The sequence below is a fragment of the Rhodanobacter sp. G1 genome, from assembly GCF_055397855.1.
In genome coordinates this window covers 1,748,888-1,803,959 of record NZ_AP039674.1, presented here as the reverse complement: position 1 = coordinate 1,803,959, position 55,072 = coordinate 1,748,888, and the positions used below count along the sequence as shown (strand labels likewise).

Here is a 55,072-nt window from a genome sequence, read left to right as displayed (position 1 = left end):
CGTTGAGCGTGCTGGCGCCGCCGCTGTTGCGGGTGATCGTGATGTCGGTGGGCGCGATAGTGTTGTCGTCCACGTACTGCATGCTGAACTTGTACATCAGGTCACGGCGGATGCCGTCCAGCGACTTGTCGCTGCCGCCTTCGCCGGCGATGCCGTTCATCGCCTTCACCACGCCGCCGTACTCGGTGTAGGCCGGTACCAACTTCATCGCCATGAAGCCGAAGAAGCCGACCACCAGCAGGATCACCAGGAACCCGATCAGGGTCACGCCCGACTGTTTCGTTTTCATAGTCCCCTCGCTACGCGCCGGCGCGGCCGGCTGTGGTTGTGCGGTGCTGCCGCCAGTGCAGCTGGCGCCGATTATGCCAGCGACCGCGCCTGGGCTGGCACGGCCACGTCACATCAATGGATGAGCTTGCCGATGCGGTGGAAATCCACGCCGCCCGTACCCCAACCCTTCCAGCTCATCCAGATCATGAAAGCCTTGCCCGCCAGGTTCTGCTCCGGCAGGCAGCCCCACCAGCGGCTGTCGGTGCTGTTGTTGCGGTTGTCGCCCATCACCAGGTAGCAGCCCGGCGGCACCTTGGATGGCACCACCGCGTTCGGGATCGAATAGGGCGTGGTGTAGGCCGGCATGCGCGCGATGGTGTGGTTGACCACCTTGCCGTCCTCGCGCACCAGGTGCTCGTTCCACACCGTGGCGCCCATGTCCAGCATCAGGCGCTCTTCGTCGCGCTGCGGGTTGCCCACATAGGGGCCGATCTCGTCGGCCTGCACCGGCTTGCCGTTGATCATCAGGTCGGAGCCCTGGATCTCCACCGTGTCGCCGGGCAGGCCGATCACGCGCTTGATCCAGTTCTGGTTCGGCACCGGCGCATGCGGGTCGGCGCAGCTGATGTCGCCGCTGCGCACCAGCTTGCCAGTGGCGTCGTGGCACAGGTAACCCGGCCAGCGGAACACCACCACGTCGCCGCGCTTCGGCTCGCCGAGGTCGAGGAACTTGGTGTTGAACGCCGGCAGGCGCAGGCCGTAGGCGAACTTGTTGACCAGGATGAAATCGCCCACGTCCAGCGTCGGCATCATCGAGCCCGAGGGAATGCGGAACGGCTCGGCCACGAAGGAGCGCAGCACCAGCACCACCAGCACCACCGGGAACAGCGAACGCGCCCAGTCCACCGCAACGGGATCGACGTATTCACTGCCCGCCGCGTCCAGCCGTGCCTTGCGCTTCTTGTAGAGGAACAGCCGATCCAGTCCCCACACCACGCCGAACAGCACGGTGAGGGCCAACAGGATGGCGGAAAAGTCGAATTCCATGCTTACTCCCGAGGGTTCCGCTGCTTATTTGTCCGTACGCAACACGGCGAGGAAGGCTTCCTGCGGAATCTCCACCCGGCCGACCTGCTTCATGCGCTTCTTGCCTTCTTTCTGCTTTTCCAGAAGCTTCTTCTTGCGGCTGACGTCGCCGCCGTAGCACTTGGCCAGAACGTTCTTGCGCAAGGCTTTCACGGTGGAGCGCGCGATGATCTGCGCGCCGATCGCCGCCTGGATCGCCACGTCGAACTGCTGGCGCGGGATCAGATCCTTCATGCGCTCCACCAGCTCGCGGCCGCGGCGATCCGCATGCGTTCGGTGCACGATCAGCGACAGCGCATCCACGCGGTCGCCGTTGATCAGCACGTCCACGCGCACGAACGGGCCGGCGTCGAAGCGCTCGAAGTGGTAGTCCATCGAGGCGTAGCCACGCGACACCGACTTCAGGCGGTCGAAGAAATCCAGCACCACCTCGGCCAGCGGCAGCTCGTAGGTGATCTGCACCTGGGTGGCCAGGTACTGGATCGAGCGCTGCACGCCGCGCTTCTCCTGGCACAGCGTGACGATGTTGCCGATGTAGGCCTCGGGCGTGAGGATGCTGGCCACGATGATGGGCTCGCGGATCTCCTCGATCTGCGGCACCGGCGGCAGTTTGGCCGGGTTGTCCAGCGCCAGCACCGTGCCGTCGGTCTTCAGCACCTCGTACACCACGGTGGGCGCGGTGGTAATGAGGTTGAGGTCGTATTCGCGCTCGAGGCGCTCTTGCACGATCTCCATGTGCAGCATGCCGAGGAAGCCGCAGCGGAAGCCGAAGCCCATCGCCTCGGAGCTTTCCGGCTCGAAGAACAGCGCGGCGTCGTTGAGGCGCAGCTTGTCCAGCGCCTCGCGCATCGCCGGGAAGTCGTCGGCGGAGACCGGGAACAGGCCGGCGAACACGCGCGGCTGCATGGTCTGGAAGCCGGGCAGCGGTTCGGCGGCCGGCTTGCCGGCATGGGTGAGCGTGTCGCCCACCGGCGCGCCGTGCACGTCCTTGATCGAGGCGTTGATCCAGCCCACCTCGCCCGCCGAGAGTTTTTCCAGCTTCTTGCGCTTGGGCGTGAACACGCCCACGTCGTCCACCTCGTGCACGCGGCCGGTGGACATCACCAGCAGCTTGTCGCCGGGCTTGATCTCGCCCTGCATCACGCGCACCAGCGACACCACGCCGAGGTAGTTGTCGAACCAGGAGTCGATGATCAGCGCCTGCAGCTTGTCGGTGTCGCGCGGCTTCGGCGGCGGGATGCGCGCCACGATGGCTTCCAGCACCTCGGTGACATTGAGGCCGGTCTTGGCGCTGATCGCCACCGCGTCGGTGGCATCGATGCCGATCACCGCCTCGATCTCGCCCTTCACCTTGTCGATGTCGGCGGTGGGCAGGTCGATCTTGTTGAGCACCGGCACCACTTCCAGGCCCATCTCCACCGCGGTGTAGCAGTTGGCGACGGACTGCGCCTCCACGCCCTGCGCGGCGTCCACCACCAGCAGCGCGCCTTCGCAAGCGGCCAGCGAGCGGGAGACTTCGTACGAGAAATCCACGTGGCCGGGCGTGTCGATGAAGTTGAGCTGGTAGGTTTTGCCGTCGCGCGCCTTGTACGGCAGCGACACCGACTGCGCCTTGATCGTGATGCCACGCTCGCGCTCGATCGGATTGTTGTCGAGCACCTGCGCCTCCATCTCGCGCTCGGCCAAGCCGCCGCAGATCTGGATGATGCGATCCGCCAGCGTGGATTTGCCGTGGTCGATGTGGGCGATGATGGAGAAGTTGCGGATCAGTTCCATGGAGCGCGGTAAGCCAGCCTTGCCTTGGGGATGCCGCCGGAGCGGCGACGCTAACCCCGTATTGTCGCATGGAACCGCTTCGGCGCGAGGCGCGGCGGCCGATCAGGCCGCCGCGCCCGCCGCCATCACTTGCCGTCCGGCACGGTCAGGCCGAAGAAACGGTTCTGGCCGTCCCGCCGAACCAGCAGCAGCACGGTGGAACCGGCCTTAACGTCCTTCGTCGCGGCCCGGAACGCTTCCACGCTGCCCACCGGCTGCTGGTTGACCATCAGGATCACGTCGCCCGGCTGCAGGCCGGCCTGCGCCGCCACTTCACCGGTGACGTCGCCGACCAGCACGCCCTGCCCCGGTTTCAGATCCATCTGCTTGCGGGTGGCGCTGTCCAGCGGCTGCACGGCGAGGCCCAGCGCGGTGGCGCCGCTGCTGCCCGCGTTCGGCGCCGCGCCGCCGTTGCTCACGGCGTCCTGGTCGCGCGGCATCGCGCCGATGGTGACCTGCAAGGTCTGCTTCTTGCCGTTGCGCAGGATCTCCACCGGCACGCGTGCGCCGGGCTTGGTCATGCCGACCAGCGGCGGCAGGTCGGCTGGGCTGCGGATGGCGTGGCCGTCGTAGGAAAGAATGATGTCGCCCAACTGCAGGCCGGCCTTGTCGGCACCGCTGTCCGGGGTCACCTGGGCCACCGCCGCGCCGGATGCGTCCGGCAGCTTGTAGGCCTTCTCCATGTCGTCGCTGACTTCCTGCACCATCACGCCCAACTGGCCGCGCGTCACGTAGCCGCGGGTCTTGAGCTGCTCCACCGCATTCATCGCCACGTCGATGGGGATCGAGAACGCCACGCCCTGGTAGCCGCCGGTGCCCGAGTAGATCTGCGAGTTGATGCCCACCACCTGGCCCTGCAGGTTGAACAGCGGGCCGCCGGAATTGCCGCGGTTGATCGGCACGTCGGTCTGGATGAACGAGGTGTAGGGTTGATCCTGGCTGCCCAGGTTGCGCCCCACCGCGCTCACGATGCCCTGGGTCACGGTGTAGTCGAAGCCGAACGGCGAGCCTATCGCCAGCACCCACTGGCCGGCCTTGAGCGTGCGCGAGTCGCCGATGCTCACCGTGGGCAGGCTGCCGCCTGCGCTCACCTTGAGCAGGGCGATGTCGTAGGTGGGGTCGGTGCCCACCACCTTGGCGTCAAGGATGCGCCGATCCTGCAGCCGCACGATCACCTTGTCCGCATGGTCGACCACGTGGTTGTTGGTGAGAATGTAGCCGTCGCCGGAGATGATGAAGCCCGAACCCAGCGAGGTGTGCGCCTGCTCCGCCGGCGAGGGCATCATCGGCATGCCGAAGAAGCGGCGGAACAGCTCGGCCTGCGGATCGTTCGGCATGCCGCCCTGCCCTGGCAGGCCGCGCAGGCGCGGCTTGCCGCCGCCGTCGTACTTCGCCTCCACCTGCACCACGGCGGGCGCGTTCTTCTGCACGATGCCGGTGAAGTCAGGCAGCGAGGCCACGGCAGGCGCGGACTGCGCATGCACGTTGGGTACGGCGAAAGCCGTGCCGGCCAGCGCGCAGCACACCAGCAGGCCCAGACGCGGGCTGCGCAGGATGGATGGTTTCATGACGCCTCCTTATTGGTTCAAACGAGGAACGGGCACGCATCGCCAACGGCCCCGGCAGGGCCGTGTGCGGACAATGGGAAGATGGAACGACGAACCGCGGGGCACGCACGCGGCCCGGCGTCACTGCGCGCTGGCGGCGCCCTGGCGCGGCGCGTCCGGCACCTGCTGCTGGGCCGGGTCGAGCAGGATCAGGTAACTGCCGTCGTGGTTGTCCAGCGTGCGGTAGCGCTGCGCGCGGAACGACGAGAGGCCGCGCGCATAGGGCGAGAAGTCGGCATTGCCCGGCGCGCCCAGCGTGGCCGAGGCGCGCTGGCTGAGCAAGCCCGGCGCCTTGCCGCTCAACCATTGCGGCACCACCGCCACCTCCGGCGCCGGCTGCGCGGCGGCGAACGGCGTGCTGCGCACCGGTGTACCGGCCGAGGTCTGCGCGGTGAGCGGCGCGGTGTGGCGATCGGAACGGTCGCCGGTGGGCTGGGAAACCATCAGTGCCGCCGCGGCCACGCTGGCGGCGATGGCGCCTCCAGCCGACCAGCGCAGCCAGCGATGCTGGCGCGGCGCGACGACCGCCAAGGTGTCCTGCTGCTCGATGGACAGCATCACCCGGGCCGTGAAACCCGTGCTGGCCAGCGGCTGCAGTTGCCGGCGCAGGCCGTCGCGGGCCAGGTGGTAGCTCGTCCATGCATGCTGCAGTTCGACGTCGTGATCGAGCCGCCGCAGCAGGAAGCGCAGCTCTTCGTGCGACAGCTCGCCGTCGATGCCGGCAGAGAGGTGTTCACGCACATGCAGGTCTGGCTGGTTCATGTCGTTTCCTCGCGCCCGGTCAACAGGGGGCGCAATTTTTCGTCGATCGCCTCGCGGGCCCGGAAGATGCGCGAACGCACCGTACCGATCGGACAACCCATCTGCGCGGCGATTTCCTCGTAGCTCAGGCCGTCCACCTCGCGCAGCGTGATGGCCACCCGGAGTTCCTCGGGCAGGGCTTGGACAGTGGAAAACACCGAATGTTCAATTTCCTGCCGCATCAGTTCGCGCTCGGGGGTGGCGCTGTCGTGCATGCGCTCGGCGCCGCTCATGAACACGGCGTCCTCGGCGTCGATGTCGTCGGTGGGCGGGCGCCGCCCCATCGCCACCAGGTGGTTCTTGGCGGTGTTCACCGCGATCTTGTAGAGCCAGGTGTAGAACGCGCTGTCGCCGCGGAACGAACCGATCGCCCGCCAGGCGCGGATGAAGGTTTCCTGCGCGATGTCCTCGCTCTCGGCGTGGCTTTTCACGTAGCGCGACACCAGCCCGATCACCTTGTGCTGGTACTTGCGCACCAGCAGGTCGAAGGCGCGCTTGTCGCCGCCCTGGACGCGTTCGACCAGTGCCCGATCCAGTTCGTTTTCGCCCGTGCGGGCCGTTTCCGTCGTCAATGCCGTGTTCCGCTGCGGGGCCTGTCCAGGTCGGGCGCGCAGCTCAGACAGGAGTTGCGCGCACAAGTTCAGCCTCATCGCCAAGTCTAGCGATGCCGAAACAGCATGGGGACATCGGACGCTCCGCTCAAGCCGTCGCGTTGGCCTGCGCGGGCAGGCCCAGCAACTGCTGGCGCTCGGCCAGCAGGCGCTCGAACGACACCACCGGCAGCGGCCGGCAGAACAGGTAGCCCTGCAGCTCGTCGCAGGCATGCTCGCGCAGGAAGGCGAGGTGCGCCTCGGTTTCCACGCCCTCGGCGACCACCGAGCGCTTGAGCCGGTGCGCCATCTCGATGGTGGCGCGCACGATGGCCTCGTCGTCGGGATCCACGCCGATGTTGCGCACGAAGCTCTGGTCGACCTTGATGCGGTCGGCCGGCAGCTTGCGCAGGTAATCCAGCGAGGCGGCGCCGGTACCGAAGTCGTCGATGGCGATGCCGCAGCCCATGCGGTGCAGCGCCTGCAGGTTCTCCACCAGGTTGGGCGCGGCCTTGATGCTGATGCTTTCGGTGACTTCCAGCTCCAGCAGGGACGGATCCAGCCCGGTTTCCTGCAGCGCGCGGAACACCGTGGCCGGCAGCTTGGGCTCCATCAGCTGCAGCGCGGACAGGTTCACGCCCAGGCGCAGGCGCAGGCCGTAGCGCAGCTCCCATTCGTGGGCCTGGCGGCAGGCGGTGCGCAGCACCCACTCGCCGATCGGCACGATCAGCCCGGTTTCCTCGGCCAGCGGCACGAACACCGCCGGGCTGATCGGCCCCAGTTCGGGGTGCTCCCAGCGCAGCAGCGCCTCCATGCCCACGATGTCTTCGCTGTCGGTGTCCACCTGCGGCTGGTAGACCAGGCGCAGTTCGCCGTTGCCCAGCGCATGGCGCAGGCGCGAACGCAGCGCCATGCCGTGCTCGCGCGCGTATTCCGGGCTGACCTCGTAGATGCGCCAGGTGTTGCGGCCTTCGCGCTTGGCCGCGTACATCGCCTCGTCGGCGTGCTTGAGCAGTGTCTCCGCGTCGTGCGAGTCGTCGGGGAAGAAGCTCACGCCGATGGACACGCCCAGCTCCAGCCGCGTGCCCTCTTCCAACACCAGCGGCTCGGCCATCACCTGCAGGATCTTCTCGGCGACCTTGTGCACGTCGTCGTTCTTCACGATGTGGCGCAGCACCACGGTGAATTCGTCGCCGGCATAGCGGGCGACGGTATCGGAGGCGCGCACGCTGCCGCGCAGGCGGCGGGTGACCTCTTGCAGCACCTGGTCGCCGGCGGCGTGGCCGTGGGTGTCGTTGACCACCTTGAAGTGGTCGAGATCCACGAACAGCACGGCGAAGCATTCGCCGTTGCGCACCGCCTCGCGCAGGATGGATTCCAGCCGGTCGCCGAACAGCAGCCGGTTCGGCAGGCCGGTGAGCGCATCGATCAGGCCTTCGGCGCGCCCCTGCTCGCGGGTCAGCCCCAGTTCCAGCCCCTGCGCGAAGCGCGCCGCCGCGCAACGCAGCAGCGGCTCCACGATGGCCATGCCCTCGAAGCCGCGCCGGGTGCCGGCCAGCATGGCGCCCAGCACCACGCGGCGCTCGTCCAGCAAAGGGAGGCCCACGAAACCGGAAAGCTGCAACAGCGGCAGCAGCGGATCGTCCGGCGCCTGCTGCTGCGCGTCGCTGCCGTAGAGCACCGGCTCGCCGTCCAGCACGCGCTGCAGCAGCTCCTGCGATTCCAGCGCCGGCCACGCCGGCTCCGCGCCGCTCCACAGCTGCAGCAGCGGGACGAGGATCTCGCCGCCGTCCTTGCGCAGCGGCCACACCGCGAAATAGTCCAGCGCCATCTCGTCGAACAGCAGCCGCGCGGTGGCATCGCGGGTGGCGCCGCCGCCGCTGGTGGCGAAGATACGGGCCAGCAGCGCCAGCGCCTTTTCCGCCGCGCCGGGAGGCGCCGTGGGCGCAGCCGCCAGGGCGGTGGGCGGCGTTTGCCGCCAGCGCGCCAGCAATTCGGTTTCGATCTGCGCGGCGGGCAGCCAGCCGGACACCCCGTCGGGCAATTGCGTGGGCTGCAGCGCCGCCTTCTCGTCGAGCACCGCCAGCAGGCGTACGCCGTCGCAGGCCTTCAGTGCGCGCAACTGCTCGCAGCACTGGCGCGCCTGTGCCGCATCGTTGCCAAGCACGGCCACCATCAGATCCAGCGGCTGGCGCCCCTCCAGCAGGATCGCCGCATGCTGCGCATCGCGGGCGCTGTGGATGTGCCGGCAGCCTGCCTGGTCGAACACGTCGAACAGGCGGCGGCGCAACTCGCGCTGCTCGGCCAGGACGAGAATGCCTTCGCTCATGCCTGCCCGCTCAGCCAGCGGCCATCGCGCAGGCGCAGGCGCTGCCGGCGCTCCGGTTCGCTCTCGACGCTGGCGATGAGGTCGCCCAGTTGCTCCACCAGCGCCTTCGGCGCGTTGAGCAGCACCACGCGGCGCAGGTGCCCGGTGGTGGCGCGCGCCAGCTGCCGCAGCAGGGTGAGGTCGGTCGCGGCCAGCGGCAACTCCAGCTCCTGCAGCAGGTACACGCCGAAATGCATGCTCTGCTGCATGTAGCGCAGCGCCTGGCCCAGGCGCTGCGCATCCGGCACGCGCGCATAGGCGTCGCGCAGGCTGGACAGGCCCTGCCCCGGCCGCCACAGGTACACGGCCTGCCCGCTGTGCCGGGCGATGCCGCGGAACTGTTCCAGCAACGCCTCGCCGTCCTCGCTGCGCACGGCCACCACCCCGGCCGGCGCGGCCAGGATGCGCTCGAACACGTCATGTCCGGAAGACGGCAAGGGCATGGCCATCAGCGACGACATCGAAACTCCCCGGGTGATTCGGCACCGATACGCGCGACAGGCGCACGACCGGCATGCGGTATCCATTCTCCACGTTTTCCGCCCGCTCCGGGGGCCGATGCCGTCACGGGATGGCGAACCGCTTCACATTCGGGACAGCGGCTCGCATTCCTCCAGACGGGACGGTATGGTTTGGGCTTCCTCCACCACCCTTCCCCGCCCATGTTCGAAGGACTGCGCTTCAACCACTGGAAAACGAGCCTGGACGAACGCGGCATCGTCACGCTAGGCCTCGACCGCGCCGGCAGCAGCGTCAACGCGATCAGCCGCGCCGTACTGGATGAACTGGGCCAGATCGTCGAGCGGCTGGCCATCGAGAAACCGGCCGGCGTGATCGTGCATTCCGCCAAGCCCGCCGGCTTCGCGGTGGGCGCGGACATCAAGGAATTCGTGGAATACGCCAAGCAGGGCAGCGTGCTGGAGAACATCGAGAACGGCCAGCGCGTGTACGAGGCGCTGGCCCGGCTGCCCTGCCCCACGGTGGCCGCCATCCATGGCGCCTGCATGGGCGGCGGCACCGAGCTGGTGCTGGCTTGCCGCCAGCGCATCGCCGCAAACGACGACAAGACCCGGATCGCCCTGCCCGAGGTGATGCTGGGCATCCATCCCGGCTGGGGCGGTACCGCACGCCTGCCCCGGTTGATCGGCGCGCCCGAGGCGTTGCCGCTGATGCTCACCGGCAAGACGTTGTCGGCCACGCGCGCGCTGGCGCTGGGCGTGGTCGATCGCGTGGCACCGCCCGACGAACTGCTGGCCGAGGCGCGCGACCTGTTGCGCCGCCCGCAGGCGCGGCCGTTCGTGCGACGCGCCAAGGCCTGGTTCACCAATTCGTGGCCGGCGCGGCAGATCCTCGCGCCGATGGTGGTGAAGCAGACCGCCGCCAAGGTGCGCAAGGAACACTACCCCGCTCCGTTCGCGCTGATAGCCGTGTGGCAGCGCGGCGGCAGCGACATCAAGCAGCGGCTGAAGCTGGAAGCGCGCTCGGTGGCGAAGCTGGCGCAGACCGCCACCGCGCACAACCTGATCCGCATCTTCTTCCTGCAGGAACGGCTGAAGAACCAGGGCGGCGGCACCGAGCCCGGCATCAGGCACGTGCACGTGGTGGGTGCCGGCGTGATGGGTGGCGACATCGCCGCCTGGGCCGCGCTCAAGGGCTTCGAGGTGACCCTGCAGGATCGCGAGATGAAGTTCGTGCAGCCCGCGCTGGATCGCGCCCGCAAGCTGTACGAGAAGAAGCTCAAGACGCCGGAGAAGATCGAAGCCGCCACGCGCCGCCTGCGCGCCGACGTGGAAGGCGCCGGCGTGAAGGAGGCCGACCTCGCCATCGAGGCGATCTACGAGAACGCCGAGGCCAAGGAGGCGCTGTACGCCGCCATCGAGCCGCAGTTCCAGGGCGAGGAAATCCTCGCCAGCAACACCTCCAGCATCCCGCTGGACGAGCTACGCAGGAACCTCAGGGCGCCGCAGCGCTTCCTTGGCCTGCACTTCTTCAACCCGGTGGCGCAGATGCCGCTGGTGGAAGTGGTGCGCCACGACGCGCTCGACCCGGCCATCGAGAAACGCGCGCTGGCCTTCTGCAAGGCCATCGGCAAGCTGCCGGTGGCGGTGAAGGGCACCCCCGGCTTCCTGGTCAATCGCATCCTGATGCCCTACCTGCTGGAAGCGCTGCGGCTCTACAACGAAGGCGTGCCCGGCCCGGTGCTGGACAAGGAAGCCAAGAAATTCGGCATGCCGATGGGGCCCATCGAACTCGCCGACACCGTGGGCCTGGACGTGTGCGCCTCGGTGGGCAAGGAACTGTCGCCCTTCCTCGGCTTGGAACTGCCGCCGGGCCTGGAAGAAAAACTCGACGCCGGCAAGCGCGGCAAGAAGGACGGCCAGGGCCTGTACGTGTGGCAGGACGGCAAGCCGATCAAGCCGGAGGTCGACCCCGACTACCAGCCGGCGCCCGACCTCACCGACCGCATGATCCTCGCCATGGTGAACGAAGCCGTGGCCTGCCTCGCCGACAGCGTGGTGGACGACGCCGACCTGCTCGATGCCGGCGTGATCTTCGGCACCGGCTTCGCGCCGTTCCGCGGCGGCCCGATCCAATACGTGCGCAGCGAAGGCGCGGACAAGGTGAAGGCGAGGCTGGAGCAGCTGGCGCAGCGCCATGGGGCGCGGTTCACGCCCAAGGAGGGGTGGGAGCATCCGGCGCTGGCAACGGGCGCCGACTTCGCCTGAGGCCAGGTTCGCATCGCATGAAAAACGCCCGGCTCATGGCCGGGCGTTTTCGCAGGCGCCGACGATTTACCAGACCAGATCGTCCGGCACGCCGTCGTCGTCGCCTACCGCCTCCGGATCCACCAGCAGCGCGAGCAGGTGCGCATCGATGGCGCGCACCTGCTCGGCAATCTCGCGCGCCACCAGCAGGTAGCGCCCAGCCTGCTGCACCACGCCCAGCTCGCCCGCGTTGAGCGCGGCCAGTTGCGCGGCGTCGACGTGGATGCGGCGGATCTTGCCGCCGTACTCGAAGTTGCGCACCAGGTCGGTTTCGGCCTTGTTCAAAGCCTTGCCGTCCAGCAATTGCTGGATCTTCTGCTTGCGCTCCCGGCGCAGGCGCGCCTCTTCCTCGGCCGCCTGCTGGGCACGCTTGCGCTCGGTCGCCTCGATCTGCGCGCGGATAGCGTAGGCCTTGGCGAGGTCGATCTCTTCCTGGCTGCGGCGCGGCGCCGGCGGCTTGCCGCCATGGCCCTGGGGCTTGCCGGATGGCTTGCCCCTGGTGTCGTGGTTGCCGCGCCTTTCCTCGCGGATTTGCTTGACGAGGCCGCTCTTCAGCAGCTGGTCGCGCAGGGATTCGCTCATGTTCTCGATTCCGGTGGTGCTTGATGTTCGCTTTCGGCTTTGGGTCGTCATTGCAGCAGAAGCTGGCATCCAGTGCCTTTGATCCAGGTCACTGGATCCCGGCCTGCGCCGGGATGACGGGCAGAAGCATTCAATAATGCGGCGGTGGTGGTTCGCTGTGCGGATCGGATGCCGGACCGAGGCGCGCGCTCTGCAGCTCCTGGCGCAGCAGGTGCAGCAGGCGCTCCAGCTCGACGATGCGCATCGCCTGCTCGGCGTCGGCGGCGGCCAGCGCCTGCACGGTGTCGTCTAGGAAGGTCAGCCGCACTTCCAGGTCGGCGAGGCGCTGCTCGATCGCGTCCATCAGCTTGCGATCCGCAGGCTGCGACCGCGGCCGATGCCGTAGTACGCCAGGCCCGCCTCTTCCACCGTCGCGGGATCGTAGAGGTTGCGTCCGTCGAAGATCGCCGGCGTCTTCAGCGCGGTGCGGATGCGCGCGAAGTCCGGGCTGCGGAAGGCCTTCCACTCGGTGACGATGGCCAGCACGTCGGCGCCCTGCAAGGCATCCCATGCGTGCTCGCACAGCGCGAGGTCGGCGCGCTCGCCGTAGATGCGCCGGGTTTCCTCGCGCGCCTCGGGGTCGAACGCCTGCACGCGCGCGCCGGCCGCCCACAGCGCCTCCATCAGGCGGCGACTGGAGGCCTCGCGCATGTCGTCGGTGTTCGGCTTGAACGCCAGCCCCCACAGCGCGACGGTCTTGCCGCGCAGGTCGCCATCGAAATGGCGCGAGATCAGCTCGAACAGCTTGGTCTTCTGGTCGTGGTTGACTGCCTCGACCGCGCCGAGCAGGCGCGCGTCGTAACCCACGCCGCGCGCGGTGCGCTCCAGCGCCTGCACGTCCTTGGGGAAGCACGAGCCGCCGTAGCCCGCACCCGGGTAGATGAAGTGGTAGCCGATGCGCGGGTCGGCGCCGATACCCTGGCGCACCAGTTCCACGTCGGCGCCCACGTGCTCGGCGATGTTGGCGATCTCGTTCATGAAACTGATCTTGGTCGCCAGCATCGCGTTGGCGGCGTACTTGGTCAGCTCGGCGGAGCGCTCGTCCATCACCACGATGCGCTCGTGGTTGCGGTTGAACGGCGCGTACAGCTTGCGCAGCGCGGCCACCGCGCGCGTGCTGCCGCTGCCGATCACGATGCGGTCGGGCCGCAGGCAGTCCTCCACCGCATCGCCTTCCTTGAGGAATTCGGGGTTGGAGACCACGTCGAACTCGACGCTGGCGCCGCGCGTCGCCAACTCCGCCGCGACTGCCCCCCGCACACGGTCGGCGGTGCCCACCGGCACGGTGGATTTGTTCACCACCACGGCGTAGCGATCCAGATGCTGGCCGATGGTGCGCGCCACGCCCAGCACGTATTTCAGGTCGGCGCTGCCGTCCTCGTCGGGCGGCGTGCCCACCGCGATGAAGATGATGTCGCCGTGCGCAATGCCGGCTGCGGCATCGGTGGTGAAATCGAGTTGGCCGTCGGCGCGGTTGCGTTTGACGATGGGCTCCAGGCCGGGCTCGTAGATCGGAATCTCGCCGTGCCCCAGGCGCTCGACCTTGCCCGCATCGATGTCCACGCACACCACGTGATTGCCCATCTCGGCGAGGCAGGCGCCGGTGACCAGGCCGACATAGCCGGTGCCGAAGATCGTGACTTTCATCGTGTTGCCGCTTCCTTGAAAACGCGAACGCGCATTCTAACCTGCAGCCATCACCGCAACGGAAAAGCAAGAGGGCGCGAATCGCTTCGCGCCCTCTCGACATGGCTCGGACAGGCAGCGGATTACTGGCCGCTCTCGCCGCCCGGAGCGCCGTTGCCGGAGGGCGTGGCCGGCCCCGGCTTGGTGCTCACCAGAGTCACGTCGAAGATCAGCGTGGCGTTCGGCGGCATCGGCGGCTGCGGCTGCGTGCCGTAGGCCAGGTTCGACGGGATGAACAGCTTGTAGTGGCCGCCCACCTGCATCAGCTGCAGGCCTTCGCGGAAGCCCGGGATCACGCCGGCCAGCGGGATGTCGGCCGGGCCGCCACCGGGGTGCTTGGACGAGGCGTCGAACACCTGGCCGTCGACGAAGGTGCCGGTGTAGTTGATCTTCACCGTATCGTTCGGGCCCGGACGCGCGCCGGTGCCCTGGGTGATGACCTGGTACTGCAGGCCCGAGGCGGTGACCTTCACGCCCGGCTGGGTCTTGTTCTTGGCCAGGAAGGCATCGCCCTCGGCCTTGTTCTTGGCCGCGAGCTTGGCCATCTCGGCTTCGTAGTTGGCCTTGACCTTGGCCATGAAGGGCTTCATCACCTGTTCGGCTTCGGCGTTGGTCATCGTCGGCTTCTGGCCGGAGAGCGCAGCCTTCACCGCATTCGCCACGGCGTTGGCATCGAGCTCGCCGCGCATCGGCTCCGGAATCTGCTCGACCATCTGATAGCCCACCACGTAGCTGGCCTTGGCCTTGTCCACCGTGCCGGTGGCGCCGCTGGCGGCCTTGGCGGTCGTCTGGGCGGCAAGCGCGCCTGCCGACAAGCCCAGTGCCGCGGTCATCGCCACCGCCGTCAGCGTGGGACGCAGAAACTGCTTCATTCGGAACTCCCTCGTGTTTGGATATGCCGGTGCCGCCGGTCGGGCCCCGTCGCGGAGGCATGGTCGCCCATTGTGGGGCGCCCGCGGCGGGCTTGCAATCGTGTTCCGCTGCGACAGTCGTGCTGCGGAAAGGTTCCGCGACGAACCGCGGTTCAGGCCGAATCGCCCTGCCCCGGCTTGTCCAGCGTCTCCTTCAGCGCCGCCTGCAGGCGTGCGTGCAATTTCACCAGCGTCCGCCACAGGATCACCGCCAGCGCCACGCCGGCCACGAGCAGCGACAGCGCCACGCCGCGCGGTGGCAGGATCGCCGACCCCAGCGCGCCGACCAGCAGCGCCAGCGCGAACAGGGTGGCCAGCGGAATCATCCGTGCCAGCACGTTGCGGATCGCCTGTGTGTAGCCGCCGGTATAGCGTTCGCGGATGCCCAGCTCGGCCAGCAGCATGCCCAGCGCCTCGGCCTTGCGGTATACGGCGATCAGCATCGGCAGCGACAGGAACAGCGCGCAGGCCCAGATCAGCGTGTGGCGCAGGTCGCGATGGATGCCGAGCTGCGAGAACCAGCCCCAGCTGTGCGCATTGACGTACGCGCCGATCACGAACAGCGTGACCACCAGCAGCACATTGACCGCGATGTGCCACAGCAGTCGCCGCAGCATCGCCGCCAGCACCGCGTTCTCGTTCACCGGCTTGAGGTTCTCCAGCCAGCCGCTGTAGCTGTCGGCCAGGAAGCGCAGGGGGCGCGGCGTGATGCGCGACAGGCCGTCGGCCAGCCGGTCGGCCGAACGCACCAGGTATGGCGATGCCGCCATGCACAGCACCGACACGGCCACCGCGATCGGATAGAGGAAATCGCTGATCGCGCCGAGCGACAGGCCCAGCGTGGCGATCACGAACGAGAACTCGCCGATCTGCGCCATGCTCAGTCCCGAACGCAGCGCGGTGCGCGCATCGTGGCCCACGGCGAGGATGCCGAGGCCGCAAGCCAGCGTCTTGCCCACGACCACCACCGCGGCGATCAACAGCGCCGGCAGCGCGTATTGCCACAGCATGGCCGGATCGATCTTCAGGCCGATCGCCACGAAGAACAGCGCCGCGAACATGTCGCGCAAGGGTTCGACCAGATGCAGCACGCGCCCCACGCTGCGCGCCTCGGCCACCACCGCGCCGGCAAGGAAGGCGCCCAGCGCCACGCTGAAGCCCATCCACACCGCCAGCAGGCTGGCACCGAAGCAGATGCCGAGCACACTCACCAGCAGGGTTTCGTCGCGGCCGAAGCCGGCCACGTAGTCCACCAGCCGCGGCAACAGCAGCAGGCCGAGGATCATGCCCACCACCACGAACAGGCCGAGATGGCCGATCAGCGCGAATGCAGCGTCCGCGTGCACGGTGCCGCCGATCGCCACCGCGGTGAGCAAAGTCAGCATCACGATGGTCAGGACGTCTTCGGCTACCAGCAGGCCGACCACCAGCTTCGCGAACGGCTGCTCCTGCCTGCCGCTCTCCTTCAGCGTGCGCGTGGCGACCATGGTCGAGGACAGCGCGATGATCGCGCCGAGGAACAGCGCATCGATGCCTTTCCAGCCGAACAGGCTGCCCAGACCCACGCCGATCCACAGCATCAGCCCCACTTCCAGCACCGCCACCGCGAGCACGCCGATGCCGACTTCGCGCAGCTTGCGCACGCTGAACTCCAGGCCCAGCGTGAACATCAGCAGCACCACGCCGAGATTGGAGATGTCGTCGATCGCGCGCGGATCGGCCACCAGCATGCCCGGCGTATGCGGACCGATCAGCACGCCGGCCAGGATGTAGCCCAGCAGCACCGGCTGGCGCAGGCGCTGGAACAGGATCGTGGTGGCGCCGGCGACGAGCATCACCAGGGCGAGGTCGCGAATGAAGCCGATCTCGTGCATGTCGTCCTCTGTGTGGCATCCGTGCCTGAAGCTTAATCGCGATGCGTTTCGCGCGTCGTGCACCCTGCCTCTCGATGGGCCCGAACCGCGCCTCGACGTTCGCGTGAAAATTTCTCGAAAAAAAGCTTGACGGAAATGCGAACCCTGCCTATTCTTTGCGGCTTCCAGTGGCGGGGCCATAGCTCAGCTGGGAGAGCGCCTGCATGGCATGCAGGAGGTCGGCGGTTCGATCCCGCCTGGCTCCACCAACCTAATCCGTCCCCATCGTCTAGAGGCCTAGGACATCACCCTTTCACGGTGGCGACCGGGGTTCGAATCCCCGTGGGGACGCCAAGGTTGGCTCGCGTAGTACGTTTGCTGGAAACAAATGTGGAGCGGTAGTTCAGTCGGTTAGAATGCTGGCCTGTCACGCCGGAGGTCGCGGGTTCGAGTCCCGTCCGCTCCGCCACGAATCAACAAAAAAGCCGCCTCCGGGCGGCTTTTTTGTTGCGGTGCGCTTTTGCGTTCGCCCGTGAACGCGAAGACCGGATCAAGAAGCCGCCATGCATGTCCGGGCTCGCGTACTCGCGGATTCATTCCTGAGCGCGAAGATCAAAAGGCAGCCAACCATGGCTGCACTTTTCACGGAACGCCGCTACGTCCTGTCGCTTTCGCACTGCTTGAACGGCTCCAACGTGCCAACCGAATGCCCCTGCTCCGCGAGGTACTCCAGCCAGCGCGCAAGGAAGCCGTTCATCTGCAGGCGATGCTGGAACACCGTGTGCGCCGGCGCGAACGGGCCGAGCACCTGCCACAGGTGCCGCCCCGGATGGCAATGCAACGCCTCGGCCACGTGCGCGTCGGTGTACATGCGCAATTGCGCCGATGGCGCGCGCTGCCCGGTATGCGCATCGACGAAGCCGTAGGTGAGTTCGAGTTCCAGCGTGTACGGATGGCATTCCTGCACGTGCAGGTGCACGTCGAGCCCGTCGTCCACGTTGGAGACGTAGCGGCCGGGAGAGAGCTGCTGCGGCGCGAACAGCCGCGTCAGCCGGTGGTAGTTCTCCGCATACAGGCCCATCAGGAACTCGAAGCGTCCCGGCAACAGGCTGCGGCGGTCGTCGAGTACGGCGCTCATGTGGGCGGGTTGCTCCGATGCGGTTTCAGTACATGGTGCGCTCGATGCCGAGCTTCGCGAAGATCTTGCTCGCGATCTCTTCGATCGACACATGGGTGGTGTTGAGGAACGGGATGGCGGACTGGCGCATCAGCCGGTCGGCCTGTTCCAGCTCCCACCTGCATTGCTTGAGCGTGGCGTAGCGGCTGCCCGCGCGGCGCTGCTCGCGGATCTGCGCCAGCCGTTCCGGCTCGATGGTGAGGCCGAACAGGCGGTCGCGGTACGGCCGCAGGCGCGCCGGCAGTTCCAGCTTTTCCAGATCCTCGTCGGTAAGCGGATAATTGGCGGCGCTGACGCCGTAATGCAAGGCCATGTACAGGCAGGTCGGCGTCTTGCCCGAACGCGAAACGCCGACCAGGATCAGGTCGGCCTGCGCGTAGTCCACGTCGATGCCATCGTCGTGCGACAGCGCGTAGTTGGTGGCGTTGATGCGCGCCTCGTACTTGTCGAAGTCCACCAGGCCGTGCGAACGGTTCACCGCACCGGAACGCTTGGTGCCCAGCTCCACCTCCAGCGGGCCGATGAAGGGCGCGAACACGTCCAGCATCAGCGCGCCGCTGGCGGCCACGATGTCGCACAGCGCGCGGTCGGCCATGGTGTTGACCACGATCGGCCGTTCGCCGCTCTTGGCGTAGTGCGTCTTGATGCGCAGCGCGGCCGCCTCGGCCTTGTGCGCGTCGTCGATGAAGGGCAAGCGATGCTTGTCGAAGCTCACGCCCTCGAACTGCGCGAGGATGCTGTTGCCGATCGTCTCCGCCGTGATGCCGGTGGAATCGGAAATGAAGAAAACCGTGCGCTGCATGGGAAGTCCGAAGGTCGCGTCGCCAGCCTGCCGCGCACCATATCGCAAGGCCCGGAAGCTGTCGCCGCTTGACCGCCGCCTGACTGGTATGCAGTTGGCGCGACGCCGGCTGGCATTGGTCTTCTTGTGCCGCGCACCATCGGCAGCGGACAATACCAATCCTTTGCAGCCCGCTCCGGGCCTTCGCTGCGCGTGCATTCCACTCTCTACCGCACTTCCCCCTCTAGGAGATTGCCTTGAACCACCTGGTGCTCTGGCTCGACCAACTGCGCATGACCGACCTCGGCAAGGTCGGCGGCAAGAACGCGTCGCTCGGCGAAATGATCGGCAACCTCGCCAAGCTCGGCGTTTCCGTGCCGGGCGGCTTCGCCACCACGGCCGACGCGTTCCAGCAGTACCTGGAAAAGAGCGGCGTGGCCGAGCGCATCCAGGCGCGCCTCGACGGCCTGAACGTCGACGACGTGGATGCCCTGGTCAAGGCCGGCAAGGAAATCCGCGAGTGGGTCACCGAGACGCCGCTGCCGGCCGAACTCGACCAGGCCATCCGCGACGCCTACGCCAAGCTGTGCAAGGACGCCGGCACCGACAATATCGCGGTGGCCGTACGTTCCTCCGCCACGGCGGAAGACCTGCCCGACGCCAGCTTCGCCGGCCAGCAGGAGACCTTCCTCAACGTGGTCGGCATCGAGGACGTGCTGCACAAGGTGAAGGAGGTCTTCGCCTCGCTGTACAACGACCGCGCCATCGCCTACCGCGTGCACCAGGGCTTCGCACACGAGAACGTGTTCCTCTCTGCCGGCGTGCAGTTGATGGTGCGCTCGGACGTGGGCGCCTCCGGCGTGCTGTTTACGCTGGACACCGAGTCGGGCTTCCGCGACGTGGTGTTCGTCACCGGCAGCTACGGCCTGGGCGAGATGGTCGTGCAGGGCGCGGTGAACCCCGACGAGTTCTACGTGTTCAAGCCCACGCTGAAGGCCGGCAAGCCCGCCGTGCTGCGCCGCAACCTCGGCGCCAAGCAGCTGCGCATGGTCTATTCGAACCAGCCCGACGAGCGCGTGAAGACCGAGGACACTCCGGCCGAACTGCGCAACACGTTCTGCATCAGCGACGCCGACGTGGAATCGCTGGCGAAGCAGGCGCTGATCATCGAGCAGCACTACGGCCGCCCGATGGACATCGAATGGGCAAAGGACGGCAACACCGGCAAGCTCTACATCGTGCAGGCGCGTCCGGAGACGGTGAAGTCGCGCGCGCACGCCACCCAGCTCGAACGCTTCCATCTCGGCGAGAAGGGCAAGGTGCTGGCCGAGGGTCGCGCCATCGGCCAGAAGATCGGCGCCGGCAAGGCGCGCGTGATCCGCTCGCTGGCCGACATGAACAAGGTGCAGCCCGGCGACGTGCTGGTGGCCGACATGACCGACCCCGACTGGGAGCCGGTGATGAAGCGCGCCAGTGCCATCGTCACCAACCGCGGCGGCCGCACCTGCCACGCGGCGATCATCGCGCGCGAACTGGGCGTGCCGGCCGTGGTGGGCACGCACAACGCATTGGACACTATCCCCGACGGCGCCGAGGTCACCGTGTCCTGCGCCGAGGGTGACACTGGCACGATCTACGAAGGCCAGCTGAAGTTCGAACGCGTCACCGCCGACCTCGGCGCGATGCCCGAAGCGCCGCTGAAGATCATGATGAACGTGGCCAACCCCGAGCGCGCCTTCGACTTCGGCATGCTGCCGAACGCCGGCATCGGCCTGGCCCGTCTGGAAATGATCATCGCCAGCCACATCGGCGTGCATCCCAAGGCGCTACTGGAATACGCCAAGCAGGACGCCGAGACGAAGGCGAAGATCGACCAGCGCATCGCCGGCTACGCCGGCCCGGTGGAGTTCTACGTCGACCGCCTCGCCGAAGGCATCGCCACGATCGCCGCCTCGGTGTACCCGAAGCCGGTGATCGTGCGCATGAGCGACTTCAAGTCCAACGAGTACGCCAACCTGCTCGGCGGCTCGCGCTACGAGCCGCACGAAGAGAACCCGATGATCGGCTTCCGCGGCGCCAGCCGCTACGTCGACCCCAGCTTCGCCGAGGCGTTCGGGCTGGAGTGCAAGGCGGTCAAGCGCGTGCGCGAGACGATGGGCCTGGACAACGTGTGGGTGATGATCCCGTTCGTGCGCACGCTTGAGGAAGGCCGCAAGGTGGTCGAGGTTCTGGCAAAGAACCAGCTCAAGCAGGGCGAGCACGGCCTCAAGATCATCATGATGTGCGAGGTGCCCTCCAACGCCCTACTCGCCGAGGAGTTCCTGGAGATCTTCGACGGCTTCTCGATCGGCTCCAACGACCTCACCCAGCTCACCCTGGGCCTGGATCGCGACTCCTCCATCGTCGCCAGCCTGTTCGACGAGCGGAACCCCGCCGTGAAGAAGCTGCTGTCCATGGCGATCAAGACTGCGTGCGCCAAGGGCAAGTACGTGGGCATCTGCGGCCAGGGCCCCAGCGACCACCCCGACCTGGCCGAGTGGCTGATGGATCAGGGCATCGAGTCGGTGTCGCTGAACCCTGATACCGTGGTCGACACTTGGCTGCGGCTGGCCAAGAAGAAGGCCAGCTGAGCCTTGCGGTGGCCGCGGCAAGCCGAGTCCGTCTCGCTTGCCACGGCCGCGGCCAGCACGTAGAATCGCCGGCTCGTGCAGACCATGCGACACTTTTCGGAGAGGTGGCAGAGTGGTCGAATGTACCTGACTCGAAATCAGGCGTACGTGTAAGCGTACCGTGGGTTCGAATCCCACCCTCTCCGCCAATGAAATCAAAGGGTTACGCCGAAAAGCGTGGCCCTTTTTTCTTGCCTGGCGTCCGGCCAATTTTTCGCTGTGTACGACTGGTGTACGAATTTCGCGCGGGCTCGCATACGACGCCCAAGCGCACGGAGCGCCCTTCCGCACCTTGGGTACGCCCCTGTGGCCGCAAGGCCCGCACAGAGCGCCGTGGACGTCCTGCGCGAGGCGGTGCAAGCGTAGTGTGCTGCGGTGCTACTGGCACCATCAGCGCCTGCGATCTAACCTGAGAGCGCAACAGCACTTCAGGGACAGGGACAACATGAAGATTCTTGTGGGCATCGCGCTTGTCGGCGCGCTCGCCGGGTGCAGCACGTACCAGGCACACAGCAACCTGCCGACGCCTTACGCGCCGACGAATGCCAGCCAAGTTCAAATCCTCTACTCGCCGCCGCAGCGCGCGTATACCTCTATCGGCATTGTTTCCGCCAACCGCTACAAGCCAGGCTGGACTGACCCCACGGTTAGCGATGCCATCCCGCAGCTACAGGCAGCAGGCGCGGAGATTGGTGCTGACGCGGTGATCGTGCGCAGCGACCGCAGTAACAACGACAGGCACGTGGTTGTTGAGGGCGAGGCGATCAAGTTCACCTCCCAGGCTAATCAACAGCGGTAAACAGCTACGCACTCCATTCAAGAGCAGCCACACAGGTGATCTATGACGTGGTTAAAAGATCTATGGCGAGCGATCAAAAGATCACCGCGTAAAGCAGCGCTAAGTGTATTCACAACCTATAGCTTGATTTTCACTGCGACAAAAACAGTCACTTTTCTACTCCCAACAGTCAAGATCGAAGGCCCACTGCCCATGACAATTATCGTCATTTTGGGCGTAGTGCTTGGACTGGAAAGAATTTCAAAACCATCACGCGTTGCGCTACCCATTCCAAACTCGAACACATGTTTAGAAATATTATTCGGCGACCTATTTGAACAAGAAGGTGTCCGGGTTGTCGCAGTCAATGACTACTTCGACAGTGAGATTGGCAGACCAGTCTCGGATAAAAGCCTTCACGGAATTTTCTTGAAACGCTGCTTTGGAGGGCATCCCGAGTCCTTCGATGCGCTTGTCGACAAAGAGCTTAAGGGAGTTGCATTCATCACAACGCAAAAGGTGGCGGGCAAGACCAACGCCTATCCAATTGGCACAACAGCAATCATTGGCGTGAATCAAGATGTGTATCTTCTTTTTGCCCTTACGCACTCAGACCCACAAACGTGCAAGGCATCGTCGGACGTAACGTTTCTGTGGTCAGCGCTAGGCGCAGCCTGGGATCGAGCACGTATTGAAGCTGGAGGCCACCCAGTTAACTTGCCGCTAGTCGGAAGTGGCCTCTCCGGAATCGGGCTGCCTACCCGCGATCTACTCAATCTCCTCATACTGTCAGCGATTACCAAAACGAAAGAGAAAGAAGTTACAGGCAAGATTCGCATCGTCCTCCACCGTGATCGGTTTGACGATGTAGATCTTCGAGATGTAAAGAAATACTGGAGTGAAAAATAATGGCGTACCGGAATGGCACATACATCGCTTTTCATGCCAACGGAACCAATATTCCAGGCGGCAACTCCGATATCGACTACTACAACCTAATGAAGGCGTGGTCGGAGAACAAGGACATTGACTTCACCATGGTCAACAGCCACGAAAAGGTATCGGCTGTCCGGGACTCCAGTTCACGGGAAACGCTGCGGAGGTCGTTGTTAGAGCGACTTCGTAACTCTAAGAACATGGTGCTGATTCTTGGTAAGACGACCCGCCTTGATACTGACTGGGTTCCTTTTGAGATTGCCAAAGCGGTTGACGAATACGGGATACCCATCATCGCGGCTTATACAGAAGTGTATGTTCCCATTCGTGTCCCAAGTGCTTTCAGCTCCTACTGGCCGCAGGCCCTAGCTTCTCGCATCAACAACGGAACCGCTAGCGTCATACACATCCCCTTCAACATGAAGGCACTCTTGGATGCCACCAGTCAGTTTAGTCACGACAAGCTTCCGCGAGGCGGCGGCCTCGGGTTTTACGACGACGCCGCTTATCGGTCTTTTGGCTTCCAGGGATAACAAGACGGACTAACTCAAACAGTCTTCTGACTGTTGCGCGGCATCACGAACCATCACGCTTCCACCTAGGCCCATGTTGGCCAGGACAACACCCTTGCAGTACGCCCCGCGCCGTGCGGTGGCCCTACTGTAAGGAGCTTCATCATGTCCCTTGACCAATCCGCTGGCGGTGCCGAATTCGTCCGCCTTGCTCGTCTCATCGGCCGCGCGCGTGGCAGCCTCGCATACGCGCGTCACATGGCGGAAGCCTCGCCGGGCGATGAACGCGTAGCCCGCGTCCTTCGCTCCGCGGTGACTGCCGGTACGATGGCCGATGCCGCTTGGGCGGGCGACCTTGCCGGGTACAGCCCCATCGCCGATGGCTTCCTTCAATCCCTGCGCAGCCTGTCGGTATTCGACCGCATGTTTTCCGACGGTGCCATTCGGCGTATCCCGCTACGCACGCGCTTGGCCGTGGCTACCTCCGCCATCGTGGGCAGTGAGGTGAGCGATGGGGCCAACATCCCCGTCAACAGCATGGCCTTCGCCGCGTGGGGTCTTGATGCGCGCAACGTGCAGGCCCTTGTCGCCGTGACCAACGAAGTGCTCGACGGCACGACCAGTGCTGGCGCTGCGCTGCTGGCAACCGAATTGCGCGGTGGTGTCGCAGCAGCGACGGATGCCGCGTTCCTGGCTGGCCTGGTTACGTCGAACACCACCACCATTCCCGGCAGCGCGTCACCGCTGGACGACTTGGGCGAGTTGCTTGATGTGGTCAACACCAAGGGCGCGGGCAAGCCGTACCTGGTCGTTTCGCCGCGCACGGCTAATCGGCTGGCCACAAAATCGACGACAACCGGCGAGCAGGCGTTTCCTGGCATGACCCCTTCCGGGGGCGAGGTCTGCGGTGTGCCCGTGCTGGTGTCCGACCAGGCTCCTGCGCCCACCAGTTCCGGCCACGGTGCCATCCTGATTGACGGCTCGGCCATTGTGGGTGACAGCGACACCGTGGCGGTGGACGCCAGCGAGAACGCTGCGCTGCAACTGGCCAGCGACCCAGCCAACGGCGCGCAGCAGCTTGTGTCGATGTTCGCCACGAACAGCACCGCGTTGTTGGCGACTCGCCGTTTCGGTTTCGAGCTTATCCGCGACAGCGGCGTTGCCGTGCTGTCCGGCGCGGCCTGGTGAGGTGCGTTATGAGCCGAGAAAAGACCGAAGCACCTACGTCCTTTGAGGACATTATTGCCGGCGTACCCAAGGAGATGTATGCGCGACCGCTGACCGTCGGCAACTTCTTCAAGTTCATGTCGCTACTGGTGACGGCGAACAAAGAGTTGCAGCGACGCGTTGCCCAGCTTGAGCGGCAGGCCAATGCCAAGGGAGGCGGCCATGGATGAGCTATCAGCAACACGCCGGCACGCCGAGCGCCAGCGTCCTGAGACGCCCGCCACTCGCGACCAGTTCGTAGACTTGGTGAAGCGGGTGTCAGTGGAGTTCGCCGCCTTGCGCAGCGAGGTGTCATTACTGCGCCATCGTGTCGAACAACTGGAACGAGAGAAAGGAGGTAGGTCATGAGCCTGCTAAACCTCACCCAAGCACAGCAGCAGTACCCGCATGCCTGGCAATGCGTCGAAGACGAGATGGAGCGCGAGGTATGTGGTTACGACGCCACCCTCACGCCCATCACGGCCGAGGTGATTGTCGTTGATGGTGAGCAGGTGCTTGAGGTTGTTGCGGTGAGCGACATTCGCGTTGTTGAAGGCGGTGAAGACTCGTTCGCTCGCATGACCTTCCACGCCAAACTCACTCAATCCTGACCCAAGCCCACCGGGGGGAGTGAACAAGATTTGTTCGTTCGCTCCCTAACTACGCGCGCTGACTTTTTTTCAGAGATCGGAGGATAGCGGTAGCACGATGTATCTAACGTAGGCGGCAATACCGAGCGAACCTGCCACGTGTACCGAGTGAATGTCGGTGCACGTGGTACCCGGTCACGCGCCAGGTCTTACTCACTTTCCTCAAGCATCAGAGCCAGATCGCGCAGGCGGTAGGAGATGCGCCCTCGAACGCGGACGAATGGAAGTGGCTGCCCGGCAGACCTCCAGTTGCGCAGGGTGAATGATGTTCGGCCGAGCAGTTCCGCTGCCGTGGACTCATTCACGCGGTCGTCCGGGCTAACCCATCTGCCGTTCTGCCTGCACCACGCGCGCCAGGTTGTGACCTGTGCCTCGATGGCTTCGGCGCGCGAAGTCGGCATGGGTTGGCCACAATGTGGGCAAAGGTTGTGCTCGGTCATGGCCGCCACCAGGCGCACTCGTGAGGACGTTTCGGCCGCCATGCGCCGTGACCACTGGTGCAGCCGCCAGGCTCGCTCTCTCCCCGTGGGTGCCACAGGTAGAACTTGCATCCTTGGCAGGTGACCAAGGGCCGCTCGACAATTTCCACGCCGCGTGCTGTCGCGTCATAACACCACGGGCACCAGGTCAGGCACCAGTCGCGTACGACGAACCATGTGGGTATCCACACAGGGCCGCATGTCGTGCAAAAGGCTGAACGAGTCCAGCCGCGAGGACGCAGCCCTAGGCGCATGCGCGTCGTTTCCTGCTTCCACGGGTGGCGACCAGGAGGACGCCTGCTCATGTCCGCTGCGCCTTCTGCGCTGCTCGCCACGCTGCCGGGTCGCGCAACCAGGTCTCCACCTCTTCAGCGTCCCAGCGCAGCGAGCGCGGGCCGTACTGGCGCGGTGCCGGGCAGTTGCCCAGGCGCGAATGCCTGCGGATGGTGGACGCGCTGACGCCAGCGCGCTGGGCTACCTGTTGGATGGTGAAGGGTGTCCTGTGCATCGCTGCGCCGCCTGTGTGAACCGGCGGTCAGTGTTGCCCACAGGTGCCACCTCAATTGCGCGGGCAATGGGCTGGCCACAAGTGCGGCATCCATTCCCCATTCCCGCATTATTCCCGGCACCATTCCCTCTCGCAGCCCTAGTGCAGTAAGGCTTTAAGAGGGTTTAAGGAATGGGGGAATGTAGTTTTGGTGGTTACAGGCAGAGGGGTGCAGGGGTACGCATTGGCCATATTCCCATTACCTATTCCCTGATCGGCCCTCAGCCCTTGGGGCACCTACGTTTGGGCTGGGAATGTCGCATCCGTTGGCAGCCATTCCCCATTCCCGCCTGATTGCCCTGGGAGCGGTCAGCGCTCTGTGCGCCTCCTGGCGGGCCGCAGGCTCCCTTCCGCTGCCTAGCCAGTGACCCCGGCAGCCGTGCGGCTGGTGGAGGCTGCCGGACGTCCTGCTGAGACGGTTGCCCGGCCTACTGTGGGCAAGTGCGTGGTTAATCTCCGCCAGCGAGGCCTTGGCCGGATGCCATCAAGGTTGGACTCACCCAGTCAATCAACTGGCCGGAAGTTCGCGCCAATGACGTACACGTCACCCATGCGCGGGCCAAACTTTAGATGCACGATGTTCTTGTCCATCTTGAATAGCCAGCCGGAATCACACAAGGCTTCCAGCGTTGATTTGAATGCGCCATCAAATCCCTTGCGGTTGTAGTTGAAGGCAGAGCACTGCGCCGCGCGCTTGCGAAGATATGACACACTCAATGCTTCCCGAGCCATCGCCAGCTTTTCCGGCACCGCGTAGGAGCCGTGCAGGCGCGCCTTCGGAGAGAGGCGAAGATAGTCGCTGGCAATGCGCTTTAGCTCAGCCTCTTGTCGTGCCTCACCTGTGCCCACCTCTCCGGCCTCAAACCGACCAAGTACATCGCGCGTGGATCGCTTGGTGAACTCAATGGCCCATAGCGCCACGGTCTCCGTAATCACGGGGCTGTGGTGGTCAATACCCACCGCCAGCAGCGCCGCTACCTTCAGCGCCTTTAGGTGTGCGCGGTTCCATAGCTCTTTGTTGACAACGGACGCACCATCATCGCGCATCCTGGTATCGCATTCCTTGTCAAAACCGTCGAGCACTGCTTGCCCAGCGGGGTTCGCAAGCACCGGCATATTGCGGTTGTCGTTGCGCATGGCAAGCGCGCTTTGCGCCAGGCTGGTCAGGTGTTCTACGACAGCCCTGTCAGGCGGCGTGCCGTTGCGTGCGTTGCGATCAGGGCGCTTGCCTTTGTATTCAATAATCGTCATGCGCGGCAACAGGCCGGATGCGATGTCCCTTGGCGATAGCGCGTCGTATAGGGTTTCAGGCGTGGTATCGCCCACGAAGGACAGCGCAGGCGCGAATACTATTTTGGTGTCCTTTTCACTATCGCTGTACGCGGTACTGCGCAGCACATCGTCCCAGCCACTTTTTGAGTACAGGTCAAGCAGCGCGCGCTTGAGCAGTTGCGTGCTACTTGGTGCGCGTGGGTCGTTGAGCATTTGTAGCGTAAGACCGAATTCACCAAGCATGCAAAATATGGACGGCTGCTTGTCCAGTGTGCGGATGAGGCCCTGGCCACTGGCGAACGCGCCAGGGCCGATGAAGTCATCCACCGCCGGCACCTGGCGACGCAGCGCCGCCAGCAAGCGCTCAATGCCTTTCACGCCGTCTTCTTTGCCTGTGCCCGTGCCGGCCACTACGAGCAGGTATTGGTTCAAGCCCGTACCGCTCACGTTGTACGCGCGGCCGGCAATACCAGCCACCAGGCCCAGCGCCGCACCCAAGGCAATCTCGCGCACCGGACGCACGGCGCTGCTGTAGATGTATTGCGCAACCTCGCCCACCAAGCCAGGCGGCACTAGATCGCCCACATCACTTGTGGGCATCGACGGTGGTTTGGGTGCCTGTACTGGGGGCAACGGCGTGTCGTCCATATCGGACGGCCAAAAACTCACGTTTCGCGGTTGAGACGCAGCGGCAGCGTCGCTACCCTGTGGGCAAGTGATGTTGTTGTTGTTTGAGCCCTCGGTTGCCGCCGGGGGCTTTTCTTTTGGCTTGCTCATGCGCGCGCCGCGTTTTCATGTTCGCCCAGGGACGCGAGCCAGCGTTGAATGTCGGACGCGCGGTAATACATGCGGCCGCCCACCTTGACCGGCTGCGGGCCGTAGCTGTTCCAGCGCCAGCGCTTCAGCGTGTGGGGATGTACGTGCAGGGCCTTGGCGGCTGCAGTGACCGAGAGGTAATCGGTCAGAAGGTCTGTGTGTTGCATGGGTGCACCTGTCGTTGGTGTAAGGCGCACCCATTTAGTAACAAGCTACCCGCGCGGATTGCGCGGGTAATTACCAGTCGGCCGGATAGTCCACGCCCGCGTCGGGCTTGTCTTTGAACGGCAGCCCAGGAAAGGAGTCCCAAGCGTAGGCTCGCGCGGCTTCTTCCGAAGCGCCTTTGAACTTATAGCGGACGTATGCGACGAGTGTTCCTTCAACGTCGCCAACGGTTTCTGCCCACTCATCCGATGGCCGCCTCGGCTTTTTATTTGCCTTCCCGTGCGCGTCAAAAATAGTCGTAAGGGCCAAGCGGAGATCATTTGTGGTCAGCATGACTCCGTGCGCGTGACGCAATTCGAGTAACTTGGCAGGGGATTTAGGGCGCGTACTCCGGGTGCCTACCCCAAAGGCATCCAGGTGGTGCCATTCACGGCCATCACGTTTATTGGGCACCGTTGTCGAAATCAGTCGTTCGCGGTCTGCCGCCAACTCGAACTCCCGAACCTTGTCCTCAACGTCCCTGGCCTCCAGCCTGCCAAACTTTGTCCGCCAGAAGTGCAACTCCGCGGCCGCACTGTCATCGCCGGCCGTAGCAGCGGCGTAGAGCGCGCGTTCCTTGTCGGACTGCTGCAACGTCCATCCCATCGGATCGAACCAACTAAGGTTGACGTTCATGCGCGCATCCTCCTTTGCATCGGCACCACTGTGGCCACAGCGTCAGTGAGCAAACCCTCAAGACGACGCGCCCACTTTTCCAGTGCTTCGCGCTTCTCGTCGAGAAAGTCGTACTGGTTGTAGTGCTGGCCGCCGACGCTGCTATCCACATGGTTCAGCACGCGGTCGCGGTATTCCTTCGGCACACGAGAGGCCGCCATGCCGGTTTCAACGGTGCGGCGCAGGTCGTGCGGGGTGAAAGGCGCTATGTCCACGCCGAACGCCGCCAGGCGCTGACACACCTCCTTGAGCGGGCGACTCAGGTTTCGGTCGGTGATGTGGTCGCGGCGCGTGGCGGGAAACACGTATTCGCTGCTCGCCGCTTCCTTGCGCCTGCGTAGCAATTCCACGGCGGCGGGTACCAGCGGGACAAGGTGTGCCCGCTTGTTCTTGCTGCGCGCAGCAGGCAGCACCCACGTGGCTGCTTCCAAATCCACTTCGCTCCACGGCATGTCGGTGACCTCACTGGCGCGCGCGCCGGTCAGCAACAGCAGCCGCAGGGCATCGGCTTCCGCTTCAATGAAACGGCGCTTGCGCAAGGCCCCGTTAGCAGGCTCGCGCGTCCACACGCTGCCGGGCTCCGTGACGCGCCAGAGCAGCCGCAGATCGCGTGCCGTGGTCAGCGCTCGCGTGCGAGGTGCAGGCTTGCCACACGGCAACTGCATGCGCAGGCAGGGGTGGTTGTCGATGATTCCCTGGTCGAGGGCGAAGGAGAACAGTTTGCGCACCAACGCCAGGCGAGCGCCGGCCTCCGCTGGCCGCATCCCTTCCCCTGTGGCCACAGGAGCCAGCAGCGCGCTAACGTCCGCCCGCGTTATGGACTTCACTTTGCGCTTGCCCCATGCCGGCACCACGATGGCATTCAGCCGGCGCTCGTCCTCCTGCCAGGTGCGCTTGCGCGGCTTGGCCCATTCGGCGATGTAGCGGCTGGCCAGCGTCTCGATGGCAATTTCGCGGGCCGCCTGCTGCCGGGCAGCTTCGCGCTCCGCACGGGCGTCCTGCTTCTGCTCCATCGGATCGGTGCCCGCCTGCACCAACAGGCGCAGGCGGGCCACCTCTTGCCGCGCCCAGTCCAGCGAGCCGCCAGCCTTGCGGGTGGCAGGCGTGCCCAGGCGGTTGGACACAGGGGGCGACCATGGCCCCAGGGACAGACGGCGCTCCCGTCCGTCGAGGGAGTAGCAGAACAGAAAAGAGCGCGCGCCCGTCCGGGTGATGCGCACAGTTAGGCCGCGTGCCACCTCGTCGTGGTACAGCGCGTGGTGCGCGGCCGGCAAAGGCAGCGTTTTGATGAAGGGTTCGGTGAGCCTGATCTTGGCCATGTGGACGCCCCGCTGTGTACGGTCTGTGTACGATTTTTTGTGCCCCGGCAATGCTACCCCGGTGCACCACGACCGTACCGTCCATGCGCGCAATTATACAACGTGATCAACGGGTTACGAGTGAAATCCGGCGTCGAAAGCCTTGCCATTCAAGGGCTTGCCGTCGCCCCGATGGCGCACTCGAAATCAGGCGTACGTGCAAGCGTACCGTGGGTTCGAATCCCACCCTCTCCGCCAAGACACAAAGGCCCTGTTTTTCAGGGCCTTTTCTTTTGCCTGCTTGGTCAACCGGTTGGTCAATCCAACCATGCGACTGGCACACCATCTCCTTCGGCATCCGTCGGGCACGTTCCACTTTCGGCTCGTGGTACCGCGCGACCTCCACTCCGCCTTCGGCCGCAAGATCATCAAGCAGAGTTTGCGCACGCAGAACCTGCGGATCGCCCAGATGTGGGCGTATCTCCTGAGTGCGCGGTATGCTCAAACCTTCGCCGGGTTGCGGGGGAAGTCCATGGGACGGGACGAGGGGTTCGAGGCGTATTTGGCCAGCTTGAAGCGGCTGGAAGTGGAAACCCCGCAGGGCTACCGGTTCAAGACGGATGGCAGCGACCGCGATCAGGGGCACTTGATCGAAGTGTTGCGCACGTTGAACGGCAGCGCGGCCCCCTCCCCTTCCTCTCACTGCGATCCCGGCCAGTTGCCGCAGCGCGTGCGCCTCATCCCTGCAGAAACAGCCATGCAAGAATGGTTGGATGCCATCAAGGGGGAAACCCTCCCCAAGACGCACAAGATCAAGGCGACGGCAGTGCGCAGCTTCGTCGAGCATTTCGACAAGACCCGGCCGATCTGCCAGGCGTTGAGAGAGCATGTCAGCGCGTGGGTCATGGCCCTTCGAGCCACGGGCTTGGAAACCCCGACCTTGGCCAACAAGGCCGGTTACGTGTCGAGTTTCTTAGCCTGGTGTGAAGCCCAAGGGTATTACCGGGCCTTCCAGCGCGACCGTGACAATCCCGCCTATGGCGTGGTGCCCTACAGCAAGAAGGACAAGCGTCGGCGGGCGAAAGAAGAAGGCTATGTGGCCTACACCCTGCCCGAGATCCAGCAACTATTCGCCCCGGACGCGCTGGAACAGCTCCCCAAGGAAGCCCGCTGGGGAATCATCTTGGGTCTCTACACGGGTGCCCGCGTCGGCGAAATCGGGCAACTGGCCCTGAAAGACATCAAGCAGCGGGATGGCGTGCTCTGCCTTCATATCACCGACAAGGGCGCGGGTCAGCGACTGAAAACCTATGCCAGCGAACGCCTAATCCCGCTTCACCCTGATCTCATGGCCTTGGGCTTCCTCGATCGCTGGCGGCAGCTGCGCCGAGATGGCGAAACCCAGTTCTTCCCAGCAGTGAAGATCGGCGGGGTCAACGGCATGGGGAACTGGCTGACCAAGGCCTATGCCCGTTACCGGGAGCGCATTGGTCTTGCCCCACCTGCCAAAGGTCGTCACGGGTTCCACAGCTTCCGGGAAACCGTGGTGCATGCCCTTCAAGACTTGGGTGTGCCGGCTGAGCTGCGGGCCGCCTATGTGGGGCACGGGCTGGATGATGAACACTTCGTCTCATACAGCAAGGATGAGCGGCCATCGGTTGTCTTAAACGCTATCAAAAGGTTGACATGGAAGCTTGATATCGAAGCGACCAAAGAGCTACTCATGTAAGGCTACGACACACCCTAGCTGATTCCGCACTTCACTCATCGGAATTTTCCGTGTCCGGGTTCCAGCCCGGCTCCTTCTCTTTATAGATAGAGTGAAACATTGCCGCTATGTGTTTCAAGCAAATAACGGCGCCTAGCAATAATCCGAGAACTACGAATACATAGTCCTCATGATTTGTTCCGATAGGGATTCCTAAGAAAAGTCTCACAACCACAATAACTATGCCACTTAAAAACCAAACTTCAATGAACATCCGACCAATCGCACCAGTCGCAGGCGATTTTCGGTGTCGATGCAACATCAGAAAAATGTAGATGACGGCAGCCAGTATGCCGAACGCAAGGCTCCACTCGATGGATGAAAAATCATGAACGGTCTGACCTGCGGGTGATGTGAGCATGGCCTTTGTTATCCCCTCTTCGATTCCTTCTTAGCAAAAGACCAAGAAGCAACCCAACGATAGCAAAGCCGACCGTGCCACCGACAGTGGTCGGTCTACCTAGCCACGTGGCAAGGGCCACGCATGCTCCAATGATGAGCACGTCTTCCTCGGCATTCCTTTGAAGCCACTGCATCAATTGATGGAGGCGGATCGACCATGAGGCAGAGGAACTCGAAGTAATCTTCATGATGTGGGCCAGCGGGATATTTACCTAAACCTCCCAAAATTTGCAGCACTGTCAAGATGGTTACGACCAAATTTCACTCGGAACTCAGGCAAAGCCAGAGCGCGTCTTAGTGTTCTACGAACACGACGCTCAGAGCCAAGGCCAACGCTAAGCGTCGAGCCAGAGCACCAAGCAAAGGCAGGCAGCGCCCCTTCCGGGCATCGCCATCCAACCCGATTCAAACATGTCAAGTGAACTTGACATGGACGCCGATTCTGCTTGGATGCTGGCGTGGGGGCGGGCATGCATCAGGCCGGCAGCCGCACACGTTTCATGGTCAGGATGACCGACGCCACCCCGGCCACGGGTGGTTCATCACGGAGGATGAATGTCACAGCATGCCCGCCCCCACCTTGAAACCCACAGCCGCGGTTCCGGCCATTCCGCCATCGCTGGCGTGGCTTACCGGCTCGGCCTGCGGCTCTACGACCGCCGGACGGGCCAGTGGCACGACTACCGCCGGCGGAAGATCGGCGAAGAGATCGTCCGGGCGCTCACGGTGGCGCCGGAGGGTGCCCCGGCCTGGGCCACCGATCCCGAAGAGCTGTGGAACCGGGTGGAAGCCGCCGAAAAGCGAAAGGACGCCCAGGTGGCCAGGGATTACAGGATCCCGATGCCCTTTGGTCTGACGGATCAACAGGCCGGTGACTTGGCCGAAGAGATGGCGCGATTCATCTGCCAGGAGCTTCATACGGCCGTCTCCCTGGGCTTGCACCGGGATGCCGACGTGGACGCCTTGGGCGAGGCGAAGCCTGCCGAGAAAGTCGGCTTCCACGCCCATCTCTACTTCCCGACCCGGCGGCTAGAAGACATCCAGGGCGAGGATGGCACTTCGGACTGGGGGCTGGGCGCCAAGCTGGTGCTGCTCTCGAACAAGAACACATCCGGCGCATTCGTCGAGCAGCTCAACGAACGCTGGGCCGAACTGGCGAACCGCTACACCGCCGCCAACCAGCTCCCGGCTGACTACGACCACCGCAGCTACGCCCGGCAAGATTTGCCCATCACCCCGCAGCCCACGTTGGGGGCGGCCGTGACGGCCATGGAACGCCGGGGTTTCTTCACCCGCCGCGGCGATGCCTTGCGCGGGGACATCCTGGTGCCGGCCAAGGTCTACGAAGCGGCGCATGCGATCGTGCTGGAAGAACAGCGGCGACAGGCCCAGACCGACGTGCGGCATGAAGCCGTGCAGCCGGTCAGGGCCGAGCCGCTATCGGAACCGTGTCCGGCACCCGATCAACCCGATGTAACCCCGAAACCAGAGGCCACCCCGTCGGCCGCTGTGGCGGCCGATCCACCCCGTCTGCTGCTGGAAGGGGTACCCGGTTCACTCTTGGCGAGGTTCCGGGAAAAGGTGCCCGCCCCAGAGGAGCCCGAGGCGCGGCGGCTGTTTGCTCAGGTGCTGCGGCTGGTGCGGGTGATCGAGAAGGTGCTGGGTGTCCTCGCTCGCCTCGCGATTCAACTCGGCGACCATCAGGCTGAGCGCGACCGCCGCGAAGCGGCCGCCTTCACGCATGAGGATCAGCATCGCGAACGGCGGGCCGCCCGCCAATCCGCCCGGCGGCGGTTGGCCCAATGGGAGGCCGCTCATCCGTGGCGGTTGCGAACGGCCACTGTCATGGGTGAACCCGCCGAGTGGCGGCACTTGTACCGCGAGGTGAAACGCTGGGACGAACAGGCCCACGACGCCCAAACCGCGGCACGGCGTGTGCGGTCGCAGATCGCCACGTTCGACCAAGAGGGTCACCAACTACGCGGCGACCAGCGCGAACAGCTGGGGCGGCTCGGTGGCGCACTGGACAGTGTCCGCGAGGCTAAGGTGGACTGGGTTCTGGCCCTGCGCAGCGCGGCCACCGACGACGAGCGGTCGTGGATCAAGGCTGCACGTCCGGTGTTGGCTCGGGAAGACTGGAAGACCGCTGAGCCGGCGTTACGCCGGACGGCGTTGGAGCATCGGCCTAGGTTGGGAAGGACAGCATGAAGCACTTGCGCGACCGGTGGGCGCTCTCAATGCTTCGGTTGAGATACGCGGCTTCATATGACCGGATAAAGTTGTTGACGAACAGCAACGACAGGGGAACGCAATGGACTTTGAACCGTTTGGCAGCAAGGCACTTCAAGACCTCGATGAAAAGGATCTTGAAGTCCTGCGAGAGATCGCCGAGGGATGGTATGTCGAATACAAACGGGAGCTATCCAAGGCGGACGGCATAGCAAAATCTGTGGCTGCCTTTGCGAACACCTATGGGGGATGGGTGTTCTACGGGGTCGAGGAAAAATCCCGAGATGAACAGGTTGCTGGAAGCTTTCCTGGTCTGCCTGACGATGAGGTGGACGCGGCCCTGTCTCGCATCCGGCAGGCTGTCGCCCAAAGCATCAATCCTTCCGCGCACTACGATGTTCATGTCATCCGCGCCGGCGGTTCCGGCTCACTTCAATCCGGGCGGGCGGTTGTCGTTCTCCGGGTGCAGAAGAGCTTCAACACACCACATGTTCACCGCTCAGGCATGATCTACCGTCGAGTGGGCGATGGCTCCGAACCAGTGCCAGAAACGGATCGGGGTCGGCTCGGACAGCTGTTTAAGCGTCGAAAACGACTTGAAAAGCATTATTCAGCGATATTGAGCGACAGGATATCACTTCCCGCCAACCAAAAGAAATCACCTTTCATTAGGCTTCTTGTTGTTAGTGACTTATGGAAGGAAAGGGATCTTTGGTTCTCAGGAGCAATAGATCGGATAAGGGAAATCATGGGGGATCCAGCCGGCGAGATTGCGACATGGCCATTCGATACAGTTCACAATTCGCCTTTGGGTTTTGTGGCAAGGCAACTCACTAATAACCATCCTGGAGTTATTAGCTCAACTTGGGAGTTGTTTAGGGATCTGACGAGTGACATCGTCGTTCCTCTTAGGTATGTAAATATATCTGAAATTAGCGATGGTCATGATTTTCTTGATGGCTATGAACAGAAAGATAGGTTTATAAGCGCCCTCCGGGCTGACGGGCACACGGAATTCAAGGTTATAGATATAAATAGCTTGTTTGCCACTTTGATGGGCCTTTCAAACATCCAGACGAAGCTTATGGCTGAGCTTGAAAGCAGCGGAACTTTTTGGTTCAAGGCTCAGATCCATAATGCAAACGGATTTGTCCCATTCCTTGATTGTCAAGGTGTAGTAGATCATGTCGAAAAGCATCATATTCCCGTAATTTTGAGAAAAATAATCACTCTTTACCCCGGGAAAGGCATGGCTTCGTTTGCGGAAACATGGAAGCTTCCCGACAACAATGACGAAAATGAAACCCAGTTAAGTCAAACTGTTTTCAGTGCGCTTGGCATGTTTACGCATATTGTTCGTGCGCTTGGACTGCCCGAATGGATGGAGGTTGATGCCTCAGGAGATGAGGGTAGTTATTACTCTCAGATCATCGGCGCAAGTCGGCGTTTTCAAAATGCACAAAGCCAACGTAGTCCAGCGCTCAAATAGACTAGGCTCCAATCTCAGGCGAGTAGAAAAATTGTCGAATGCTCCATGGGGATATCCATGAACACGTTTGATCAGGCTTATCGTCATGCCAAAGATACGATGGTCTGGGCGATGCGGCATGTCCAAAATCAGCAGCTTCAATCCACGATAAGAAATCGCCTCGCAGCCGCCGCATACGGATTGGCGTTGGAGCACCAACGCGGGATGACGGTGCTGGTTGAGGCCAAGGCATACGGATCCGCCTTGGCTTTACTTCGACCGGCGGTTGAAGGGTTCGCGTTGGGCTACTGGTTGCTCTACCAGGCGGACGAGGCCCAGCTCACAGCGTTCGCAGAAGGGAAATCAACGCAGACACTGGATCCGCTGTTGCGGCGTATCGCTGACGAGCACGCCTCAGGCCCAAGAAAAGACCAGATGCAGCAACTGGTGAAGCGCTTGAACCCATTCACGCATGGGGGCATCGAGCATCTTGTGATGCGACAAGGCCCCGACGTCGTGGGCCCCCGATACGACGTCGAAGACATGGCGAACGCCTTGGGTATCGGCGCTTGGGTGGCCAAGATGGCGGCCGTGGACATCGTTGGTGGCGTTGCGGGCAATGCCGAACTCGCCAATGACATGCTCAACGAGGTGGACGATGAGCTGCCGTTCCCGCCGGCTCTGGGCATGGTACCGACGCCTTGAATTTCGCCCGCCGCCCCTTTCGGCTCACCGCCGGCTTCCCTTCTTCTCCCAACCGTTCCGCATGGGCCGCCTGCGCGGCGGCCTGAGCCAAGTAGGCCGCGAACCGCTCGGCCACGTAAGGAACAAGATCCAGCGGTGGATACTTCACGCCATCCAAAGCTCGCTTGCACTCCAACAGCGACCCGCGGGCGACATAGGTTCGCGCGTCCACGCCTTGGCCGTCACTGTGGCCGTTGATCGTCTGGATGACGCTTTTGGGGACGTGCGCACGGTCGCACCGGGTGGTCAGGGTATGCCGGAAGCAGTGCAGTGACTTCTTCGGACTGTTGATGCCGCAGGCCTGGCGCAGGTGGTGCTTGTTGAACCAGCGGGAGACGGTTCGACCCGGGCCACCTTCGGGCCAGCCCAGCCCCGGAAACAGGAGTTCCGAACCCGAGGCCCGGACATCGGCCACATAGCGTTCAAACCCCAGTTCCAGCAGGCGCGCAGGAACCGGAATCCGGCGCAGCGAGTAGCCGGTCTTGACGCTTTGACCTTCGCGGAATGGCGTGATGTCGAAGTAAAGGATGGCGTGCTCCACCCCATCCTCGTCCAGCTCGGTATCGGACTGGATGTCGGCCACGTAGAGCTGCGAGATCTCGTTCACGCGCATGCCGGTGAACAGGGAAATCAGGGGCACCCAATACTTGTGCGGCTCCGTGTAGTGGCCCACATGCTGGGACGCAAAGATCGCTTGCAGATCCTGCGCGGAGAAGATGTCCCGCTTCTTCGGCACCTTGTCGCGATAGCGGCCGTTGTCCACGTAGTGGAATGGGTTTTCCGAAATCGTCTCTGTTTCCACGCACCAGTTGAAGAACGCATTCAGGGCCATGAGGTGCTTGCCCTGTGTGCCTCGCTGGATCAGTCGCAATTTTTTCTTCTTCGCGAGGGCCGCCACCGTCCGTGCCGGTAGGCCTTGGAGTTCAGGGTAATGCGGCAGGTAGCGTGGCCAGGACGCCAGGACATCCGCCATCGCATTGGCATCCTCGGCGGTGACATCGCCCACCGGCTTGTCCCCCAGCACATCCAGCAGCAGGTTCAGGATGTAGCGGCGATCCCGTGTGGCCGGGGTGGCTTTCTTGGGCCCCCGTGCCAGGTTGGCCAGGTTCAGGGCCACCATTTCGCTCAGGCGCTTGCCGGCGGCGATCGGTGCCGGTTCGACCGTGGTGGGCGGCTGGACTCCGGATGGGGAAGCCGCCGGCTGGACTGTCGCCGGGGACGGCGCGGAAACGGTCGCCACGGCGGCTGCCTCTGGAATGGGGACAGTATTCGGGCCATGGCCGATCGGCGAGAACACAGGCGGGGGCGGTGCGGGTGCCAGCGCAGAAACCCAGGCCCCCTCCTGTCGAGGGATGGCGTCCGCAAGGAGGACGGGCGGTGGTACGGGAAACCGGATGGCGGTGTCAGCCCGATCCAGCATGAACCCCCGATCCACGGTGCCCGGCCGACCCGAACGCGGTTGCATGCGATCCAGAAGGCCCAGCCGCTCGACCAGCTCCATGACCAGCACATGCCCATCGGCGCAGGTCGGGGAGACGCGGAACCCGTCACGGGTGGCCACGAGGTCGTAGAGGTGGGTTTCTGAGCTGATGAGGGGCATGACGAGAACGGGCAGCAAGCGGAGGCGACGTTCTAGTCAAGATTTCCAGTCTGTCAACTCATTGATTTCGCAAGAAAAAATATACGTCTCGGAATCGACGTGCTGATGCGGTTCTTGGCAAAAAAGCCAGGAACAGCGTCGATTCGAGGGGGTGTCGGGCGCGCGCTCGCCCCAGCTCCGGGCCCGGCGGTTGACAAGGCGTCCGTTTTTGAGAAGTTGGGCGCCATCTGTCCGGAGTCTTCATGCCCCTGCTTCGATCCGCTCGTTTTTCGTCGTTTCGAACCGCATCGCATGGGTCAGGCAAATAGGTAGGGTCTAAATGACATATGACCTATTTTCAAATAAAGCACCGCCAGCGTTGAGATTTTTCCAACCCCATTTTTCCGGATACTCACTCGCACGCGCACCGTCGAGGCAGCCAAGCCTATAACTAACGGCGTGCCGCCTTGACCAAGTCAGTGACGCCTTGCAGGGAGACCTTTCCAGTTGTCCCAACCACGGCTGAAAGCACCGCGGAAAAGCCAGAGACGATCAGGAAAGAGCCGGCTCCGCCCTTTCCTTCCATCCTTAGCAGAAACGCCCCGATCAGGGCAAGCAAACTCAGAAGAAACATCGCCCAGAAACAGGCGGTAATGCGGAATTTTGCGTTCACGGCTGCCCCAACGTGACAGATTTCCGGCATCCGTGCCGCCCGTCCTTCCCCATCTTTGGGGAGGGTTAGCGCTATTGCTGGTGCAGAACGCTATCTCGATCGATGTGGGTGGTCAAGGCGATTTTGATCATCGCTTTGAGCACCTAGAGACTCCGGGGCGTGCCTTGGCCAGCGACGAGCCTGTCTTGGTTTGTGGCCCGCGTTTCCTGTCAAAGAAAAAGCCACCTCCAACGGAGGCGGCCCCAGGTTCTCGGTGCATCGGCGAGTGCGCCGGACTTCCCGTACCACCCAAGCCGGTATCAGGATTTCAGCAGCGCCGTCAGGCGGGCGTGCCATTCCTTGGCCAACTCGTGCTGAAAGTGGCCGCCCATTTTTATCCGGTGCGTGGGGTGATCCAGGTTGTTCGTGGTGATGATCAGGAAATTGTCGTTGTGCGCGATCATGCCGTATTGATTTGAACGATCCGTCCACTCGTGCTTCCAACTGCGGATGCCACCGGGATCCAAGATCCACTCTTTGCCTTTCGTGTCCCGAAACCACACTTGGCCGGCGGCATTGATGGCGACGTTTTTGGCACGGTGCGTGGCATGAAAGGGCTGGCCGTTGACCTGCAACGTGATCGGCCCGGATCCAGCGGTCTGGGGCTGTGTTTTGAACGCCGGGAAGAGCCGAGGCAGCAGGAACCACACGGCCACCATGCAGCCAGGCACCAGCAGGCCAGGGGGCAGAAAGCGAAGCCTGACGACGAAAAACAGGAGCCAGCCGGCCATGAACCCGGCCACGATGGCTAGGGCGATGCGAGCCATCTGGATCAGCAGGAGCTTCATGCGGGGCCTCCTACTGGTTCGATTGGTTCGATTCAGCGCGGATGTAGCGGCCCGACGGGTCGAAGTAGAGGAACGTGTCCTTGCCTGAAACGTTCGCCGACGTCGGAGCAAACGGCACGAAATCACCCACGGAAGTTTTCGAGACCACGAATTGATAGTGGAGGCGCGTGGAGCCGTCACTTTCGGTCTCGCGTTCCTGCGGCTGCCCCAAGGCCGCGATGGCTTGATCCATCGTCGTTTGATGCGGGATGAAGCCCTGAACCGTGCTCTGATTGAAATCTTTGCCGATGGTCGTGGCGCAACCGGCCAGCAGCCCCATCGTCATCACGCTCAGTGTCAGCACAACCTTCCTTGCGGTTTTCATCTGCAGATTCCTCTGTGGGTGAGTGTGGTCGGGAGGTTACCCGTTTAATGGGTTATATGCTGACTTTACAGTAAACGTTGAACGGGTAATAACGTCTGGGCCGCCCACCGGGGACGGCCATGAAACGCGCATCCATCCACACACCCGAGCACACCGAGTTGGTCTTGTTGCTCAAAGACCTGCGGCTCAAAACCGGCTTGTCCCAAGCGGAGGTGGCCGACGCCCTGGAACGGCCCCAGACCTACGTGTCGGCGATCGAAGTGGGCCAGCGCGGGGTGGATCTGATCCAGGTACGGGAGCTATGCCGGCTCTATGGCGTGGATTTCATCGCGTTCGCCAAGCTCTTCGAGGAACGCTTGAAGAGCCGGGAGAGCGAGCGGCGACCGCCGCGGCGGCGACGCAGAAGTTAGATCCCGTGCTTGCCCTTCGGGCGGGCCGACACCGAGCACCGGGCGTGACCGGCGCTCGACATCGGCCAGCCGATACGAGATGACCAAGTCGCCTTTCCCCACATCATCGAAGCAATGGCGATGCCCATGGCAATCCTGATGGGGGGCTGATACCGTTCGCGCCCTTGGTCAACTTCGAGGGTCAACCCGACCGGAAGCGCCAAGCATGGCCGGGCTTGGCTTGGAAGCATGGGGAAGTCTCTCCCACCCTCTCCGCCAAGACACAAAGGCCCTGTTTTTCAGGGCCTTTTCTTTTGCCTGCTTGGTCAACCGGTTGGTCAATCCAACCATGCGACTGGCACACCATCTCCTTCGGCATCCGTCGGGCACCTGGCACTTTCGACTGGTTTTACCACGGGATCTTCAAGCGGCCATCGGCCGCAAGATCGTCAAGAAAAGCCGGCTGTGTATCGTTCCGCTCAAAGAGGGGGCGTGATGGACACCCAAGAGCAGCGGCGTTCGACACGTTAAGCACGCATCGAAAACACGCCGCGCCTGAGGTGGGCCTAACGGGTCGACCACCGGCACCGTGCCAATGTCGCGCGAACGCCGAGACGCGCTCGGAAGAAAGTGGCATCACCGCAAATTATTGCAGTTGTATTTGATATTGATTCTCATTACCCTTCGCGCCTTCTCGGAAACGGCGCATCCCATCCACGGGGCGGACCTTCCACAGCTTGCTTACTCAGCTCACGAAGGGGACATGCGATGCACCGAACCGCGACGAACCAAGCGACGATGCCGACTGTCGGCAAGCCGATGGGTGGCCCACTACTGAAAGCCTTAGGTGCTGCCCTGGTGCTGGGTAGCACGCACGCTTGGGCGCAAGACGTCCAGTCGCCATCGCCGCCGCCCCATCCTTCGGCGCCGCCCCAAAAGACTGCCCCCAAGAAGGACAACGTCACGAAGCTGGAGGCAGTCAACGTCGAGGGCGAAAGCCTGGAGCCCTCCTCGCCGAAGTTCACCGCGCCGCTCCTGGACACACCCATGTCGGTCACCGTGCTGCCGCAGTCGGTGATGCAGGAAACGGCAGCGACGTCGCTGCAGGACGCGCTGCGCAACGTGCCCGGTATCACCTTCGCCGCGGGCGAAGGCGGTACGCCGACGGGTGACCTGCCCGCCATTCGCGGCTTCAACTCCACCGGCAACCTCTATGTCGATGGCCTGCAGGACATCGGCGTGCAGACCCGTGACATCTTCGACCTCGACCAGGTGGAAGTGGTCAAGGGTTCCGATTCGTCCATCGCCGGCCGCGCAGCCGGCGGTGGCAGCATCAACCTGGTGACCAAGACCGCCCAGGCGAAGGACTTCGTGGAACTCAGCGGCACCTACGGCAGCGCCGGCCAGTACCGCAGCACGTTCGATGGCAACTATGCGTTGACCAACAACATCGCAGGCCGCCTCAACATCATGACGATGGGCGGCGGCGTGCCGGGCCGCGACAGCGCGGTGCGTACGGACAAGGTCGGCTTTGCGCCCACCCTCACGTTCGGCCTGAATACGCCGACGCGCCTGATCCTGAGCTGGTACCACTTCGAAGACAACAGCACGCCCGACTACGGCATCCCGGTGGATTTCAGCGGCACCGGCCGCCCGTTGACGGAAACGCTGGGCATCAACCCGAAGAACTACTACGGCCTGGCCGACCGCGATTTCCGCCATAACGACGTCAATGCCGGCACGGTTCGCCTCGAACACGATTTCAACGAAGCGTGGTCGCTGCGCAGCCAGCTTCGCTACACCGACTCCATCAACAACTACGTACTGACCCTGCCGACGGTGTCTGGCAGCGACGCGGTGTACCGCCTGCCGATCGCCAACCACGACGAGACCCGCAGCGTGGCCGGCAGCGTCGACCTGTTCGGGCATTTCGACACCGGGTCGATCCACCATGACGTGGACGTCGGCTTCGACGCCGCCAACGAACGCCAGCGCCTCCTCGGCGAAGGCTCCTACGACGGCTACAACGTCGTGTCGTCCGCCGGCGTACAAGGCTTTTCCTCCAGCGGCAACTGCAGTGATCCGGCCCTGGTCACCAGCTACGACTGCACCAGCCTGTACTCGCCCAACCCGCACGACCCGTGGCAAGGCTCGATCACGCCAGCCACCTTCTCCATCGCCGATTTCAGGACCACGGACTGGGCACCGTACGCCTTCGACACGATCACCTTCAGTCCGCAATGGAAGGCCAACGTGGGCGTGCGCTGGGACCGCTACCACACCGAATCGAGCGACCTGGCCAATCCGCTCATCAATGCGCTGGAGGCCAGCGCGTACCGGGAATCATTCGCCAGCTACCAGGCGAGCGTGATGTACAAGCCGACCAGCAATGGCACCGTTTACCTCACCACCAGCACCTCGCTCATCCCCGAGAACCAGGCCCAAAGCAATGCCGGCCAGGACGAAGTACTGAAGGGCACGCCGCCCAAGCCGGAGAAAACGCACTCGCTGGAACTGGGCACCAAGTGGAACCTGTTCGACAACCGCCTGCTGCTGAGCGGCGACGTGTTCGTGGAGAACCATACCAACTCCGTGGTCTACGTGACGCCGGACGTCACCGAACAGATCGGCAAGACACGCTCCAAGGGCTTCGAGCTGAGCGCCAACGGTTCGATCACCGACAACTGGAACATCATCGCCGGCTATTCGCATGTCGATGCCAAGATCATCAAGGGTGGCATCTACGACGAAGTTGGCCAGCAGTTGCCCAACACACCGCCTAATACCTTCAGCCTGTGGTCCACGTACCGCGTGGTTCCGGCGCTGACGCTCGGCGCGGGGGCCTATTACCGCGACAAGCAGATCGGCTACGCCGGCTCGCCCGCCAAGTACATCGACAGCTACTGGCGTGTCGATACGATGGCGAAGTGGCAGATCAGCCATCACATCGCGCTACAAGCCAACGTGCAGAATTTGTTCAACCGCCACTACTACTCCAAGGACTTCTACTGGTACGCGCTGCCAGCGCCGGGTCGCACTTACATGGCAACGATCGACCTGAAGTTCTGACGGTGCGGGTATGTCCGACCTAGACCCTTACGAAGACGTCAAGCAACTGCTGCAGCACGATCCGTCCGCCGCGGTGGCACGCCTTCGCAGCCAGGCACAGTTGGGCGATGCCAACGCCCAACTGGGGCTGGGCCAGTTGCTCATCAACGGTGTCGGCACGCGACTGGACAGCACCGAGGCCTTGCGCTGGTTCCACGCTGCCGCCGATGCGGGCGTAACGATGGCCATGAACATGATTGGCCGTTGCCATGAATACGGCTTCGGCACGGCCGTGAACTACCCGCAGGCGGCTTACTGGTACCTGTATGCCGCCGGCCTCGATTGCGATTGGGCGATGTACAACTACGCCCAGTTGCTGGCACATGGTCGCGGCGTCGCGCAGGATCGCGCCGCGGCCTTCACCTGGTTCCAGATGGCCGCCAACCGGGGCCATGCCCGTGCGATGAACTTCCTCGGCCTCTACCACGAGCGCGGCTGGGGCGCGCCGGTGGATCGACACGTCGCTTTCGACTGGTACCGGAAGTCCGCCGAAGGCGGCGACTATCGCGGCCAGTGCAGCCATGCCTCCGCGCTCGCGGAACAGGGCCACATGGATCAAGCGCTGCACTGGTTGGGCCGGGCTACGGCAAATGCGCCGCCGCGTTTCATCGCCGAACTGGCGACAACGCTGGCATCCTCTGCGCATAAGGAACTGCGTGCATTCGCCAAAACGTTGCCGCCGTTGCCCGATCCCTCGACGCGCGAACGCCTGCGCGCTGCGTACGGCAGGGCCAGCGCATGGTCATGACGAACAGGCCATGCGCTTCAAACGTCCGTCCAGAAGCGCAACAGGTTGTGGTACGTGCCGACCAACTCGACGAGTGTGGGGTCACCCGCATGGTCGCGTTCCAGCTTCTGGATCGACATGTCGAGATTGAACAGCAGGCTGCGCTGGCTGACGTCTCGCACCAGGCTCTGGATCCAGAAGAACGATGCCATGCGCGCACCGCGTGTGACCGCTTGAACCCGATGAACGCTGCTCGACGGGTAAAGCACCATATCGCCTGCCGGCAGCTTGACCTGCCTGGTTTCCAGCAGTTCCTCGATCAGCAGCTCACCGCCGTCGTATTCCTCCGGCGACGACAGGAACAAGGTGGCCGACAGGTCGGTACGCACCGGTTGGCCGTTTTCCTCGACCGAGGGGCTGCTTCGGTCATAACGCACGGCGTTGTCGACGTGGTTGCCGAAGCCGTCGCCTTCCCGGTAGCAGTTGAACAACGGCGGGAAGATACGGCGCGGCAACGCGGCGGCGAGGAAAAGCGCACTCCGGCTGAGCACCGTGCGCACCCGTGCGCCAAGTTCCTGCGCGACCGGATCGCTTTCCGGCAACTGGAGGTTGTGTTTGGCCCGTGCGGATTGATAGCCGGCCGTGAGGCGACCGTCCGTCCATCCGGCGGCCGCCAGTCGCGCCCGATAGTCGGACACCTCGTCCACCGTCAGCACTTGGGGGATATGCAGCAGCACCGGCTCTCGTCCTTCGCTCATGGCACCCGCCCTGTTGCGAATGCCCCGCGCGAAAGTCTAGGAGAGAATCACTTTTATTACGAGTGATAATCATTCTTAAATACTTGGTACACTTCCCTTCACGGCACATGCCCATCGCCTCGGAAGAACCTCGTTCCCCACTGGCATGAATCGACGGCCCGTATGCACGCACGCCCCACCCCCATCGCACTCCCCAGGCGTACCCCTACGCCCACGGGCGTTCGCGCTGCCATGATCCGGGCGGCTTCGCCTGCCCACCGCAGGGAGTCCCTGGGATGACATCCCATCACCTGCGTCGCTGGTACCTGGTGCACAAGTGGAGCAGCCTGATCTGCACGCTGTTCCTGCTTGAGTTGTGCATCACCGGCCTGCCACTCATCTTCCACGACGAGATCACCGACTGGAACCATGCCGCCACCTTGTCGGCCTCCTCACCTGATGCGCCGACCTTGAGCCTGGATACGTTCGCCGCCAAGGCCCTGCAGCGCTATCCGCACGATCGCATTGCCTCGCTCTTTGCCGATGACGATGAACCCAAGGTCTATGTAAGCCTGGTTGCGCCCACGCCGGGGCCGCATAGCCAACATGCGCTGGTGCTGGACGCGCATACGGCCGCCATCATCGACGATACGCTCTCGCCGCTGCCGTCGAAGGCGCGGATACAGGGGCTCGACACCTTCATGGGGGTTCTGCTGACCTTGCACATGGCCCTGTTCGCCGGCTTGCCGGGACAGCTGTTCCTGGCGCTCATGACCCTGCTGTTCCTGGCAGCCATCGTCACCGGCGTCGTGCTGTATGGCCCCTTCATGAAGAAGCTCGACTTCGGCACGGTACGCAGGGAACGCAGCACGCGATTGAAGTGGCTGGATCTGCACAACCTGCTAGGCATCGCCGCGTTGGGCTGGATCACGATCGTGGGCTTCACGGGATTGTTGAACACGCTGTCGACACCGCTGACCGGCCTATGGGAACTCACCACTTTGCCCAAGCTGCTGGCCCCTTACCAAGGCAAACCCGTGCCAACACCGGCCGAGATGGTGTCGCCGCAGCGCGCACTGGATACCGTCAAACGCTTGATGCCTGGCAAGACCATCCGCTACGTCGCCTATCCCGGGACGACGTTTGGTACCACACCCCAGCATTACGTGTTCTACGTGCGCGGCACCACGCCTGCCACCTTCGAATTGATCACACCCGCCCTGGTCGATGCGCGAACCGGAGTGTTTGACGGCACCGTGCAACTGCCTTGGTATCTGAAGGCGCTGGAACTGTCGCGCCCGCTGCACTTCGGCAACTACGGAGGTCTCCCATTGAAGATCCTGTGGGCACTGCTGGATCTCGTCACCATCATCGTGCTCGTCAGCGGCGTGTATCTCTGGTTCGCCCGTCGCCGATCACAAGCGGAGCGACTGGCCCACCTGGTAGCCCTGCACACTGCGGACGAAGCGCGTGCCAAGCACGAGGAGATTCGCCCATGACGTCGCCAACTCACTCGTTTCGGAAAGTGTGGGCGGTGCCATGCCTCTTGGCGCTGATCGTTGTGGTCGGACTGATCTCCGCGCTACTCGGCGTACATATCGCCTGGAAGGTGATTTCATGGATCGCGCTGGCATTACCCCTGGTCATCATCGTGTGGTTCGCTGCGCTACGCCCACGCGCGTAGCGTGACGAACCTCTTCAAACGTGAGCGTGTGCAGAATTTTGTGTAAACGGGATTCGGTTTACAGCTGAGGCATGCGCTCCTCGAACTGGATGGTAAAGCGGTTGAGTGCAGCCTTCCAATCGCGGATGGGCAGCGTCCACCGCTTGCTGATGTTGCGCAGGGCGAGATACAACAGTTTCATCAACGCCTCGTCGCTGGGGAACGCACCGCGGTGCTTGGTCAGCCTGCGCAGACCGTAGTTCACCGACTCGATGGCGTTGGTGGTGTAGATCACCTTGCGGATCTCCGGCGGGTAGTCGAAGAACGGGATCAGGCGCGGCCAGTTGCGCCGCCACGACTGGCTGATGGGCGGGTACTGCTCATCCCAGTGCGCCTCGAATTCGGCGAGCCGCAGTTCGGCCTCCTCGGCGGTGGCGCAGGTGTAGATACGCTTGAGGTCAGCCGCTACCTCCGGTCGCCGCTTCCACGACACGTAGTTCAGGCTGTGCCGCACCATGTGCACGATGCACAGTTGCACGGTGGTCTTCGGGAACACCGCCTCGATGGCTTCGGTAAAACCCTTCAGGCCATCGACGCAGGCAATGAAGATGTCCTGCACGCCACGGTTGCGCAGCTCCGTCACCACCTGCATCCAGAACTTCGCGCCCTCGGTCTGGGCCAGCCACAGGCCCAGCACCTCCTTCTCGCCGGCCATCGTGATACCGATGGCCAGGTAGACCGCCTTCACGCGCACCGCACCCTCGCGCACCTTCACATGGATGCAGTCGAGGTAGATGATCGGGTACACCGGATCCAGCGGCCGGCTCTGCCAGGTCTTCACCTCATCGACCACGGCATCGGTCACCGAGGAGATCAGGCTCGACGTCGGCGGCACGCGATTCTGGCGCATCGATCCCGAGGCCGATTACGGCGCCCTTAATGCCGTTGCCCGCCAGCGGGTGAAATTGTCATTGATCGAGGAGCAGTGGGACGACATCCTGCGACTGGTGGGCTCGCTGAAACTGGGCCGTGTGCCGACCAACGGCATCATGCGAACCTTGCAGATTGGCGACCGTCCAAGGCGTCTGGCCCTGGCTGAATTCGGAAGGATTGAAAAGACGCTGCACACGCTGACTTATATTGACGATGAGGCGAAGCGACGTAGCACGCTGACCCAACTCAACCGTGGCGAAGGGCGACACAGTGTGGCGCGCGCCATTTTTCATGGGAAACGCGGCGAACTCCGGCAGCGCTACCAAGAAGGTCAGGAAGATCAACTGGGCGCGCTCGGCCTGGTGCTCAACATCGTTGTCTTGTGGAACACCATCTATATGGAGGCGGCATTGGAACAGTTACGTCAAGCAGGCTTTGCCGTGCGCGATGAAGATGTCGCGCGCCTCTCGCCGCTCACCCATGATCACATCAACATGCACGGTCGATCCGAGGCGGTTGCACGCGGGGAACTGCGCCCGCTACGGGATCCTGACGATAGGGAAGGCGATTGAGAAGGAGGCTGTCTCGGGAGGCGCATTCCGCTATCCATATGGTTTTTATGGATAAATAGACCTTATCCCGGTTTTTCGTTCCATTGCTCCCCAAACCCCATGACCGGCACGCTGCACTGCGGGATGAAGCAAAGCGGATGATCCCAGACAGCCGCCCCGCCACGACTCCATCGAACTCCCGTCACCCTGCAAGATGTTCCTGTTCGCCCCCATGGATGGGGTGAACAACCCCACCGGCAATCCCGCGCGATTCCGGGCTTTTGCACCTCTCCCCGACATCCGCCATGCTTCCCCCATGATCGAATTCGGACACGGAACCCACGTCGGCCTGCGCCGCACGCGCAACGAGGACACTTACTACGCCGACGCCGCGCTCGGCCTGTTCCTGGTCGCCGACGGCATGGGCGGACACCTGCACGGCGAGGTGGCCTCGGCGCTGGTGCGCGACAGCGTGGTGGAGCTGGTAAGTCACGGGCACGGCCTCGCCGAAGCCATCCATGGCGCCAACGAACGCCTGATGGCGCAATTGCACGACCACGGCAACGCGCTGCCGATGGGCAGCACCATCGCGGCCCTGCGCCTGGGCGACGACGACTACGAGGCGGCATGGGTGGGCGACAGCCGCATCTACGCGACCGGCCGCGAGCTGCGCCAGATCAGCCACGACCACTCGCTGGTGCAGGCCCTGGTCGAGGCGGGCAAGCTGGATCCGGCGCACACCGCGCGCCATCCGAACCGCAATGTGCTGACCCAGGCGCTTGGCGTGACCGCCGCCGCGCAGTTGCACATCGGCATGGCGCACGGCCGTCTCCTGCCCGGCATGGGCTTCCTGCTGTGCAGCGACGGGCTGACCGAAGACCTCGACGCGGCTTCGATCGCCCGCACGGTGTCGCGTACCGACCTTGCCGCGCAGGAGTGTGTGGATCAACTGCTGCTGGGTGCGCTGGATCGCGGCGGCAAGGACAACATCACCGCGATCCTGGTGCGCTCAAGCTGAGCCGGCTTCCGCGGGCGCTGCCGGCGGCGCATCCAGCTTGCGCCACACGCTGACGCCGCCTGCGCTCTTGTCCAGCGCATCGAGGCGCTGCTCGTGCATGGCGGCTTCATCCACCGATGCGCGCAATACGCGCGGACGCCCGCGCAGTACCAGCGGCGAGGCCACCGTTGCGGCCGTCGCCGATTCCTGCGGCTGTTCGAAGGCGAGATCCATCGCCACCTGGCCGGAGGTCATCGCGAGATAGACGTCCGCCAGCAGTTGGGCGTCGATCAGGCCGCCGTGCAGGTCGCGCCGCGAGTTGTCCACGCCGAGGCGCTTGCACAAGGCATCCAGGCTGTTGCGCTGGCCGGGGTAGCGTTCGCGCGCCATCGCCAGCGTGTCGAGCACGCTGCAGCGGTCGCCGATGCGACCGTAGGACTCGCCCAGCCGCGCCAGTTCGGCATTGATGAAGCCCACGTCGAAGCTGGCGTTGTGGATGATGAGCTCGGCGCCGTCGACGAAGGCGAGGAACTCGTCCACCCTGTCGGCGAACAGCGGCTTGTCCACGAGGTGCTCGTCGCGGATGCCGGTGACCTGGCTGGCGCCCTCGTCCATCGCACGCTGCGGATTGAGATAGGTCTGCCAGTGGCGGCCGGTGAGGCGGCGCCCCACCATTTCCACGCAGGCGATTTCCACCAGCCGGTGCCCCTGGCGCACTTCCAGGCCGGTGGTTTCGGTATCCAGCACCACCTGCCTCATGCCTGGCTCCTGCGCTGCTCGGCTTGCTCGCGCGCGGCCTGATCCACTCGCTCGTTCTCGGCGTGGCCGTTGTGGCCCTTCACCCACTGCCAGCGCACGCGGTGGTTGCCGGTGGCGGCGGAAAGGCGCTCCCACAAGTCCTGATTCTTCACCGGCTTCTTGTCGGCCGTGCGCCAGCCGTTGGCGCGCCACTTCGGCAACCACTGCTCGATGCCCTGCATCACGTAGCGCGAGTCGGTGGTGAGCAGCACGGCGCAGGGACGGGTCAGCGCCTCCAGCGCGCCGATCGCCGCCATCAGCTCCATGCGGTTGTTGGTGGTGTCGGCTTCGCCGCCGGCCAGCAGGCGCTCATGGCCCTTGGCACGCAGCAGCGCGGCCCAGCCGCCGGGGCCGGGATTGCCGAGGCAGGCGCCATCGGTGAATGCTTGTACTTCGTCGGTCGTCACACGGGTTCCAGTCAGGATACGGAATGCCGCCGCGTGCCCGGCGACAGGTGGGCGTTCACCGGCACATGTACCGGCAGCGGCCGCAGTTTCAGGGGAATGGCAATGCGCCGTTGCTTGCGCGCCAACAGCAGGTAGGCGCCACCCCAGGCATGGTTGCCAACCGATGCAGCGCCGGGCCAAGGCAGGCCGAGGCGCTGCTGGTGCTCGATGGCCAGGCCCTCGCGTTGCAGGTATCGGCGCAGGCGCCATGGCCAGTGCAGCGATTGCCGCTGTCCGCGCGCATGCCAGCAGAACCACGGCGCCCAAGCGCTCAACGGATGTACTGCGGTAACCAGCAACACGCCGCCGGGCGCCAGCACGCGGCAGGCTTCGGCCAGCAGCGCAGCGATTTGCGGCGCGGGCTCCGGCGCATGCTGCAACCAGACGAGGTCGAAGGCTTCGTCGACGAAGGGCAATGGCTCGCCGGCATGTCCGCGCAAGTCGCCGTGGTAGCCATCGTGCGCCAGCCACAACCGCGTCCATGCCACGCCGGGCAGCGGCGGCACCGCGTCGTCGTCGGCCACGCCGATGCGCAACGCACGCCGGCCCGTCTCGCGTTGCAGCAGCGGCGCCATGCTGCGCCACTGCCCGCTGCGCAATCGGCGCAACGGGGCGCTGGCATGGAGGTCGTGGTCGCGAAGATGCGGCATGCACTCGATCCGGCACACGGTCGTCATTGAAATCCGATCCGCAGTGTAACGTTTGCGGGCGTCTACCGTGTCGCAAACCCGGGCGGACGCAGCGCACATCGCTGAATCGCGATCATGTGCATTAACGACATGCTAACGAGTCGCCACGGCAGCCTGACTATAGTCGGTCGCTTCGCGCATGCCGGGACGGCGGCCGCGCACGTTCCCGACCAACGCAGCGGAGCATGCCGTGCATCTCGTACCGCTACCGGCACTGGCCGACAATTACATCTGGTTGCTGCACGACGACGCTGGCCATGCCATCGCCGTCGATCCCGGCGACGATGCGCCGGTGGAGCAGGCGCTGGTTGCGCGCGGCTTGTCCCTGCACGCGATCCTGCTGACCCATCACCACCCGGATCACATCGACGGCGCGACCGCGCTGCGCCGGCGGCACGGCGTGCCCGTGTACGCGCCGGAAGACGAGCGCATCGCGATGGCCACCGTGCGCGTGCGCGACGGCGAACGCATCGCCCTGGCGCAGCCGCAGGCCAGTTTCGACGTGCTCGCGGTGCCTGGCCACACGCTGAGCCATGTCGCCTATCACGGCGAAGGCGCGCTGCTGGCCGGCGACACCCTTTTCAGCATGGGCTGCGGCCGGCTGTTCGAGGGCACGCCGGCACAGATGCTGGCGTCGCTGGATCGCCTTGCGGCGCTGCCGGCCAGCACCCTGCTCTGCTGCGGACACGAATACACCGCCGCCAATGGCCGCTTCGCCCGCGAAATCGAACCGGACAATGTCGAGCTGTCGAAGCGCACGCAGGAAGTCGCCGTGCTGCGCGCGGAACAGCGTCCCAGCCTGCCGGTGCCCATGGGCAGCGAGTTGGCGACCAATCCCTTCCTGCGCATCGACGCGCCCGCCGTGATCGACTGGTGCCGACGACAGGCGGGGGATGCCCAGGATCGCATCGCGCGTTTCGCCACCGTACGTGCCGCCAAGGACTCGTTCCGCGCATGAACACACGTACCCTCGCGAAACGCCTGTTGCCGCTGGCGCTCTCCGCCCTGCTTGCCGCCTGCGCCACTGCGCCTGTGCCGCATTCCACGCCGGCAATGCCCCTCCCCACGCCATCCGCAAGCTTGCCGACGCCGGCCGTGGCGTCATCGTCCGCAACGGCACCGGAAGTGGAAGCGCCAGGGAACGTGTGGGACAGGTTGCGCGGCAGCTTCCAGATGGCCGACTGCGACGCCGATCCCGCGGTGCTGTCGTGGGCCAAGCGCTATACGCGCGACCCGCAGCGCTTCGAAACCGCGCTGCGCGACGCGTTGCCCAAGCTGACCTATGTGCAGCAGGTGGCGGCCGAACACGACGTGGCCGGCGAATTCGTGCTGCTGCCGTGGATCGAGAGCGGCTTCCGCCCGATTCCAGGCCGACATGGCCGGCCGGCCGGCATGTGGCAGATCATGCCGGCCACCGCGAAGGCGATGGGGCTGCACGTGGATCGCCGCTACGACGCGCGCCTCGACGTGCAGGCCGCGGCCGACGCGGTGATGCAGCTGCTGAGCCGCTACTACGGCGAATTCCACGATTGGCGCGTGGCCGACTACGCGTACAACGCCGGCGAGTTCAAGGCACGCCGGCTGGTGCAGAGCCACGGCTTGCCGCCGCCGACGCCGACGATTCCGCGATGGCCCGTGCGCGAGATCACGCGCGAGCACCTCACCAAGCTGCTGGCCATGGCCTGCGTGGTGCGCCAGCCCGAGCGCTTCGACGTCAGCCTGCCGCTGCTGAGGCCCAGCCAGCACCTCGTGCCGGTGCCGCTGCCGCATTCGATGACGCTGGCGCGCGCCGCCGACAAGGCCGGCATGCCGCTGGACACGCTGAAGGATCTCAATGCCGCCTTCCGCACCAGCGTCGCCGACGCCAATGCAGCGCCCTACCTGATGATGCCGGCCAGCCATGCGCAGCAGTTCCACGACGCGCTGCTGGCGCAGGCGGCAGCGGCAGACGAACTGCCCGGCACCGGACTCGCCGGCGGGCTCGACGCCGCCGGCACGGAGGCGCCGGAGCAGCAGCCCGCCGCCCCCGCGCGCACGCACCGCGTCGCCGCCGGCGAAAGCCTGTGGCAGCTGGCGCACCGCTACGCGGTGAGCGTGCCCGAGCTGCAGCGCTGGAACCATCTGCGCGGACAGCAGATCAAGCCCGGGCAGGTGCTCACGGTCAGCGCGCCGATGTAGGAACTGGCCCGCCGGAAACGAAGAAGGCGGCCAACGGGGCCGCCTTCTTCGCGTGTCACGCGTTCGCCAGGATTACATACGATCCTTGGCGATCTTGACCTCGGTGCCGTTGCGCAGGGTCTTGATCAGCTCCTCCGTCGTCACCGCGCCATACGCCTGGGTCATCTGCTGGCGCAGCATGCTGCGCTGCTCCGGCGTGATCTTGCTGAGATCCGCTCCCTGCACCTTGTTCACCGCCAGCAGCGCGTAGCTGCCGTCCTCCATGTCCACCGCGGCGTACTGCGGCTTGCCGTTGACCGGGTGCGGCAACAGGAATGCCTGGTCGCGCAGCACGGCGGGCACTTCGGGCTGGATGCGCACCACGCCGGCCACGTTCTTCACGTCGGCACCGGCGGAAGCGGCCACGGTCGCCAGCGTCTCGCCCTTGTCCAAGCGCGCCAGCAAGGCATCGGCCTGCTGCTTCGCGGCGGCTTCGATGCGCTGGTCGAGGATGGTCTTGCCGATCGCGTCATGCACTTCGGCCAGCGGCTTGGCCGCGGCGGCCACGTGCTGCGCCACGCGGATCACCACCGCATCGTCGTTGCCCAGCTCGATCAGGTTGGAGTTGTTGTTCTGCGCCAGCACGTCGTTGCCGAACGCCGCCTTGACCACCTTGGGGTTGGCGGCGATGCCTTCGCCGCCCTGGCGCGGGAACAGCGCCGTGGTCTTGATCGGCAGGCCCAGCGCCTGTGCGGCCGGCTCCAGCGAGGACGGGTTCTGGTAGGTGTTGTCCGACAGCTTGCCGGCCACCTCGTTGTACTTGCGATCCTTCTCGCCGGCGGTGGCTTCGGCCAGCAACTGGTCGCGCACCTCGGCGAAGGACTTGGCGTCGCCGCTGCGGACGTCGCGCAGCCAGAGGATGTCGTAGCCGTCCGGCGTCAGCACCGGTTTGGAGATCTCGCCCTTCTTCAGCGCGAACATCGCGGTGTCGAAGGCGGCGTTGGTCACGCCTTTCTGCAGCCAGCCCAGGTCGCCGCCCTGGCGCTTCGAGCCCAGGTCGTCCGAATCCTGCGCGGCCAGCTTGGCGAAGTTGTCCGGCGTGGCTTGGGCGGCGATCTTGTCGGCCTTGGCCAGCGCGGCCTTCTGCTGCTCGGGCGTGGCGTTGGCGGGCACGTTGACCAGGATGTGCGACACCTCGCGCTGCTCGGGCTGCACGAAGCGCTGCTTCTCGCTTTCGTAGCGCTTCATCAGGTCGGCGTCGCTGGGCGGCGCGTCCGGCTTGAGCTCGCTGCCCTTCACTTCGATGTATTGCAGCGACACCTGCTCGGGATTCATGTAGTCCGCGAGATGCGCCTTGTAGTAGTCGGCGATCTGCGCATCGGTGACGGTGGCGTCGGCGGGCTGCGGCTTGGGCAACACGGCGTAGCTGATGTCGCGGCGCTGCATGCGC

General features: G+C 64.3%; 51 protein-coding genes, 4 tRNA genes and 2 pseudogenes (2 of these 57 cut by a window edge). 25 read left to right on the top strand and 32 right to left on the bottom strand.

Features of this window, described 5'->3' with window-relative positions; all coding sequences use genetic code 11:
- The 8 genes from ACZ5Z2_RS08200 to ACZ5Z2_RS08165 all read right to left on the bottom strand — a co-directional run.
- A protein-coding gene (locus tag ACZ5Z2_RS08200) for a DUF4845 domain-containing protein (RefSeq protein ID WP_464761456.1) crosses the window boundary here: on the bottom strand, nt 1-289 show its 5' portion. 95 nt of this gene lie to the left of the window's left edge; the window shows 289 of its 384 coding nt (coding positions 1-289); its start codon is at nt 287-289; the stop codon falls past the left edge of the window.
- A gap of 113 nt (nt 290-402) precedes the next feature.
- Nucleotides 403-1,317: a signal peptidase I gene (lepB, locus tag ACZ5Z2_RS08195; protein ID WP_464761455.1), complete on the bottom strand. Its 915-nt coding sequence runs from the start codon at nt 1,315-1,317 to the stop codon at nt 403-405.
- Nucleotides 1,318-1,341: 24 nt separating this feature from the next.
- The gene (lepA, locus tag ACZ5Z2_RS08190; RefSeq protein WP_464761454.1) at nt 1,342-3,132 is read right to left on the bottom strand and encodes a translation elongation factor 4; all 1,791 of its coding nucleotides are present in this window, start codon (nt 3,130-3,132) and stop codon (nt 1,342-1,344) included.
- Between the two features lie 125 nt (nt 3,133-3,257).
- The gene (locus ACZ5Z2_RS08185) at nt 3,258-4,739 is read right to left on the bottom strand and encodes a DegQ family serine endoprotease (RefSeq protein WP_464761453.1); all 1,482 of its coding nucleotides are present in this window, start codon (nt 4,737-4,739) and stop codon (nt 3,258-3,260) included.
- Between the two features lie 120 nt (nt 4,740-4,859).
- The gene (locus ACZ5Z2_RS08180; RefSeq protein ID WP_464761451.1) at nt 4,860-5,540 is read right to left on the bottom strand and encodes a sigma-E factor negative regulatory protein; all 681 of its coding nucleotides are present in this window, start codon (nt 5,538-5,540) and stop codon (nt 4,860-4,862) included.
- Nucleotides 5,537-6,151: an RNA polymerase sigma factor RpoE gene (gene rpoE / locus ACZ5Z2_RS08175; RefSeq protein WP_464761450.1), complete on the bottom strand. Its 615-nt coding sequence runs from the start codon at nt 6,149-6,151 to the stop codon at nt 5,537-5,539. Before rpoE ends, ACZ5Z2_RS08180 begins: the two co-directional genes overlap by 4 nt.
- Nucleotides 6,152-6,278: 127 nt before the next feature.
- Nucleotides 6,279-8,498 carry a putative bifunctional diguanylate cyclase/phosphodiesterase gene (locus ACZ5Z2_RS08170; protein ID WP_464761449.1) on the bottom strand — a complete coding sequence of 740 codons (2,220 nt, stop codon included), beginning with the start codon at nt 8,496-8,498 and terminating at the stop codon, nt 6,279-6,281.
- Complete coding sequence (locus tag ACZ5Z2_RS08165; protein WP_464761448.1) at nt 8,495-8,998, bottom strand: hypothetical protein; 504 nt, start codon at nt 8,996-8,998, stop codon at nt 8,495-8,497. Before ACZ5Z2_RS08165 ends, ACZ5Z2_RS08170 begins: the two co-directional genes overlap by 4 nt.
- Before the next feature lie 201 nt (nt 8,999-9,199).
- Here ACZ5Z2_RS08165 and ACZ5Z2_RS08160 point away from each other — a divergent pair, with 201 nt between their 5' ends.
- Nucleotides 9,200-11,263, top strand: a complete 2,064-nt coding sequence (locus tag ACZ5Z2_RS08160) for a 3-hydroxyacyl-CoA dehydrogenase NAD-binding domain-containing protein (RefSeq protein WP_464761447.1) — start codon at nt 9,200-9,202, stop codon at nt 11,261-11,263.
- A 66-nt stretch (nt 11,264-11,329) separates the two neighbouring features.
- On the opposite strand, the gene ACZ5Z2_RS08155 is transcribed toward ACZ5Z2_RS08160, so the two are convergent.
- From ACZ5Z2_RS08155 to ACZ5Z2_RS08135, 5 genes are all read right to left on the bottom strand, one after another.
- Nucleotides 11,330-11,884, bottom strand: coding sequence for a DUF2058 family protein (locus tag ACZ5Z2_RS08155; protein ID WP_464761446.1), 555 nt, complete (start codon nt 11,882-11,884; stop codon nt 11,330-11,332).
- 130 nt (nt 11,885-12,014) lie between these two features.
- Nucleotides 12,015-12,227, bottom strand: coding sequence for a SlyX family protein (locus tag ACZ5Z2_RS08150; protein WP_464761445.1), 213 nt, complete (start codon nt 12,225-12,227; stop codon nt 12,015-12,017).
- Nucleotides 12,227-13,570 carry a UDP-glucose dehydrogenase family protein gene (locus ACZ5Z2_RS08145; protein ID WP_464761444.1) on the bottom strand — a complete coding sequence of 448 codons (1,344 nt, stop codon included), beginning with the start codon at nt 13,568-13,570 and terminating at the stop codon, nt 12,227-12,229. Before ACZ5Z2_RS08145 ends, ACZ5Z2_RS08150 begins: the two co-directional genes overlap by 1 nt.
- A 122-nt stretch (nt 13,571-13,692) precedes the next feature.
- Nucleotides 13,693-14,481: an FKBP-type peptidyl-prolyl cis-trans isomerase N-terminal domain-containing protein gene (locus ACZ5Z2_RS08140; protein WP_464761443.1), complete on the bottom strand. Its 789-nt coding sequence runs from the start codon at nt 14,479-14,481 to the stop codon at nt 13,693-13,695.
- A gap of 152 nt (nt 14,482-14,633) precedes the next feature.
- Nucleotides 14,634-16,394 (bottom strand): cation:proton antiporter, encoded by a 1,761-nt coding sequence (locus ACZ5Z2_RS08135; RefSeq protein WP_464761442.1) that lies wholly within the window; start codon nt 16,392-16,394, stop codon nt 14,634-14,636.
- Between the two features lie 172 nt (nt 16,395-16,566).
- On the opposite strand from ACZ5Z2_RS08135, the gene ACZ5Z2_RS08130 reads away from it, so the two are divergent.
- The 3 genes from ACZ5Z2_RS08130 (at nt 16,567) to ACZ5Z2_RS08120 (ending at nt 16,842) form a co-directional block, all read left to right on the top strand.
- Nucleotides 16,567-16,642, top strand: a tRNA-Ala gene (locus ACZ5Z2_RS08130).
- Nucleotides 16,643-16,651: 9 nt separating this feature from the next.
- Nucleotides 16,652-16,727: transfer RNA gene (locus ACZ5Z2_RS08125), tRNA-Glu, on the top strand.
- Nucleotides 16,728-16,765: 38 nt separating this feature from the next.
- A tRNA-Asp gene (locus ACZ5Z2_RS08120) sits at nt 16,766-16,842 on the top strand.
- A 186-nt stretch (nt 16,843-17,028) separates the two neighbouring features.
- Here ACZ5Z2_RS08120 and ACZ5Z2_RS08115 read toward each other — a convergent pair.
- Both ACZ5Z2_RS08115 and ppsR read right to left on the bottom strand, forming a co-directional pair.
- Nucleotides 17,029-17,511, bottom strand: a complete 483-nt coding sequence (locus tag ACZ5Z2_RS08115) for a DUF1249 domain-containing protein (RefSeq protein WP_464761441.1) — start codon at nt 17,509-17,511, stop codon at nt 17,029-17,031.
- Between the two features lie 25 nt (nt 17,512-17,536).
- Nucleotides 17,537-18,352 (bottom strand): posphoenolpyruvate synthetase regulatory kinase/phosphorylase PpsR, encoded by an 816-nt coding sequence (gene ppsR, locus ACZ5Z2_RS08110; RefSeq protein WP_464761439.1) that lies wholly within the window; start codon nt 18,350-18,352, stop codon nt 17,537-17,539.
- Between the two features lie 236 nt (nt 18,353-18,588).
- On the opposite strand from ppsR, the gene ppsA reads away from it, so the two are divergent.
- The 8 genes from ppsA (at nt 18,589) to ACZ5Z2_RS08070 (ending at nt 25,043) form a co-directional block, all read left to right on the top strand.
- Nucleotides 18,589-20,961: a phosphoenolpyruvate synthase gene (ppsA, locus tag ACZ5Z2_RS08105; RefSeq protein ID WP_464761437.1), complete on the top strand. Its 2,373-nt coding sequence runs from the start codon at nt 18,589-18,591 to the stop codon at nt 20,959-20,961.
- 98 nt (nt 20,962-21,059) lie between these two features.
- Nucleotides 21,060-21,149, top strand: a tRNA-Ser gene (locus tag ACZ5Z2_RS08100).
- Between the two features lie 296 nt (nt 21,150-21,445).
- A complete protein-coding gene (locus ACZ5Z2_RS08095; protein WP_464761436.1) occupies nt 21,446-21,799 on the top strand; it encodes a hypothetical protein in 354 nt (117 codons plus the stop codon).
- Between the two features lie 192 nt (nt 21,800-21,991).
- Entirely contained in the window at nt 21,992-22,687 is a 696-nt protein-coding gene (locus ACZ5Z2_RS08090) for a macro domain-containing protein (RefSeq protein WP_464761435.1), read from the top strand.
- Nucleotides 22,687-23,247 (top strand): TIR domain-containing protein, encoded by a 561-nt coding sequence (locus ACZ5Z2_RS08085; protein ID WP_464761434.1) that lies wholly within the window; start codon nt 22,687-22,689, stop codon nt 23,245-23,247. Before ACZ5Z2_RS08090 ends, ACZ5Z2_RS08085 begins: the two co-directional genes overlap by 1 nt.
- Before the next feature lie 144 nt (nt 23,248-23,391).
- Nucleotides 23,392-24,414 carry a phage major capsid protein gene (locus tag ACZ5Z2_RS08080; RefSeq protein ID WP_464761433.1) on the top strand — a complete coding sequence of 341 codons (1,023 nt, stop codon included), beginning with the start codon at nt 23,392-23,394 and terminating at the stop codon, nt 24,412-24,414.
- Between the two features lie 8 nt (nt 24,415-24,422).
- Nucleotides 24,423-24,623 (top strand): hypothetical protein, encoded by a 201-nt coding sequence (locus ACZ5Z2_RS08075; protein ID WP_464761432.1) that lies wholly within the window; start codon nt 24,423-24,425, stop codon nt 24,621-24,623.
- Nucleotides 24,624-24,797: 174 nt separating this feature from the next.
- On the top strand, nt 24,798-25,043 hold the full coding sequence (locus tag ACZ5Z2_RS08070; protein WP_464761431.1) for a hypothetical protein: 246 nt from the start codon (nt 24,798-24,800) through the stop codon (nt 25,041-25,043).
- A gap of 188 nt (nt 25,044-25,231) precedes the next feature.
- On the opposite strand, the gene ACZ5Z2_RS08065 is transcribed toward ACZ5Z2_RS08070, so the two are convergent.
- From ACZ5Z2_RS08065 to ACZ5Z2_RS08040, 6 genes are all read right to left on the bottom strand, one after another.
- The gene (locus tag ACZ5Z2_RS08065; RefSeq protein ID WP_464761430.1) at nt 25,232-25,522 is read right to left on the bottom strand and encodes a hypothetical protein; all 291 of its coding nucleotides are present in this window, start codon (nt 25,520-25,522) and stop codon (nt 25,232-25,234) included.
- Between the two features lie 340 nt (nt 25,523-25,862).
- Nucleotides 25,863-26,069, bottom strand: coding sequence for a helix-turn-helix transcriptional regulator (locus ACZ5Z2_RS08060; RefSeq protein ID WP_464761429.1), 207 nt, complete (start codon nt 26,067-26,069; stop codon nt 25,863-25,865).
- 543 nt (nt 26,070-26,612) lie between these two features.
- A complete protein-coding gene (locus ACZ5Z2_RS08055) occupies nt 26,613-28,157 on the bottom strand; it encodes a hypothetical protein (RefSeq protein ID WP_464761428.1) in 1,545 nt (514 codons plus the stop codon).
- On the bottom strand, nt 28,154-28,363 hold the full coding sequence (locus ACZ5Z2_RS08050; protein ID WP_464761427.1) for a helix-turn-helix domain-containing protein: 210 nt from the start codon (nt 28,361-28,363) through the stop codon (nt 28,154-28,156). Before ACZ5Z2_RS08050 ends, ACZ5Z2_RS08055 begins: the two co-directional genes overlap by 4 nt.
- A gap of 70 nt (nt 28,364-28,433) precedes the next feature.
- Nucleotides 28,434-29,036: a hypothetical protein gene (locus ACZ5Z2_RS08045; RefSeq protein ID WP_464761426.1), complete on the bottom strand. Its 603-nt coding sequence runs from the start codon at nt 29,034-29,036 to the stop codon at nt 28,434-28,436.
- Nucleotides 29,033-30,394 carry a tyrosine-type recombinase/integrase gene (locus tag ACZ5Z2_RS08040; RefSeq protein ID WP_464761425.1) on the bottom strand — a complete coding sequence of 454 codons (1,362 nt, stop codon included), beginning with the start codon at nt 30,392-30,394 and terminating at the stop codon, nt 29,033-29,035. The genes ACZ5Z2_RS08045 and ACZ5Z2_RS08040 overlap by 4 nt, the downstream gene beginning before the upstream one ends.
- Nucleotides 30,395-30,701: 307 nt before the next feature.
- Between ACZ5Z2_RS08040 and ACZ5Z2_RS08035 the strand changes: the two genes are divergently transcribed.
- Nucleotides 30,702-32,102, top strand: a complete 1,401-nt coding sequence (locus ACZ5Z2_RS08035) for a DUF6538 domain-containing protein (protein WP_464761424.1) — start codon at nt 30,702-30,704, stop codon at nt 32,100-32,102.
- A 31-nt stretch (nt 32,103-32,133) separates the two neighbouring features.
- Here the strand turns inward: ACZ5Z2_RS08035 and ACZ5Z2_RS08030 are convergent, their stop codons facing one another.
- Nucleotides 32,134-32,502, bottom strand: coding sequence for a hypothetical protein (locus ACZ5Z2_RS08030; protein WP_464761423.1), 369 nt, complete (start codon nt 32,500-32,502; stop codon nt 32,134-32,136).
- Between the two features lie 596 nt (nt 32,503-33,098).
- Between ACZ5Z2_RS08030 and ACZ5Z2_RS08025 the strand changes: the two genes are divergently transcribed.
- The 3 genes from ACZ5Z2_RS08025 (at nt 33,099) to ACZ5Z2_RS08015 (ending at nt 36,945) form a co-directional block, all read left to right on the top strand.
- Entirely contained in the window at nt 33,099-34,751 is a 1,653-nt protein-coding gene (locus ACZ5Z2_RS08025) for a MobA/MobL family protein (protein WP_464761422.1), read from the top strand.
- Nucleotides 34,752-34,854: 103 nt separating this feature from the next.
- Complete coding sequence (locus ACZ5Z2_RS08020) at nt 34,855-36,261, top strand: AlbA family DNA-binding domain-containing protein (RefSeq protein ID WP_464761421.1); 1,407 nt, start codon at nt 34,855-34,857, stop codon at nt 36,259-36,261.
- A 57-nt stretch (nt 36,262-36,318) separates the two neighbouring features.
- On the top strand, nt 36,319-36,945 hold the full coding sequence (locus ACZ5Z2_RS08015) for a DUF6988 family protein (RefSeq protein WP_464761420.1): 627 nt from the start codon (nt 36,319-36,321) through the stop codon (nt 36,943-36,945).
- Here the strand turns inward: ACZ5Z2_RS08015 and ACZ5Z2_RS08010 are convergent.
- The 4 genes from ACZ5Z2_RS08010 to ACZ5Z2_RS07995 form a co-directional block, all read right to left on the bottom strand.
- The gene (locus tag ACZ5Z2_RS08010; protein ID WP_464761419.1) at nt 36,884-38,584 is read right to left on the bottom strand and encodes a site-specific integrase; all 1,701 of its coding nucleotides are present in this window, start codon (nt 38,582-38,584) and stop codon (nt 36,884-36,886) included. The genes ACZ5Z2_RS08015 and ACZ5Z2_RS08010 overlap by 62 nt on opposite strands.
- 430 nt (nt 38,585-39,014) lie before the next feature.
- Nucleotides 39,015-39,236 (bottom strand): hypothetical protein, encoded by a 222-nt coding sequence (locus ACZ5Z2_RS08005; RefSeq protein ID WP_464761418.1) that lies wholly within the window; start codon nt 39,234-39,236, stop codon nt 39,015-39,017.
- Nucleotides 39,237-39,535: 299 nt separating this feature from the next.
- Complete coding sequence (locus tag ACZ5Z2_RS08000) at nt 39,536-40,063, bottom strand: hypothetical protein (protein WP_464761417.1); 528 nt, start codon at nt 40,061-40,063, stop codon at nt 39,536-39,538.
- A gap of 10 nt (nt 40,064-40,073) precedes the next feature.
- Entirely contained in the window at nt 40,074-40,427 is a 354-nt protein-coding gene (locus ACZ5Z2_RS07995; protein WP_464761416.1) for a hypothetical protein, read from the bottom strand.
- Nucleotides 40,428-40,546: 119 nt separating this feature from the next.
- Here ACZ5Z2_RS07995 and ACZ5Z2_RS07990 point away from each other — a divergent pair, with 119 nt between their 5' ends.
- The 4 genes from ACZ5Z2_RS07990 (at nt 40,547) to ACZ5Z2_RS07975 (ending at nt 44,672) form a co-directional block, all read left to right on the top strand.
- Nucleotides 40,547-40,837, top strand: a complete 291-nt coding sequence (locus tag ACZ5Z2_RS07990; protein WP_464761415.1) for a helix-turn-helix domain-containing protein — start codon at nt 40,547-40,549, stop codon at nt 40,835-40,837.
- A 205-nt stretch (nt 40,838-41,042) separates the two neighbouring features.
- The gene (locus ACZ5Z2_RS07985; protein WP_464761414.1) at nt 41,043-41,312 is read left to right on the top strand and encodes a DUF6538 domain-containing protein; all 270 of its coding nucleotides are present in this window, start codon (nt 41,043-41,045) and stop codon (nt 41,310-41,312) included.
- A 272-nt stretch (nt 41,313-41,584) separates the two neighbouring features.
- Entirely contained in the window at nt 41,585-43,885 is a 2,301-nt protein-coding gene (locus ACZ5Z2_RS07980) for a TonB-dependent receptor (RefSeq protein ID WP_464761412.1), read from the top strand.
- 10 nt (nt 43,886-43,895) lie between these two features.
- Nucleotides 43,896-44,672 (top strand): tetratricopeptide repeat protein, encoded by a 777-nt coding sequence (locus ACZ5Z2_RS07975; RefSeq protein WP_464761411.1) that lies wholly within the window; start codon nt 43,896-43,898, stop codon nt 44,670-44,672.
- A gap of 17 nt (nt 44,673-44,689) precedes the next feature.
- On the opposite strand, the gene ACZ5Z2_RS07970 is transcribed toward ACZ5Z2_RS07975, so the two are convergent.
- Complete coding sequence (locus ACZ5Z2_RS07970) at nt 44,690-45,388, bottom strand: Fe2+-dependent dioxygenase (RefSeq protein ID WP_464761682.1); 699 nt, start codon at nt 45,386-45,388, stop codon at nt 44,690-44,692.
- Nucleotides 45,389-45,684: 296 nt separating this feature from the next.
- On the opposite strand from ACZ5Z2_RS07970, the gene ACZ5Z2_RS07965 reads away from it, so the two are divergent.
- Nucleotides 45,685-46,887: a PepSY-associated TM helix domain-containing protein gene (locus ACZ5Z2_RS07965; RefSeq protein WP_464761410.1), complete on the top strand. Its 1,203-nt coding sequence runs from the start codon at nt 45,685-45,687 to the stop codon at nt 46,885-46,887.
- Nucleotides 46,888-47,130: 243 nt separating this feature from the next.
- Here ACZ5Z2_RS07965 and ACZ5Z2_RS07960 read toward each other — a convergent pair.
- Nucleotides 47,131-47,931 (bottom strand): annotated as a pseudogene (locus tag ACZ5Z2_RS07960) (IS256 family transposase); the annotation flags it as partial.
- A gap of 1 nt (nt 47,932) precedes the next feature.
- On the opposite strand from ACZ5Z2_RS07960, the pseudogene ACZ5Z2_RS07955 reads away from it, so the two are divergent.
- Together ACZ5Z2_RS07955 and ACZ5Z2_RS07950 are read left to right on the top strand one after the other, a co-directional pair.
- Nucleotides 47,933-48,556, top strand: a pseudogene (locus ACZ5Z2_RS07955) (Tn3 family transposase); the annotation flags it as partial.
- A gap of 295 nt (nt 48,557-48,851) precedes the next feature.
- Nucleotides 48,852-49,553 (top strand): PP2C family protein-serine/threonine phosphatase, encoded by a 702-nt coding sequence (locus ACZ5Z2_RS07950; RefSeq protein ID WP_464761409.1) that lies wholly within the window; start codon nt 48,852-48,854, stop codon nt 49,551-49,553.
- Here the strand turns inward: ACZ5Z2_RS07950 and dnaQ are convergent.
- From dnaQ to ACZ5Z2_RS07935, 3 genes are read right to left on the bottom strand one after another with little or no spacing between them, the layout of a single operon-like run.
- A complete protein-coding gene (dnaQ, locus tag ACZ5Z2_RS07945; protein WP_464761408.1) occupies nt 49,545-50,291 on the bottom strand; it encodes a DNA polymerase III subunit epsilon in 747 nt (248 codons plus the stop codon). The genes ACZ5Z2_RS07950 and dnaQ overlap by 9 nt on opposite strands.
- A complete protein-coding gene (gene rnhA / locus ACZ5Z2_RS07940) occupies nt 50,288-50,737 on the bottom strand; it encodes a ribonuclease HI (protein ID WP_464761407.1) in 450 nt (149 codons plus the stop codon). Before rnhA ends, dnaQ begins: the two co-directional genes overlap by 4 nt.
- Before the next feature lie 11 nt (nt 50,738-50,748).
- On the bottom strand, nt 50,749-51,426 hold the full coding sequence (locus ACZ5Z2_RS07935) for a class I SAM-dependent methyltransferase (protein ID WP_464761406.1): 678 nt from the start codon (nt 51,424-51,426) through the stop codon (nt 50,749-50,751).
- Nucleotides 51,427-51,655: 229 nt separating this feature from the next.
- Here ACZ5Z2_RS07935 and gloB point away from each other — a divergent pair, with 229 nt between their 5' ends.
- Nucleotides 51,656-52,423, top strand: a complete 768-nt coding sequence (gene gloB / locus ACZ5Z2_RS07930; RefSeq protein WP_464761405.1) for a hydroxyacylglutathione hydrolase — start codon at nt 51,656-51,658, stop codon at nt 52,421-52,423.
- Nucleotides 52,420-53,643, top strand: a complete 1,224-nt coding sequence (locus ACZ5Z2_RS07925) for a transglycosylase SLT domain-containing protein (RefSeq protein ID WP_464761404.1) — start codon at nt 52,420-52,422, stop codon at nt 53,641-53,643. The genes gloB and ACZ5Z2_RS07925 overlap by 4 nt, the downstream gene beginning before the upstream one ends.
- A gap of 72 nt (nt 53,644-53,715) precedes the next feature.
- Here ACZ5Z2_RS07925 and ACZ5Z2_RS07920 read toward each other — a convergent pair whose 3' ends face one another.
- Nucleotides 53,716-55,072, bottom strand: partial view of a SurA N-terminal domain-containing protein gene (locus tag ACZ5Z2_RS07920; RefSeq protein ID WP_464761402.1) — the 3' portion only. The gene runs 548 nt beyond the window's last position; 1,357 of the gene's 1,905 nt are visible here — the last part of the coding sequence; its start codon lies beyond the right edge, outside the window — the gene reads right to left on this strand; the stop codon is at nt 53,716-53,718.

What these genes read in the sequence shown, in the direction of transcription:
- ACZ5Z2_RS08040 (WP_464761425.1), bottom strand. Translation starts at nt 30,394, where the DNA reads ATGGCCAAGATCAGGCTCACCGAACCCTTCATCAAAACGCTGCCTTTG.
- ACZ5Z2_RS08090 (WP_464761435.1), top strand. Translation starts at nt 21,992, where the DNA reads ATGACAATTATCGTCATTTTGGGCGTAGTGCTTGGACTGGAAAGAATT.
- ACZ5Z2_RS08085 (WP_464761434.1), top strand. Translation starts at nt 22,687, where the DNA reads ATGGCGTACCGGAATGGCACATACATCGCTTTTCATGCCAACGGAACC.
- ACZ5Z2_RS08035 (WP_464761424.1), top strand. Translation starts at nt 30,702, where the DNA reads ATGCGACTGGCACACCATCTCCTTCGGCATCCGTCGGGCACGTTCCAC.
- ACZ5Z2_RS07990 (WP_464761415.1), top strand. Translation starts at nt 40,547, where the DNA reads ATGAAACGCGCATCCATCCACACACCCGAGCACACCGAGTTGGTCTTG.
- ACZ5Z2_RS08055 (WP_464761428.1), bottom strand. Translation starts at nt 28,157, where the DNA reads ATGAGCAAGCCAAAAGAAAAGCCCCCGGCGGCAACCGAGGGCTCAAAC.
- ACZ5Z2_RS07965 (WP_464761410.1), top strand. Translation starts at nt 45,685, where the DNA reads ATGACATCCCATCACCTGCGTCGCTGGTACCTGGTGCACAAGTGGAGC.
- lepA (WP_464761454.1), bottom strand. Translation starts at nt 3,132, where the DNA reads ATGGAACTGATCCGCAACTTCTCCATCATCGCCCACATCGACCACGGC.
- ACZ5Z2_RS08160 (WP_464761447.1), top strand. Translation starts at nt 9,200, where the DNA reads ATGTTCGAAGGACTGCGCTTCAACCACTGGAAAACGAGCCTGGACGAA.
- ACZ5Z2_RS08000 (WP_464761417.1), bottom strand. Translation starts at nt 40,063, where the DNA reads ATGAAGCTCCTGCTGATCCAGATGGCTCGCATCGCCCTAGCCATCGTG.
- lepB (WP_464761455.1), bottom strand. Translation starts at nt 1,317, where the DNA reads ATGGAATTCGACTTTTCCGCCATCCTGTTGGCCCTCACCGTGCTGTTC.
- ACZ5Z2_RS07975 (WP_464761411.1), top strand. Translation starts at nt 43,896, where the DNA reads ATGTCCGACCTAGACCCTTACGAAGACGTCAAGCAACTGCTGCAGCAC.
- ACZ5Z2_RS07935 (WP_464761406.1), bottom strand. Translation starts at nt 51,426, where the DNA reads ATGCCGCATCTTCGCGACCACGACCTCCATGCCAGCGCCCCGTTGCGC.
- ACZ5Z2_RS08060 (WP_464761429.1), bottom strand. Translation starts at nt 26,069, where the DNA reads ATGCACAGGACACCCTTCACCATCCAACAGGTAGCCCAGCGCGCTGGC.
- ACZ5Z2_RS08075 (WP_464761432.1), top strand. Translation starts at nt 24,423, where the DNA reads ATGAGCCGAGAAAAGACCGAAGCACCTACGTCCTTTGAGGACATTATT.
- ACZ5Z2_RS08115 (WP_464761441.1), bottom strand. Translation starts at nt 17,511, where the DNA reads ATGAGCGCCGTACTCGACGACCGCCGCAGCCTGTTGCCGGGACGCTTC.
- ACZ5Z2_RS08015 (WP_464761420.1), top strand. Translation starts at nt 36,319, where the DNA reads ATGAACACGTTTGATCAGGCTTATCGTCATGCCAAAGATACGATGGTC.
- ACZ5Z2_RS08180 (WP_464761451.1), bottom strand. Translation starts at nt 5,540, where the DNA reads ATGAACCAGCCAGACCTGCATGTGCGTGAACACCTCTCTGCCGGCATC.
- ACZ5Z2_RS08070 (WP_464761431.1), top strand. Translation starts at nt 24,798, where the DNA reads ATGAGCCTGCTAAACCTCACCCAAGCACAGCAGCAGTACCCGCATGCC.
- dnaQ (WP_464761408.1), bottom strand. Translation starts at nt 50,291, where the DNA reads ATGAGGCAGGTGGTGCTGGATACCGAAACCACCGGCCTGGAAGTGCGC.
- ACZ5Z2_RS07980 (WP_464761412.1), top strand. Translation starts at nt 41,585, where the DNA reads ATGCACCGAACCGCGACGAACCAAGCGACGATGCCGACTGTCGGCAAG.
- ACZ5Z2_RS07925 (WP_464761404.1), top strand. Translation starts at nt 52,420, where the DNA reads ATGAACACACGTACCCTCGCGAAACGCCTGTTGCCGCTGGCGCTCTCC.
- ppsR (WP_464761439.1), bottom strand. Translation starts at nt 18,352, where the DNA reads ATGCAGCGCACGGTTTTCTTCATTTCCGATTCCACCGGCATCACGGCG.
- ACZ5Z2_RS08020 (WP_464761421.1), top strand. Translation starts at nt 34,855, where the DNA reads ATGGACTTTGAACCGTTTGGCAGCAAGGCACTTCAAGACCTCGATGAA.
- ACZ5Z2_RS08025 (WP_464761422.1), top strand. Translation starts at nt 33,099, where the DNA reads ATGTCACAGCATGCCCGCCCCCACCTTGAAACCCACAGCCGCGGTTCC.
- ACZ5Z2_RS08145 (WP_464761444.1), bottom strand. Translation starts at nt 13,570, where the DNA reads ATGAAAGTCACGATCTTCGGCACCGGCTATGTCGGCCTGGTCACCGGC.
- ACZ5Z2_RS08030 (WP_464761423.1), bottom strand. Translation starts at nt 32,502, where the DNA reads ATGCTCACATCACCCGCAGGTCAGACCGTTCATGATTTTTCATCCATC.
- ACZ5Z2_RS08140 (WP_464761443.1), bottom strand. Translation starts at nt 14,481, where the DNA reads ATGAAGCAGTTTCTGCGTCCCACGCTGACGGCGGTGGCGATGACCGCG.
- ACZ5Z2_RS07950 (WP_464761409.1), top strand. Translation starts at nt 48,852, where the DNA reads ATGATCGAATTCGGACACGGAACCCACGTCGGCCTGCGCCGCACGCGC.
- ACZ5Z2_RS07985 (WP_464761414.1), top strand. Translation starts at nt 41,043, where the DNA reads ATGGCCGGGCTTGGCTTGGAAGCATGGGGAAGTCTCTCCCACCCTCTC.
- ACZ5Z2_RS08165 (WP_464761448.1), bottom strand. Translation starts at nt 8,998, where the DNA reads ATGTCGTCGCTGATGGCCATGCCCTTGCCGTCTTCCGGACATGACGTG.
- ACZ5Z2_RS08095 (WP_464761436.1), top strand. Translation starts at nt 21,446, where the DNA reads ATGAAGATTCTTGTGGGCATCGCGCTTGTCGGCGCGCTCGCCGGGTGC.
- ACZ5Z2_RS08170 (WP_464761449.1), bottom strand. Translation starts at nt 8,498, where the DNA reads ATGAGCGAAGGCATTCTCGTCCTGGCCGAGCAGCGCGAGTTGCGCCGC.
- ACZ5Z2_RS08045 (WP_464761426.1), bottom strand. Translation starts at nt 29,036, where the DNA reads ATGAACGTCAACCTTAGTTGGTTCGATCCGATGGGATGGACGTTGCAG.
- ACZ5Z2_RS08135 (WP_464761442.1), bottom strand. Translation starts at nt 16,394, where the DNA reads ATGCACGAGATCGGCTTCATTCGCGACCTCGCCCTGGTGATGCTCGTC.
- ACZ5Z2_RS08010 (WP_464761419.1), bottom strand. Translation starts at nt 38,584, where the DNA reads ATGCCCCTCATCAGCTCAGAAACCCACCTCTACGACCTCGTGGCCACC.
- ACZ5Z2_RS07995 (WP_464761416.1), bottom strand. Translation starts at nt 40,427, where the DNA reads ATGAAAACCGCAAGGAAGGTTGTGCTGACACTGAGCGTGATGACGATG.
- ACZ5Z2_RS08050 (WP_464761427.1), bottom strand. Translation starts at nt 28,363, where the DNA reads ATGCAACACACAGACCTTCTGACCGATTACCTCTCGGTCACTGCAGCC.
- ACZ5Z2_RS08080 (WP_464761433.1), top strand. Translation starts at nt 23,392, where the DNA reads ATGTCCCTTGACCAATCCGCTGGCGGTGCCGAATTCGTCCGCCTTGCT.
- ACZ5Z2_RS08185 (WP_464761453.1), bottom strand. Translation starts at nt 4,739, where the DNA reads ATGAAACCATCCATCCTGCGCAGCCCGCGTCTGGGCCTGCTGGTGTGC.
- ACZ5Z2_RS08065 (WP_464761430.1), bottom strand. Translation starts at nt 25,522, where the DNA reads ATGACCGAGCACAACCTTTGCCCACATTGTGGCCAACCCATGCCGACT.
- ACZ5Z2_RS08155 (WP_464761446.1), bottom strand. Translation starts at nt 11,884, where the DNA reads ATGAGCGAATCCCTGCGCGACCAGCTGCTGAAGAGCGGCCTCGTCAAG.
- ACZ5Z2_RS08150 (WP_464761445.1), bottom strand. Translation starts at nt 12,227, where the DNA reads ATGGACGCGATCGAGCAGCGCCTCGCCGACCTGGAAGTGCGGCTGACC.